Annotated in this window: 51 protein-coding genes and 2 tRNA genes (2 of these 53 running past the window's edge); 32 read left to right on the top strand and 21 right to left on the bottom strand. The window is 64.1% G+C overall.

Annotated features, from left to right (window positions below; translation table 11 throughout):
• The 4 genes in view from BMX85_RS21585 to BMX85_RS21570 are tightly spaced (at most 17 nt apart) and all read right to left on the bottom strand, a layout consistent with a single transcriptional unit that may run on beyond the window.
• Positions 1-450: the beginning of a beta-galactosidase gene (locus BMX85_RS21585; protein WP_090323528.1), read on the bottom strand. Its footprint begins 1,905 nt before the window's first position; 450 of the gene's 2,355 nt are visible here — the first part of the coding sequence; it begins with the start codon at positions 448-450; its stop codon lies off the left edge, out of view.
• 4 nt (positions 451-454) lie between these two features.
• On the bottom strand, positions 455-1,741 hold the full coding sequence (locus BMX85_RS21580; protein WP_090323522.1) for a DUF2264 domain-containing protein: 1,287 nt from the start codon (positions 1,739-1,741) through the stop codon (positions 455-457).
• 13 nt (positions 1,742-1,754) lie between these two features.
• Positions 1,755-2,894: a glycoside hydrolase family 88/105 protein gene (locus tag BMX85_RS21575; RefSeq protein WP_218147389.1), complete on the bottom strand. Its 1,140-nt coding sequence runs from the start codon at positions 2,892-2,894 to the stop codon at positions 1,755-1,757.
• Between the two features lie 17 nt (positions 2,895-2,911).
• Positions 2,912-5,782: a TonB-dependent receptor gene (locus BMX85_RS21570; protein WP_090323520.1), complete on the bottom strand. Its 2,871-nt coding sequence runs from the start codon at positions 5,780-5,782 to the stop codon at positions 2,912-2,914.
• A gap of 462 nt (positions 5,783-6,244) precedes the next feature.
• Between BMX85_RS21570 and BMX85_RS21565 the strand changes: the two genes are divergently transcribed.
• Together BMX85_RS21565 and BMX85_RS21560 are read left to right on the top strand one after the other, a co-directional pair.
• Positions 6,245-7,321, top strand: a complete 1,077-nt coding sequence (locus BMX85_RS21565; protein ID WP_090323517.1) for an extracellular catalytic domain type 2 short-chain-length polyhydroxyalkanoate depolymerase — start codon at positions 6,245-6,247, stop codon at positions 7,319-7,321.
• Positions 7,322-7,334: 13 nt separating this feature from the next.
• Complete coding sequence (locus BMX85_RS21560; RefSeq protein ID WP_090323513.1) at positions 7,335-7,823, top strand: hypothetical protein; 489 nt, start codon at positions 7,335-7,337, stop codon at positions 7,821-7,823.
• A 548-nt stretch (positions 7,824-8,371) separates the two neighbouring features.
• Here BMX85_RS21560 and BMX85_RS21555 read toward each other — a convergent pair.
• Positions 8,372-8,448, bottom strand: a tRNA-Met gene (locus BMX85_RS21555).
• 158 nt (positions 8,449-8,606) lie between these two features.
• Here BMX85_RS21555 and BMX85_RS21550 point away from each other — a divergent pair.
• The gene (locus BMX85_RS21550; protein ID WP_090323511.1) at positions 8,607-9,011 is read left to right on the top strand and encodes a VOC family protein; all 405 of its coding nucleotides are present in this window, start codon (positions 8,607-8,609) and stop codon (positions 9,009-9,011) included.
• Positions 9,012-9,023: 12 nt separating this feature from the next.
• On the opposite strand, the gene miaA is transcribed toward BMX85_RS21550, so the two are convergent.
• From miaA to BMX85_RS21535, 3 genes are read right to left on the bottom strand one after another with little or no spacing between them, the layout of a single operon-like run.
• Entirely contained in the window at positions 9,024-9,980 is a 957-nt protein-coding gene (gene miaA, locus BMX85_RS21545) for a tRNA (adenosine(37)-N6)-dimethylallyltransferase MiaA (RefSeq protein WP_090323508.1), read from the bottom strand.
• A 1-nt stretch (position 9,981) separates the two neighbouring features.
• Positions 9,982-11,949: a DNA mismatch repair endonuclease MutL gene (gene mutL / locus BMX85_RS21540; protein WP_090323505.1), complete on the bottom strand. Its 1,968-nt coding sequence runs from the start codon at positions 11,947-11,949 to the stop codon at positions 9,982-9,984.
• An 8-nt stretch (positions 11,950-11,957) separates the two neighbouring features.
• Positions 11,958-12,899 carry a peptidylprolyl isomerase gene (locus tag BMX85_RS21535; RefSeq protein ID WP_090323503.1) on the bottom strand — a complete coding sequence of 314 codons (942 nt, stop codon included), beginning with the start codon at positions 12,897-12,899 and terminating at the stop codon, positions 11,958-11,960.
• 137 nt (positions 12,900-13,036) lie between these two features.
• Here BMX85_RS21535 and BMX85_RS21530 point away from each other — a divergent pair, with 137 nt between their 5' ends.
• Both BMX85_RS21530 and BMX85_RS21525 read left to right on the top strand, forming a co-directional pair.
• Positions 13,037-13,681 (top strand): VTT domain-containing protein, encoded by a 645-nt coding sequence (locus BMX85_RS21530; protein ID WP_090323500.1) that lies wholly within the window; start codon positions 13,037-13,039, stop codon positions 13,679-13,681.
• Positions 13,682-13,864: 183 nt separating this feature from the next.
• Complete coding sequence (locus BMX85_RS21525) at positions 13,865-14,890, top strand: carbonic anhydrase (RefSeq protein WP_373923990.1); 1,026 nt, start codon at positions 13,865-13,867, stop codon at positions 14,888-14,890.
• A gap of 10 nt (positions 14,891-14,900) precedes the next feature.
• On the opposite strand, the gene BMX85_RS21520 is transcribed toward BMX85_RS21525, so the two are convergent.
• The 3 genes from BMX85_RS21520 to tsaE are packed head-to-tail and all read right to left on the bottom strand — an operon-like array spanning position 14,901 to position 17,727.
• Positions 14,901-15,743, bottom strand: coding sequence for a D-hexose-6-phosphate mutarotase (locus BMX85_RS21520; protein ID WP_090323495.1), 843 nt, complete (start codon positions 15,741-15,743; stop codon positions 14,901-14,903).
• A gap of 41 nt (positions 15,744-15,784) precedes the next feature.
• Positions 15,785-17,278, bottom strand: coding sequence for an N-acetylmuramoyl-L-alanine amidase (locus tag BMX85_RS21515; protein ID WP_090323493.1), 1,494 nt, complete (start codon positions 17,276-17,278; stop codon positions 15,785-15,787).
• Positions 17,242-17,727, bottom strand: coding sequence for a tRNA (adenosine(37)-N6)-threonylcarbamoyltransferase complex ATPase subunit type 1 TsaE (gene tsaE, locus BMX85_RS21510; protein ID WP_090323884.1), 486 nt, complete (start codon positions 17,725-17,727; stop codon positions 17,242-17,244). The genes BMX85_RS21515 and tsaE overlap by 37 nt, the downstream gene beginning before the upstream one ends.
• An 81-nt stretch (positions 17,728-17,808) precedes the next feature.
• On the opposite strand from tsaE, the gene queG reads away from it, so the two are divergent.
• Positions 17,809-18,966 (top strand): tRNA epoxyqueuosine(34) reductase QueG, encoded by a 1,158-nt coding sequence (gene queG, locus BMX85_RS21505; RefSeq protein WP_090323490.1) that lies wholly within the window; start codon positions 17,809-17,811, stop codon positions 18,964-18,966.
• 67 nt (positions 18,967-19,033) lie between these two features.
• Positions 19,034-20,791 (top strand): DUF885 domain-containing protein, encoded by a 1,758-nt coding sequence (locus BMX85_RS21500; RefSeq protein WP_090323487.1) that lies wholly within the window; start codon positions 19,034-19,036, stop codon positions 20,789-20,791.
• A gap of 6 nt (positions 20,792-20,797) precedes the next feature.
• On the opposite strand, the gene BMX85_RS30215 is transcribed toward BMX85_RS21500, so the two are convergent.
• From BMX85_RS30215 to BMX85_RS21485, 4 genes are all read right to left on the bottom strand, one after another.
• Complete coding sequence (locus BMX85_RS30215) at positions 20,798-21,004, bottom strand: hypothetical protein (RefSeq protein WP_143068045.1); 207 nt, start codon at positions 21,002-21,004, stop codon at positions 20,798-20,800.
• Positions 20,955-21,239, bottom strand: a complete 285-nt coding sequence (locus tag BMX85_RS31600) for a BrnT family toxin (RefSeq protein WP_090323485.1) — start codon at positions 21,237-21,239, stop codon at positions 20,955-20,957. Before BMX85_RS31600 ends, BMX85_RS30215 begins: the two co-directional genes overlap by 50 nt.
• A gap of 64 nt (positions 21,240-21,303) precedes the next feature.
• Positions 21,304-21,891, bottom strand: a complete 588-nt coding sequence (locus BMX85_RS21490) for a response regulator transcription factor (protein WP_090323482.1) — start codon at positions 21,889-21,891, stop codon at positions 21,304-21,306.
• Between the two features lie 3 nt (positions 21,892-21,894).
• Positions 21,895-23,922 (bottom strand): PAS domain S-box protein, encoded by a 2,028-nt coding sequence (locus tag BMX85_RS21485; RefSeq protein ID WP_090323479.1) that lies wholly within the window; start codon positions 23,920-23,922, stop codon positions 21,895-21,897.
• Positions 23,923-24,051: 129 nt separating this feature from the next.
• On the opposite strand from BMX85_RS21485, the gene BMX85_RS21480 reads away from it, so the two are divergent.
• The 6 genes from BMX85_RS21480 (at position 24,052) to BMX85_RS21455 (ending at position 29,065) form a co-directional block, all read left to right on the top strand.
• The gene (locus BMX85_RS21480) at positions 24,052-25,038 is read left to right on the top strand and encodes a TRAP transporter substrate-binding protein (RefSeq protein ID WP_090323476.1); all 987 of its coding nucleotides are present in this window, start codon (positions 24,052-24,054) and stop codon (positions 25,036-25,038) included.
• A 61-nt stretch (positions 25,039-25,099) separates the two neighbouring features.
• Positions 25,100-25,669: a TRAP transporter small permease gene (locus BMX85_RS21475; RefSeq protein ID WP_090323475.1), complete on the top strand. Its 570-nt coding sequence runs from the start codon at positions 25,100-25,102 to the stop codon at positions 25,667-25,669.
• Positions 25,666-26,946 carry a TRAP transporter large permease gene (locus tag BMX85_RS21470; RefSeq protein ID WP_090323473.1) on the top strand — a complete coding sequence of 427 codons (1,281 nt, stop codon included), beginning with the start codon at positions 25,666-25,668 and terminating at the stop codon, positions 26,944-26,946. The genes BMX85_RS21475 and BMX85_RS21470 overlap by 4 nt, the downstream gene beginning before the upstream one ends.
• 529 nt (positions 26,947-27,475) lie before the next feature.
• The gene (locus tag BMX85_RS21465) at positions 27,476-27,931 is read left to right on the top strand and encodes a methylated-DNA--[protein]-cysteine S-methyltransferase (RefSeq protein ID WP_229210606.1); all 456 of its coding nucleotides are present in this window, start codon (positions 27,476-27,478) and stop codon (positions 27,929-27,931) included.
• Entirely contained in the window at positions 27,907-28,812 is a 906-nt protein-coding gene (xerD, locus tag BMX85_RS21460) for a site-specific tyrosine recombinase XerD (RefSeq protein WP_090323471.1), read from the top strand. The genes BMX85_RS21465 and xerD overlap by 25 nt, the downstream gene beginning before the upstream one ends.
• Before the next feature lie 70 nt (positions 28,813-28,882).
• Complete coding sequence (locus tag BMX85_RS21455) at positions 28,883-29,065, top strand: hypothetical protein (RefSeq protein ID WP_090323469.1); 183 nt, start codon at positions 28,883-28,885, stop codon at positions 29,063-29,065.
• Between the two features lie 93 nt (positions 29,066-29,158).
• On the opposite strand, the gene BMX85_RS21450 is transcribed toward BMX85_RS21455, so the two are convergent.
• Positions 29,159-32,287, bottom strand: coding sequence for an efflux RND transporter permease subunit (locus BMX85_RS21450; RefSeq protein ID WP_090323466.1), 3,129 nt, complete (start codon positions 32,285-32,287; stop codon positions 29,159-29,161).
• Between the two features lie 2 nt (positions 32,288-32,289).
• The gene (locus BMX85_RS21445; RefSeq protein ID WP_090323463.1) at positions 32,290-33,528 is read right to left on the bottom strand and encodes an efflux RND transporter periplasmic adaptor subunit; all 1,239 of its coding nucleotides are present in this window, start codon (positions 33,526-33,528) and stop codon (positions 32,290-32,292) included.
• Between the two features lie 222 nt (positions 33,529-33,750).
• On the opposite strand from BMX85_RS21445, the gene BMX85_RS21440 reads away from it, so the two are divergent.
• The gene (locus tag BMX85_RS21440; protein WP_229210605.1) at positions 33,751-35,514 is read left to right on the top strand and encodes a putative bifunctional diguanylate cyclase/phosphodiesterase; all 1,764 of its coding nucleotides are present in this window, start codon (positions 33,751-33,753) and stop codon (positions 35,512-35,514) included.
• Here the strand turns inward: BMX85_RS21440 and BMX85_RS21435 are convergent, their stop codons facing one another.
• Positions 35,515-36,522, bottom strand: coding sequence for an endonuclease/exonuclease/phosphatase family protein (locus BMX85_RS21435; RefSeq protein ID WP_090323458.1), 1,008 nt, complete (start codon positions 36,520-36,522; stop codon positions 35,515-35,517). It lies immediately after the preceding gene.
• 48 nt (positions 36,523-36,570) lie between these two features.
• On the opposite strand from BMX85_RS21435, the gene BMX85_RS21430 reads away from it, so the two are divergent.
• The 8 genes from BMX85_RS21430 (at position 36,571) to BMX85_RS21395 (ending at position 42,324) form a co-directional block, all read left to right on the top strand.
• A complete protein-coding gene (locus tag BMX85_RS21430; RefSeq protein ID WP_090323456.1) occupies positions 36,571-37,062 on the top strand; it encodes an aminoacyl-tRNA deacylase in 492 nt (163 codons plus the stop codon).
• 59 nt (positions 37,063-37,121) lie between these two features.
• Entirely contained in the window at positions 37,122-37,748 is a 627-nt protein-coding gene (gene plsY / locus BMX85_RS21425; RefSeq protein WP_090323453.1) for a glycerol-3-phosphate 1-O-acyltransferase PlsY, read from the top strand.
• Positions 37,749-37,829: 81 nt separating this feature from the next.
• Positions 37,830-38,483: a DsbA family oxidoreductase gene (locus BMX85_RS21420; protein WP_090323451.1), complete on the top strand. Its 654-nt coding sequence runs from the start codon at positions 37,830-37,832 to the stop codon at positions 38,481-38,483.
• A gap of 108 nt (positions 38,484-38,591) precedes the next feature.
• A complete protein-coding gene (locus BMX85_RS21415; RefSeq protein ID WP_090323448.1) occupies positions 38,592-39,653 on the top strand; it encodes a sensor domain-containing diguanylate cyclase in 1,062 nt (353 codons plus the stop codon).
• Between the two features lie 13 nt (positions 39,654-39,666).
• Positions 39,667-39,957: a DUF427 domain-containing protein gene (locus tag BMX85_RS21410; RefSeq protein ID WP_090323446.1), complete on the top strand. Its 291-nt coding sequence runs from the start codon at positions 39,667-39,669 to the stop codon at positions 39,955-39,957.
• 3 nt (positions 39,958-39,960) lie between these two features.
• Positions 39,961-40,695, top strand: a complete 735-nt coding sequence (locus BMX85_RS21405; protein ID WP_090323443.1) for an AAA family ATPase — start codon at positions 39,961-39,963, stop codon at positions 40,693-40,695.
• Positions 40,696-40,699: 4 nt separating this feature from the next.
• Positions 40,700-41,935 carry a metal-dependent hydrolase gene (locus BMX85_RS21400; RefSeq protein WP_090323441.1) on the top strand — a complete coding sequence of 412 codons (1,236 nt, stop codon included), beginning with the start codon at positions 40,700-40,702 and terminating at the stop codon, positions 41,933-41,935.
• A 206-nt stretch (positions 41,936-42,141) separates the two neighbouring features.
• Positions 42,142-42,324 carry a hypothetical protein gene (locus tag BMX85_RS21395; protein WP_090323438.1) on the top strand — a complete coding sequence of 61 codons (183 nt, stop codon included), beginning with the start codon at positions 42,142-42,144 and terminating at the stop codon, positions 42,322-42,324.
• Positions 42,325-42,327: 3 nt separating this feature from the next.
• Here BMX85_RS21395 and tsaD read toward each other — a convergent pair whose 3' ends face one another.
• Complete coding sequence (gene tsaD / locus BMX85_RS21390; RefSeq protein WP_090323436.1) at positions 42,328-43,368, bottom strand: tRNA (adenosine(37)-N6)-threonylcarbamoyltransferase complex transferase subunit TsaD; 1,041 nt, start codon at positions 43,366-43,368, stop codon at positions 42,328-42,330.
• Positions 43,369-43,579: 211 nt separating this feature from the next.
• Between tsaD and BMX85_RS21385 the strand changes: the two genes are divergently transcribed.
• Positions 43,580-43,894 (top strand): Rieske (2Fe-2S) protein, encoded by a 315-nt coding sequence (locus BMX85_RS21385; protein WP_090323433.1) that lies wholly within the window; start codon positions 43,580-43,582, stop codon positions 43,892-43,894.
• 15 nt (positions 43,895-43,909) lie between these two features.
• Here BMX85_RS21385 and BMX85_RS21380 read toward each other — a convergent pair whose 3' ends face one another.
• Positions 43,910-44,968, bottom strand: coding sequence for a 3-deoxy-7-phosphoheptulonate synthase (locus tag BMX85_RS21380; protein ID WP_090323431.1), 1,059 nt, complete (start codon positions 44,966-44,968; stop codon positions 43,910-43,912).
• Between the two features lie 112 nt (positions 44,969-45,080).
• On the opposite strand from BMX85_RS21380, the gene ybiB reads away from it, so the two are divergent.
• The 7 genes from ybiB to BMX85_RS21345 all read left to right on the top strand — a co-directional run bounded on the left by ybiB (position 45,081) and on the right by BMX85_RS21345 (position 53,234).
• Positions 45,081-46,070: a DNA-binding protein YbiB gene (gene ybiB, locus BMX85_RS21375; protein ID WP_090323428.1), complete on the top strand. Its 990-nt coding sequence runs from the start codon at positions 45,081-45,083 to the stop codon at positions 46,068-46,070.
• A gap of 80 nt (positions 46,071-46,150) precedes the next feature.
• On the top strand, positions 46,151-47,359 hold the full coding sequence (locus BMX85_RS21370) for a BaiN/RdsA family NAD(P)/FAD-dependent oxidoreductase (RefSeq protein ID WP_090323425.1): 1,209 nt from the start codon (positions 46,151-46,153) through the stop codon (positions 47,357-47,359).
• Positions 47,360-47,564: 205 nt separating this feature from the next.
• Positions 47,565-47,777 (top strand): 30S ribosomal protein S21, encoded by a 213-nt coding sequence (gene rpsU, locus BMX85_RS21365; RefSeq protein WP_008451879.1) that lies wholly within the window; start codon positions 47,565-47,567, stop codon positions 47,775-47,777.
• Positions 47,778-47,916: 139 nt separating this feature from the next.
• Complete coding sequence (locus BMX85_RS21360) at positions 47,917-48,366, top strand: GatB/YqeY domain-containing protein (protein WP_090323423.1); 450 nt, start codon at positions 47,917-47,919, stop codon at positions 48,364-48,366.
• Between the two features lie 133 nt (positions 48,367-48,499).
• Positions 48,500-50,296 carry a DNA primase gene (dnaG, locus tag BMX85_RS21355; RefSeq protein WP_090323421.1) on the top strand — a complete coding sequence of 599 codons (1,797 nt, stop codon included), beginning with the start codon at positions 48,500-48,502 and terminating at the stop codon, positions 50,294-50,296.
• Between the two features lie 509 nt (positions 50,297-50,805).
• The gene (gene rpoD / locus BMX85_RS21350) at positions 50,806-53,052 is read left to right on the top strand and encodes an RNA polymerase sigma factor RpoD (protein ID WP_090323418.1); all 2,247 of its coding nucleotides are present in this window, start codon (positions 50,806-50,808) and stop codon (positions 53,050-53,052) included.
• Between the two features lie 103 nt (positions 53,053-53,155).
• Positions 53,156-53,234: transfer RNA gene (locus BMX85_RS21345), tRNA-Ile, on the top strand.
• A 317-nt stretch (positions 53,235-53,551) separates the two neighbouring features.
• On the opposite strand, the gene BMX85_RS21340 is transcribed toward BMX85_RS21345, so the two are convergent.
• Positions 53,552-54,031 carry a DUF3016 domain-containing protein gene (locus BMX85_RS21340; protein ID WP_177196843.1) on the bottom strand — a complete coding sequence of 160 codons (480 nt, stop codon included), beginning with the start codon at positions 54,029-54,031 and terminating at the stop codon, positions 53,552-53,554.
• A 152-nt stretch (positions 54,032-54,183) separates the two neighbouring features.
• Between BMX85_RS21340 and BMX85_RS21335 the strand changes: the two genes are divergently transcribed.
• Entirely contained in the window at positions 54,184-54,810 is a 627-nt protein-coding gene (locus BMX85_RS21335) for a LysE family translocator (protein WP_090323410.1), read from the top strand.
• Positions 54,811-54,916: 106 nt separating this feature from the next.
• Positions 54,917-56,015, top strand: partial view of a Gfo/Idh/MocA family protein gene (locus BMX85_RS21330; protein WP_090323407.1) — the 5' portion only. Its footprint extends 5 nt past the window's final position; the window shows 1,099 of its 1,104 coding nt (coding positions 1-1,099); it begins with the start codon at positions 54,917-54,919; its stop codon lies off the right edge, out of view.

The raw sequence follows: 56,015 nt of genomic DNA, 5'->3' as shown, positions 1-56,015 counted from the left end.
GCTATCGCCGGGCTTCTTCAGCAGCCACCATGGCAGGCCGCCCATTTCCCACTCGGCGCAGGCGTAGGGGCCGGGACGCAGGATCACCCACAGGCCCTCGGCCTGCGCCAGGCGGCAGAATTCGGCGGCGTCGCGCTGTCCCTGCCAGTCGTATTTACCCTCGCGCCATTCGTGGTAGTTCCAGAACAGGTAGGCGCAGACGGTGTTCAGGCCCATGGCCTTGATGGCTTTCAGGCGGTGCGTCCAGTATTCGCGCGGCACGCGGGCGAAGTGCATTTCGCCGCAGCGGATCTGCAGGCGCTGGCCGTCGAGGAGGAAGTCGCTGTCGCCGATGGCGAAGCGCGCGGAGGCGGCGGCGTGCACCTGGGCGGCCACCGGCAGCAGCAGGCTGCCCATGGCGGCGCTGGCGCCGCGCAGCACTTCGCGGCGTTTTACGGAGTATGTGGTCATGGGATCAGTAGTTGACTGGGTAATCTTTAGGGAAACGGGCGCCGGCGAAGGCTTTTTTCTGGGTCCAGTCCTGCGGCGCCGAGGTCCAGTAGCTGTCGCTCTCCGGCAGGCCCAGTGGCAGCAGGCTGGCCGAGGCGATGTACATGCTGCCGTTGTTGGAGTACCAGTCGCCCAGCTCCGGCTGGTGGCCGACGAAGCCGATGGTCAGGTAGCCGTCCCTGGTGAAGTTGCCGGGCGCCGTCCACACGGCCTTGTGCACCGCCTGCAGCGCGGCGCGGATCTGGCCCTCCGGCAGGCTGGCGGGCAGCTGCTTGCGCAGCGCCAGCAGCGCCAGCGGCTGGAACGCCGCCGTGCGGTAGGTCAGCGAACGGCCGATCGGCGGGAAGCTGCCATCGGTGGAGATGAAGCGCTCCAGGTGCTCGCTGTAGCGCTGCATGCGCTTGACCGCCTGCGCGCGCAGCTCCTCGGGCTTGCCGTTCCAGAACGCGCCTTTTTTCTGATCGAGCACGTCGAGGATCTCCACCAGCATCGGGTGCATGACGAAGGCGTTGTAGTAGTCGAAGTGGAAGGCGTCGCCGTCCTTGATCCAGCCGTCGCCCACATACCATTCGTTGATCTTGCGGATCGCCACGTTCATGCGCAGCGGGTCGAACTCCTCGCCGATCGACATCAGCCAGGCTTCGTTCATGGCGGCGAACAGCATCCAGTTGATGTACGGCGGCTCGATGCGGCGCAGCGATTTGATCTCGGCGATGATGCGCTGCTTGGTCTTGGCGTCGAGCGGCTCCCACAGCGCCTTCGGCGCGCGGATCAGCGCATTGGTGAAGTAGGCCGAATCGACCAGCGTCTGGCCCGGGCCTTTCCACAGCAGGTAGTCCGGATTGGCCGGATCGACCGAGTTGGCATAGCTTTGCAGCGCCAGTTGATGCAGGCGCTTGCGGGTGCGGCCCTCCGGCGTGCCGTCGTCCGCCAACGCCAGCCACGGCGCCACGCCGGCGATCAGCCGGCCGAAGCACTCGAGATAGGCCACGCCCTTGTCGCGGCCATCCCAGGTCGGGCTCACTTCCAGCGCGAAGTTTTTCTTCAAGGTGCCGGCCGCCATGTTGGCCAGCACCGGTTCGGTCATCTTTTGCGCCAGCGCTGCCAGTTGCGCGCGCGCGGTCTTGCCGTCGGCGCCGGCCGGCGAAGCCGATGCCGGGGCTGGAGTCGCGGCGACGGCGCTTTGCGCTCCCAGCGTCGCACCCGCGGCCGAACCGGCCATCACGGCCTGTATGAAATTGCGTCGTTCCATCGTGTCTCCGTTATTATTTTTTCAGCAGCCGCACCATTTCGGAGGACGCCAGCAGATACGCGCCGACACCGAACGGCGTGGTCGAATTCTGGTCGACCACCTGTCCCGGAATCGCACGGTCGCCGATCGGCTGCACATAGCCGATCCGGCCGTCCGGTTGCAGCGCCGTCTTGCTCAGGAAGTTCCAGCCCTTGCGCACCGTCGGCAGGTACTCGTCGCGATCGAGCACGCCGTTGTTGATGCCCCACAGGTAGCCGTAGACGAAGAACGCGGTGCCGCTGGTTTCCGGTCCGGGCGCGTGCGCGGGATCGAGCAGGCTGCGGGTCCAGTAGCCGTCGTTCGACTGCGCCTTCTTCAGCGCCTGCGCCATGCCCTTGAACTTGGCCACGTAGTCGGCGCGGTGGGCGTCGTCCTTCGGCAGGTCGTTGAGTACTTTTGCCAGTCCGGCGAACACCCAGCCGTCGCCACGCGACCAGAAGTCCTTCTTGCCGTTGACGCTTTTGTGCTTCGGATAGACGTAGCGCGCGTCGCGGTAGTAAAGCCGCTCCTCGGCGTCGTACATGATGCTGTTCGAATAGTCGAAATACTCGTGCAGCTTGTCGAGGTACTTGCGCTCGCCCGTGACGTTATGCAGCTTGGTCATCACCGGCATCACCATGTACAAGCCGTCCGACCACCACCAGTAATCCTTCTGCGCGGTGTTCATCTGGTATTCCATCACCTCGCGCGCGCGGGCGATCTTGCGCGGGTCCTTGATCTTGTCCAGCTCATACAGATCGACATAGGTCTGGAAGCAGATTTGCCAGTCGCCGAACAGCACATGTTCGTCGGTCTCGCCGTACTGGTACTTCCACTTGGTCTTGTCGGTGGACTTCGCGCCCTGCCACTGGTTGTGGATGGCCCAGTCCTCGGAATACTGGCGGTAGCGCGGATTACCGGTGATCTTGTAGGCCTCCATATTGCCGGTGTGGTAGGCGGCGATATCCCAGAAGGCCCACTTTTGCGGTGTCTCGCGCTGCTGCCAGTAGTCGTTGACCTTGTTGATAATGGCGACAACCTCCTGTTCGGAGGTGTCGACCGCCGGCGGCGGCAGGGTGCCGCAGCCGGCCAGACCGAGCGCCATCGCGCCGGTTGCGAAGAGTCGTTTCATCATAGCTTGGTGATGGTCCCTTAGAGTTTTCCACGGATGCCGAATTTGATGGTGCGGCCATCATACTTGGCATAGTCCATCCGTGTCTTCTTGCCGCTGCCGTACTGGCCGCTGGCATCCTCGAAATAGTCCTGGGCCAGCGTGTTGCTCAGGTTGAGCGCGTCGATGCGGAACTCCAGCTGCTCGCTGATCTTGTAGCTGATGTTGGCGTCGAGGTAGCCCCGGCCGGCGCGCCAGCGGATCAAATCGTCGCCCAGGTTGCGCGGGTTATCGCCGTGCAGCGACTTGCCTTTGTAGTTGTAGGACATGCGCATCGCGACCGGGCCGTTCTCGAAATACAGCGTAGTGCTGTAGGCGTACTTCGGCACCGAGTTGACTTCGATCTCCTTGCCGGCGTTGGAGATCCACTTGGCGCTGTTGAACGGATCGATGTGCGTGTAGCTGGCCAGCGCGCCCATGCCGTTGAATGGCGCCGGCAGGAAGCTGAACGCCTGCTGGTAGGCCAGCTCGTAGCCTTTGAGCGTTTGCCGGCCGGCGTTGGTGTAGCTGCGCAGCGTCATCGCCAGGTTCGGGTCGACGCGGCCGCTGGCGTCCTGGAACAGGGGACCGAGCGCGGTGTCGGGCAGGCCGAGGGAGCCGAAGGTGACGATCTGGGTGTTGGCGACGGTGGCGTCGGTCAGCTCCTTCTTGAAGTAGGCGGCCGACAGCAGGCTGCCGGGCGAGAAGTACCATTCCATGCTGGTGTCCAGGTTCTTCGACTGCTGCGGGCGCAGGTTGGGATTGCCCGAGGTGGCGGTGTTGTCGAACTGGTTCGGGATCACGGTCTGCGCGGCGATCACCGACAGCGAGGCGCGCGTGATGGTCTTGCCCCACGAGGCGCGCCACATCAGGTTCTCGGTCAGGTCGAAGGCGCCGCTGACGGCCGGCAGCACATTGCTGTACGAGCCTTGCTCGTGGTTGGGCGAGTAGACCAGGCTTGCGCCCTGCTGCTTGAAGTTGTCGATCTTGGTGTCGGTGCCGGAGAAGCGCACGCCGGCGTTGATGCGCAATTCGTGGTCGGCGACCTTGCCCTTGAAGTCCGACTGCACGAACGCGGTCTTGACGTCTTCCTGCGCGGTGAAGCTTTGCGAAGGCGTGAACGCCGATTGCGGATTGTAGGTGTTCGGATCGAACTGCGAGTAGAAGTAGTTGCTGTCCCAGGTGCTCCACGCATGCGGCCAGCCGGCGCCGAAGTCCAGGTTATCGATCGGCAGGTTGCTGGTCATGCCGTTGCGCATGCCGGCGGCGCCGATGCTGTTCAACTTCGCCGTCGCCAGCGAGGTGCCGTTACGTTTGTTGACGCCCTTGGTGGTCGAGACGAAGGTCAGGCCGGCTTTCAGGTGGCCGGTCCATTCGCCGGGCAGGTCGTAGTCCCAGTCGGCGACCACGCGCGCCTGCTTGCCCTTGTCGGTCTCCTTGGTCCAGCCGGTGCTGACGGCGAAGCCGCTCCAGTTGTTCGGATCGGTGTAGCTGGTCGGCGACGAGATCGACGGATAGACATGGTCGCTGCCGTAATCGATGGTCGATTGCGCGCCGTAGATGAAGCTCGACAGCTGGCCGGTGGCGCTGGTGGCGCTGCTCTGGTTCAAACTGGCCTGGCCGGTCAGGGTGAATTTGTCGCTGACCTTCCAGCTGCCGTTCAAGGCGCCGTAACCGAATTCGGTTTCGTCCTTGGTGTAGCCGGCGCCGGCGTTGTAGGTGGTGTTGGCGAAGGTGCCGGTCAGCAGGTTGGTGGCCGGGTCGATGTGCACATTGACCGGAATCAGGCCGTTGTTGCCGTTGGCGCCGGCCGGCAACGTGCGGTTGCTGGTCCTGGTGCTGCGCACCAGGATGCCGAACAGCGTCTCCTCGCGGGTGTTCTCCAGCTTCGAGTACATCGTGTCGAGGCTCAGGTTGAGCGTCGGCGTCTTCCACTGCAGCGACGAGACCAGGCCGTCGCGGGTGCGCTCGTTCTGCGAGCCGTAGAAGCGGTAGATGCGCGGCAGCAGGGCCTTGTCGATCTGGTCGCGGGTATAGCCGGACAGGTTGGCGCGCGGATCGTCATAGTCCAGGGTCAGCGCGAAATTGCCTTTCACTGGATTCTGGCTGCCGTTGAAGGAGCTGTTGTAGCCGCCGGTCGCCTCGAAGCCGGAGCGGGTGTTGACGCTGCCCGAGTGCGAGGCGCCGATCAGGAAGCCCAGCTTGTCCCAAGTGTTCGAATACAGCACGAAGCCGTTCGGATCGTGGTGTTTGGAGGCGGTGTTGTAGGTGTCGGTCAGGCCGTAGCGGATGGTGCGCTTCGGATTGTCGAACGGGCGCGGGGTCTGCAGGTCGACCACGCCACCGAGGCCGCCCTCGGTCAGCTCGGCCAGCGGCGATTTGTAGAAGTCGACGCGGCCGAACAGTTCGGACGCGAACACGTCGTAGTTGAAGCCGCGCGCCGCGCTGCCGATGGTCGACGTCGACGTGGTGTTGACCGGCGCGCCGTTCAGGGTCGTGACCGAATAGTCGGTCGGCAGGCCGCGGATCGAAATGCGCTGGCCTTCGCCGGACGATTCGTCGCGGTTCAGGATCACGCCGGGCACGCGCTGCAGCGATTCGGCGACGTTCGCCTCGGGGAATTTGCCGATGTCCTCGGCGACGATGGAGTCGCGCACGCCGATGGCCTGGGCCTTGAGATTGAGCGCCTTCTGCAGGCTGGAGCGGAAACCGGTGACGACCACGGTTTCGACCCGGTCCTGGGCGGCGGGCGGGGCGGCCGGGGTGGCCGATTCACCGCTGGCGGTGGCCGCGGCCTCCTGCGCCAGTGCGCCCGGCGCGTACATGGCGGCCAGTGCCAGCGCCACCATCGTCTCCAATGTCTTCTTTTTCATTTTTATCCTCAGTGTTTGATTTCTGGGTCGCCTAAGCCGTCTCCTGCCTGGCACGGTCAAGACTAGTCATTTAGCAAACAGTGAGCAACTCGCGGTAGAGCGGCTGGCGACCGGAAGTTAAACGGTTTCCGTGGAGGAAGAATTTGATGGGGAGAGGGCTGTTTCCCTCTCAGCGAGCCGCCGCCAATGTTGCCGGTGGCTTGCAAATCGGAATGTGTAATTGGCAAAAAAATCATAAGCAATCAACAAGATGATTATTTGTGCGGGCAGGTATTCCCACTTCGTATAGACGGATGCAAATTTTCTATACGAATTTGTGGAAAAAAACCTACGCGCCGGTCGTCGAGAGTTTTGACAAATCGCAAGAACCAATCACGGGGAGATCACAGAATAGCGTTTCTACGCGGCTAGAAAGCACCCGCCGCACCCCGGACCGTTAATCGCCAAACAAGGAGACGCACGATGCTGGCCAGCGCAGGAGCGAAAATTGTTCAACTCGGATCGTACGGGGCGTCGAAGCAGAAAAATTCGATTTCCGGCCTGTCGTCAGGCGCCTTCATGACCGTGCAGCTGCACCTGGCCCGCTCGGCCAGCTTCGCGGGGGCGGGCATCATCGCCGGCGGGCCGTTCCGCTGCGCCCAGACCTACCGTTCGCGGCAGCTGGTGTCGGAGGAGGACGCGTATATCGAAAACTCGCTGTACATTTGCATGAGTCCGCTAATTCCGCAAACGGCGCCCGATGCGCGGCAATTGGCCGCGATGACGCGCGAATCGGCCAGCGAGGGCTTGATCGACGACGTCGCCAATCTCGCCGATGACCGGCTCTACATCTTCACCGGCAGCCGGGACGACGTCGTCTATTCCGACGTGGTGGCGCAAACCCGCCAGTTCTACGAGATGCTGGGCGTGAAGCCGGAGAACATCGCCTACCACGACAACGTGCCCTCGGGCCATTGCATCATCACCGACAACCCGGAGGATTCGGCGCTGGCGACCAACCAGCCGCCGTACATCAACAACGGCGGATTCATGCAGTCGCACGACATCCTGCGCCATATCTATGCCGGCCTGAAGCCGCCCGCCGACTATGCCGCCGGCCAGTTGCTGCGCTTCGAGCAGACCGAGTTCCTCGGCGCGGACGCGCGCTGGACCAGCATGAGCCAATTCGGCTACGCCTATATTCCCTCGCGGGTGCTGGCCGGATCGGTGAAGGCGCCGCGCGTGCACATCGCCCTGCACGGCTGCAAACAGGGCTACAACTACACCGACTATGTCGCCGGCCGCGCCGACGTCGCCAACCAGCCGCCCTACGGCAACCGTTACATCACCAGCACCGGCTACAACGAAATCGCCGAGAGCAACGACATCATCGTGCTCTATCCGCAGGCCGAGGGCACCGACAACGGCGAGGTGCAAAACCCGGATGGCTGCTGGGATTGGTGGGGCTACAGCTGCAAGGATGCGAAGTCGCTTTACTATTCCCGTGATGCCGTGCAGATCAAGGCCATACACGCCATGCTTGACCGCCTTTGCGCTTGATTAGGAGGACGCCATGAGTAAATACCCCGTCGCCGTCGGATTGACACCGAATCATCAGCCAGATCTCGCCGCCGAAGCCAGCGCGCTCGCCACCAGCGCGGCGACGCACGTCGAGCATGCTAGGACCGCGCAACGGCTGACGCAGAAATACGCCGCGAGCATGGTCAACAACGGCGCCTTGTCGCTGGCGCTGACGGCGCGGCTGTGGGATCCGGCCGTCTGGAGCGAATCGATGCAGCTGACGGCGGCCGTCGGCCAGCGCCTGCACCAGCAGGGGCTGAACTGGCGCCAGGGCTGCACGCTACTGCTCGAAGACTACGGGCAGCTGCGGCAGGCCAACACCATGTCCAAGCTGGTCGAGAAGCAGTGCAATCTATCGATGCAGCTGGGCCAGCTGCTGTCCGGCCAGGCCACCGATTTCCTCGGGCTGCTGGAAAACATTGACGTCGATTACGGGTATTGGGCCAGCCAGAAGACGTCCGCGCCGCTGGCCGCAGCGTAAGCGCGACCTTTGGAATGGTGCCGGCGCCAAATCGACAGACGGTGCGTCCTTCAGCTTTCCTTCCGCCTGCCCAGAGCGGCCCGCCCTGCTTCAGTAGGGCGAGACGCGCCGCGCGGCGCTCCTCCAGGGTGCCCTTGACCGGGGGGGGCGTCGACAACGCGGCGCCCAGATTGTCTGTTTTAGTGGCCCACGCCATCAGAGCGTTCAATGCTGCGATTTCCCTTAATATTTGGTCCGCAGACGATTGCTGCAGCACGCCAGTCGCCTGCTCAACCATCTCAAGAAGGTTGGCCGCTTGTTTCAGCTGCGTGTTGATAATCTCGAGCGTGTCGACGTCTTTCGCACGCGCCATCGCTTCGAACGCGGCGAAGTGACTGTCTTCGATATCCAAGGTGATTTTCCGCATGACATACCTCGTGTCGCCAATTCACGTAGACCAGTGTAGCGAATTAGCTGGAAGACCGTCAGTGACCTCGCGGATGCGGCAAGGCCTGCAGCAGCAAAGAAAAAGCCGCTGACCCTTTCGGGGCAGCGGCTTATCGAATTCTTGGTGGTGATAGGTGGACTTGAACCACCGACCCCAGCATTATGAATGCTGTGCTCTAACCAACTGAGCTATATCACCTGCAACGCCCAGCATTATCGGGGTTGGGCTTTGGACTGTCAAGGGTGGTCCAAAGATTTTTCTAAAAAAGTGTGTGCAAGCGCGTGGCAGTCGCTAAAACGTTAGCATATTGGTATTCTGAAGTCCGGACGATCAGCATATAACGAAATGGAGATGGTATGGCCACCAATATTTTTGTGAATTTGCCTGTGCGCGACTTGCCGAAATCGGTGCAATTCTTTACCCATCTGGGCTATTCGTTCAACCAGCATTACACGGACGAGGGCGCCACTTGCATGATCGTCGCCGAGAACATCTTCGTCATGCTGCTGACCGAGGAGCGCTTCAAGACCTTCACGCCCAAACCGGTCAGCGACGCCCGCACCTCGACCGAGGTGCTGGTGTGCCTGCAGGTGGAGTCGCGCGACCAGGTGGCGGCGCTGGTGAACAAGGCGATCGAGGCCGGCGGCAGCGCCTACAAGGAGCCGCAGGACCACGGTTTCATGTATGGCCACGGCTTCCAGGACCTCGACGGTCATCTGTGGGAAATCATTTACATGGATTCGGCGCCGCCGACCACCTGACCGGGGTGGCGTTTACCCCAGCTTTTCGGCGATCCGCGCCAGCATGGCGCCGGCCGGATCGGGCGCCAGGCAATCGAGCGCCACGCGCTCCGGCATCGAGCGCAGCCACGTCAACTGGCGCTTGGCGAGCTGGCGCGTGGCGATGATGCCCGTCTCGCGCATGGTCGCGTAGTCGATTGTCCCGTCCAGATACTCCCACGCCTGCCGATAGCCGACGCAGCGCATCGACGGCAGTCCCGGATGCAGGTCGCCGCGCCGGCGCAGCACCTCCACCTCGGTGATCAGATTGCCGTCCTCGGACTCTTCCAACATGATGTCGAAGCGGCGCGCGATGCGCTGATGCAGCACCGCGCGGTCCGACGGCTCCAGCGCGAACGACAGCAGCTCGAACGGCAGTTCGGTCTTCTCACGCAGCGCCAGCAGCTCGGACATCGGCTTTCCGCTCAAGGCGCAGATCTCCAGCGCGCGCTGGATGCGCTGGGCGTCGTTGGGCGCCAGCCGCGCCGCCGTCTCCGGGTCGAGCGCGGCCAGCTTCGCGTGCATCGCCGGCCAGCCGATGCGCGCCGCGTCTTCTTCCAGTTCCACGCGCAGGGCCGGATCGGCGCCCGGCAGGTCGTCGAGGCCATCGGCCAGCCCTTTGAAGTACAGCATGGTGCCGCCGACCAGCAACGGCAGGTTGCCGCGCGCGACAATCTGGTCGACCAGCCGCAGGGTATCGGTGCGGAACTGCGCCACCGAATACGAATCGAGCGGGTCGAGGATGTCGATCAGGTGGTGCGGCGCGGCGGCGCGCTCCTCGCGCGTGGGCTTGGCGGTGCCGATGTCCATGCCGCGGTACACCAGCGCCGAATCGACGGAGATGATCTCGGACGGGATGCGCTCGGCGATCGCCAGCGCCGACGCGGTCTTGCCGGACGCCGTCGGTCCCATGATGGCCACCGCCAGCGGCTTTGAAACGGGTGCGTTCATCTTATTGGCCGCGCAGGAAAAGCTTGTCGAGCGCGCCGATTTCCACCTGCACCCAGGTCGGGCGGCCGTGGTTGCACTGGTCGGCGCGTTCGGTGCTTTCCATCTGGCGCAGCAGGGCGTTCATTTCCTGCGTCGACAGGATGCGGTTGGCGCGCACCGCCGTGTGGCAGGCGAGGGTGCCGAGCAGTTCGTTCTGACGCTCGATCAGCACGCGCGAGCCGCCGAATTCGCGCACGTCGCGCAGCACGTCGCGCGCCAGCGTTTGGGCATCGGCGTTCTTCAGCAGCACCGGCACCGAGCGCACCGCCAAGGTGGTCGGCGACAGCGCGGCGATGTCGAAGCCGAGCGCCTGCAACGTCTCCTGGTGTTCCTGCGCGGTGCCCACTTCCACCGCGTCGGCGTAGAAGGTGACGGGGATCAGCAGCGGCTGCACCTGCATCTCCTCGCCGGCGACGCGGCTCTCCAGCGCGGTCTTCAACTGTTCGTACAGGATGCGTTCGTGCGCGGCGTGCATGTCGACCAGCACCAGGCCCTTGGTGTTCTGCGCCAGGATGTAGATGCCGTGCAGCTGCGCCAGCGCGAAGCCGAGCGGGAATTCCTCCTGCGCCATGGCGGCGGAGGACACCGCGAACGGGCTGGCCTGCGGCAGCGCCATATCCGCTTCGGCGCGGTAGCCGTCGATGCGGCCGGCGCCGCCGAACAGCGCGCCGTATTTTTCGGTGCTCTGGGCGACGCCGCCCTCGTTGCCGCCAAAGCGCGGCGCGCCGAAGCCGGCGCCGCCGGCGTCGCCATTGCGCGATCCGAACGGCGACGGCGAGTACGTCGGCGTGTAATTAGCGTCCAGCAGCGCCGGCCCCAGGCCGAACGAGGTCTGTTCGCCGCGCCAGGTCGCGCTGTTCAGGCTTTCGGCCGCCGGCAAGGGCGACGGCACGCTGCCGTGCGCGGTGGCCGACGTCGAGGCCAGCGCGCGCTGCACCGCGTGGAAGACGAATTGGTGCACCGCGCGGCTGTCGCGGAAGCGCACCTCGATCTTCGACGGGTGGACGTTGACGTCGACCAGCGCCGGATCGAGTTCGAGCGCCAGCACATAGGAAGGGAAGCGGTCGCCGTGCAGCACGTCCTGGTAGGCCGCCTTGACCGCGTGCACCAGCACCTTGTCGCGCACGAAGCGCCCGTTCACGTAGAAGAACTGGCCGTCGGCGCGCGCCTTGGAGGCCGTCGGCAGGCCGGCGTAGCCGTGCAGGCGCAGCGCGCCGCCCCGTTCGTCGATCGGCAGGCGCGCCTCGGCGAAGCCGTCGCCGAGGATGTGGGCGCTGCGCTTGGCCATCTCGCTGACGTTCCAGTGGTCGATGGTGCGGCCGTTGTGACTGAGCGAGAACGAAACGTCCGGGCGCGCCAGCGCGATGCGGCGCACGACCTCGGCGCAGTGGCCGAATTCGGTCTGCTCGGATTTGAGGAACTTGCGGCGCGCCGGCGTGTTGAAGTACAGGTCCTGCACGTCGATGGTGGTGCCCAGCGCGCCGGACGACGGCGCCACCGTGCCGTTGTGCGAGCCGACGATTTCCCACGCGTGCGCGGCGTCGGCGGTGCGCGAGGTCAGCGTGACGGCGGCCACCGAGGCGATCGACGCCAGCGCCTCGCCCCGGAAGCCGAGCGTGCCGACGTTTTCCAGGTCGTTCAGCGAGGCGATCTTCGAGGTCGCGTGCCGGGCCAGCGCCAGCGGCATCTGCTCGGGCGGGATGCCGCGCCCGTTGTCGGTGATGGCGATGCGTTTGACGCCGCCTTCCTCCAGCCGCACGGTGATCTGCGTGGCGCCGGCGTCGAGGGCGTTCTCCAGCAGCTCCTTGACGACGGCGGACGGCCGCTCGACCACCTCGCCGGCGGCGATCTGCGAAATCAGCTGGTCGGGCAGGGCCTGGATCGGGCGGGGAGCGGCGGGGGCGAGGGTTTGGGTGTCTGGCGCGTTCATCGCAGCGATTATAACGCCGGGCGCTCGCGCACCGGTATCGGCGCGTTGCACAGCTCCACGTAATTGGGCGAGAACTTGTTCCATGGCCCGCCGCGATTGCGCTGCGCCTCGATCACCCGCTTGTAAATCGGCGCCTCGCTGCGCATCACCTCCAGGTTGCTGCGCTCGGCCTCGGGCACGTCGGCCGCCAGACGCACCGATTTGATCGCCGTCCTGGCCTCGTTCGCACCATAGAAGCCCATCGCCTCGCCGCCGCGCGGCTGCGTCGCCAGCAGCGCCATGCCCGACACCACCCGTCCGATGACCGTCACGTTGCGGTCCAGGTGGCGCGGCGCGTGGCCGTTGACCGCGTACAGCTCCGCGCCGCTGCCGCTGTCGGTGTCGTTGTCGCGGCCGATGCCGACCATGCCGTAGCAGTGCGCCAGCCAGGTGGTTTTGGTCTTCGGATCGCGTCCGACCGGGAAGCCGTTGGAGTGGCCGATCTGCGGCGCGTAGCCGTCGAAGTCCATCTGGCGCACAAAATGCTTATCGTTGGCCATGGGGACGGTGAATTCCGCCGCCACCTTGGCTTTGGCGGCGCCGAGCGGCCTGGGTTTGGTTTCGGCGTCGGGATCGCCCCACTGCGCCACGTAGTTGTCCTGCGAGCGCAGCACGGCCAGGCCGTCGAAGTACTTTTCGCCGACCAGGGTCTTGAGGTTGGCGATGCTGCGGGGCGCGAAGTCGGGCGCCAGCTCGATCACCACCCGCCCGGCCGGCAACTCCATGTACAGGGTGTTGTTCGGGTCCAGCGGACGCCAGTCGGCGGCTTGGGATTGTTTGACCAGGTCGCCGGCGCTCGGCCTGGCCGGCAGGTCGGCGGCCGAGGCCATGGAGGTCAGCGCGGCCAGCGCGGCGGCGGTGGTCAGCGGCGCGGCATAGGTACAAGCACGTAGAACGGCGGTCAGGGACATCCAGAATCTCCTTGGTTAGGCGTATCCGCTTGCTGCGGGCACGCGGACGATTGTAAACTGGTTGGGAGGGGCTGGAAACTTCGACCTTTCGCGGCATTGGTGGTGTATGATTCCGGCGCACACTTTATGGGAAGAATATGGATTTTATGCAATTCTTTGACATGATCCTTCATGTCGACAAAACATTGGAAGTGATCATTCAACAATACGGCACCCTGGTTTACGCCGTGTTGTTTGCCATTATTTTCTGCGAAACTGGCCTGGTGGTGCTGTTTTTCTTCCCAGGTGACACACTGTTGTTCATCGCCGGCGCGCTGTGCGCGGTGGGCGAGATGAACCTTGCGCTGCTGATGTTCCTGCTGATTACGGCGGCGGTCACCGGCAACACGCTCAATTACTGGATCGGCGAGGCCATCGGCCAGAAGGTGTTCACCCACGATTACCGCTGGCTCAACAAGGACGCGCTGCGCAAGACGCACGAGTTCTTCGAAAAGCACGGCGGCAAGACCATCGTGCTGGCGCGTTTCGTGCCCGTGGTGCGCACCTTCGCGCCGTTCGTGGCCGGCGTGTCCGACATGACCCATACGCGCTTCCAGCTGTATAACATCACCGGCGCGGTGCTGTGGGTGGTGCTGCTGACCACCGCCGGCTACTTCTTCGGCAACATCCCGCTGGTGCGCGACCACCTGACCGAGATCGTCATGGTCGGTGTCGGCGTGGCCGTGGTGCCGATGTTGCTCGGCGGCGCCTGGAAGCTGGGCCGCCGCGTGATGGGCCGCTAAGCCACATCCCGCCTCCCGCCTCGCTTCCTGCTGGCAAGCACGCCGCGCGACCCGCGCGGCGTGCCGCTTTACCGACTCCCCCCAAAATAATTCTCCCCGCCAACGTCGGCGCGTCTCAAGTTTTGCCCAAATGCATCCGTAAACCAGTATGTAATTCTTTTACTCTGGAAACTCATGCGTACCGTGCCCTCCCTGCTCACCCTGATTGCCTGCTGCTGCGTCGTCACGACCGCCGGCGCCGCAACCGATCCGTCCGTTTCGCCGTCGGCGAAATCCCCGATCGCCGGTGGGGCAGGCGCGCGCGCCGGCGCGGTGGGCGCTTCGGCCGCGGGCGCCGCCAGCGCCGCCGGCGCGTCGTCGCCGGTGCGCAAGCCGGCCGAGGGCGACGCCGAGGCCGAGCTGTCGGCCAAGATCGCCGCCCGCCTGGCCATCATGCGCGCCAACCAGCAGGCGCGGGCCGCCGCCGCCGCCAAGGCCAGGAAGGCGGCCGTGGTGGCCGCCGCCGCGCCACCGCCGGCGGCGCCCAAATTCTTCAGCAACACCTGGTCCTACGAGGGCGAGACCGGCCCCGCCAACTGGGGCAAGATCAATCCCGCGTGGTCCAAGTGCGGCAGCGGCAACCGCCAGTCGCCGATCGATATCCGCGACGGCATGAAGGTCGAACTGGAGCAGATCAGCTTCGACTACCACCCGTCGACGTTCAACGTGACCGACAACGGCCACACGGTGCAGGTGATGGTCGGCGGCGGCAATTTCCTCACGGTGCAGAACCGGATGTATGAACTGGTCCAGTTCCATTTCCACCGGCCGTCGGAGGAGCGCATCAACGGCAAGGGCTACGAGATGGTGGTGCACCTGGTGCACAAGGACGTCGAGGGGCGCATCGCCATGCTGGCGCTGCTGCTCGAGCGCGGCAAGCCGCAGCCGGTGATCCAGACGGTGTGGAACAACCTGCCGCTGGAAAAACTGGAGACGCTGGCGCCGTCGGTGGTGCTCGATCCGATGGACCTGCTGCCGGCGCGGCGCGATTACTTCACCTTCATGGGATCGATGACGACGCCGCCCTGCCAGGAGGGCGTGCTGTGGCTGGTGATGAAGGAGCCGGTCCAGGCCTCGCCGGCCCAGCTGGCGCTGTTCAGCCGCCTCTATCCGCTGAACGCGCGGCCGGTCCAGCCGGGTTCCGGCCGCATCGTCAAGGAATCGAACTAAGCGAGCCGGGTCAGTCGGCGCAGATGCGGTGCTTGCCGGTCCAGGCGGCGCCGGCTTCCAGCGCCCGCTGGTCCACGCGCGCCGGCTCGATGCAGACGAAGCGCAGGTACTCGTCGTCGGCCAGGTCGACCAGCGCGGCCGCATCGGCCTGGCCCGGATTCCACACCACCCATTCGCTGAAACCCTGCTGCTCCAGCCTCATGGTGGCGTTGGCCGTGTTCAAGGTCAGCGACGGCGTCGATTGGTACAGCCGGTCGTGCTTCTCGGTGAAGTGCAGCGCCGGATGCTCCTGCGTGGCCGTGTTCAGATGGTGGTCGGTGTACTGCTGGTGCTGCAGGCCGCTGATGCTGGTCGCGCTCAGGTGGCCGACGTCGTAATAGGTGTGCAGCGCCACGCCGAACGGGAAGGCTTGCGCGCCGCTGTTGCGGACCGTGAACTCGGCGTCGAGCGCGTCGCCGTGCAAGGTGAAGCGCAAGGTCAGCGCGAAGGCGTGCGGCCACGCCTGCGCGTGCTCCGCTGCCAGGTCGTCCTGATCGAGGCTGAACTCCAGGAACGAATGGCCGCCGTCGCCGCCGCTGTCGGTCAGGCGCCAGGTGCTGACGCGGGCGAAGCCGTGGCGCAGGCCGGGGCCGCGCACATTAAACTGCGGGAAGATGACCGGCACGCCGCCGCGTATCGCCTTGCTGCCGTCGAGCGGCGTTTGCGAACTGACGAACAGGCGCTCCTTGCCGTCGCCGGTTTTCCAGGACAGCAGATGGGCGCCAAACAGCGACACCGTCGCCCGCGCGCCATCGGCGGCGGTGATTTGCACCGCCGGCAGGGCGCCGTATTCTGTCATCGTAACTACAGCCATGGTTCTTCCGTGAAGTGAATGCGTTGGTTGATTGGCCGGGTTCAGGTCAGCCGGTTCTTGGCCAGCGGCGGATTCTTGGCGAAATAGCGCCGTATGCCTTTGACGATGGCGTTGGCCATCTGGTTCTGGTAGCCGTCGTCGAGCAGCTTGGCCTCTTCCTCCGGATTGGAGATGAAGGCCGTCTCGATCAGAATGGACGGAATGTCGGGCGCCTTGAGCACGGCGAAGCCGGCCTGCTCGACCGAGCCTTTGTGCAGGCGGTTGATGCCGCCGATCTCGCCCAGCACCGATTTGCCCAGCTTCAGGCTGTCGTTGATCTGCGCCGTGGTGGACAGGTCGAACAGCACGCTGGCCAGCTGGCGGTCGTGGTTCTTGACGTTGACGCCACCGATGGTGTCGGCCTGGTTTTCCTTGTCCGCCAGCCAGCGCGCCGCGGTCGAGCTGGCGCCTTTTTCCGACAGCACGAACACCGACGAGCCGCGCGCGGACGGCTGCACGAAGGCGTCCGCGTGGATCGACACGAACAGGTCGGCCTGCACCTTGCGCGCCTTTTCCACCCGTTTGCCCAGCGGGACGAAGTAGTCGCCGTCGCGCGTGAGCATCACGCGCATGTTGGGCGCTTCCTCCAGCTTGGCCTTGAGGCGCTTGGCGATGGCGAGCACGATGTCTTTTTCCTTGCTGCCGTTCTTGCCGGAGGCGCCGGGGTCTTCGCCGCCGTGGCCGGGATCGAGCGCGATGGTGATCATCCGCACCACGTTGTTCTTGTCGGCCTTGTCGGATCTATCGGCCTTGTCGGCGGCCTTGGCCTGCGCCTCGGCGGTTTTGACCTGGTCGCGCAGTTCGGCGCGCGGCTCGGCCTTCATGTCCGGCTTGAGCGCTTCGAGCTGCTCCCTTGGCGTCGGCGCGTTGGCGGCCATCTCCGCTTCGCCCGGTTTGAGCGGCGGCATGTCGCCTTTCGGCGTGCTGCCGGTGGCGGCCGACGACGATCCGGACGGCGGTTTGCCGTCGTTGGACCAGTTGCCCTTTTCGATCATCGCGGCGATCGGGTCGGCCTCCTTGACGGGATACAGGTCGAAGATCAGCCGGTCCTTGTAGTTGCCGGCCGGCGGCAGGGTGAACACCTGCGGCCGCACCTCTTCCTTCAGGTCGAACACCAGGCGCACCACGTTGGGCCGGTTCTGGCCCACGCGCACCTGCTTGATGTACGGGTCGTTGGACTGGATCTTGGCGACCAGGCTTTTGAGCGTCGGATTGAGCTCCAGCCCTTCGATGTCGACCACCATGCGCTCCGGGTCCTTGACGATGAAGTGGGTGGCCTTCAAAACCGCGTCGTTCTCCAGCGTGACGCGGGTGTAGTCGTCGGCCGGCCACACGCGCACGGCGAGGATTTGCGCGGCGTCGGCGCGCAGCGGCGCGGCGAGCGAGGTCACCGACAGCATCAGGGTGGCGCCGGCCTTCAGGACGGTGCGCCGCGAGACGGCCGGAGTGGACTCCGCGCTCACATGTTGGGAGCGAATTTGAGGCTTTGAAGGCATGAGTTACCCAGGGCGGTGGACGCCTGCAATTCTACATCACGGCCGTTGCCGGCCACGGTCAGGTACAGGTCGATATCGGGCGGTGGCAGCACGCGGTCGGCCTTTTCAGGCCATTCGACGATGCAGATGTTGTCCCCGTTGAAGTCTTCACGGAAGCCGGCGTCGAGGAATTCCTCGGGGCTGCCCATGCGGTACAGGTCGAAATGGATCACGCCCACGGCGCGGCCGCCGAGGTCGATTCGATATGGTTCCGACAACGTGTAGGTCGGGCTTTTGACGGTGCCGGCGTGGCCCGCCGCGTGCAGCAGGGCGCGGGTGAGGGCGGTCTTGCCGGCCCCCAGGTCGCCGTGCAGGTAGATCGTCAGGCCCGGCGCCAGCGCGCGCGCCAGGGCCGAGCCCAGTGCGGCGGTCGCGGCTTCGTCGTGGAGATGGGCTGTGAAGTGCTGCATCGAATAGAATGTCATGTTGGTTGAATCGCCAGCCATTGTAACCGCCCGCGTCCTTGCAGGGTGTACCCCGATAAGCCACCGATGTCCTTGCCTGAATCCAATCTAGCCGAACTCGCCCTCAGCATCAAGCGCTGGGGCGTGGAACTGGGCTTCGCCGAAATCCGCATCACCGACATCGACCTCAGTCACGCCGAGGCGGGCCTGCGGGCGTGGCTGGACGCCGGCATGCATGGTGAAATGGACTACATGGCCGCCCACGGCATGATGCGCGCGCGCCCGGCCGAACTGGTGCCCGGCACGGTGCGCGTGATCAGCGCGCGCATGAACTACCTGCCGAGGGAGGCTGAAACCGGCGCCGAGGCCGTCCCGGGCGCGGGCCCGCAGGCCGACCAAGGCGGCGACTGGCGCGAGCGCGAACGGCGCCGGCTGGCCGATCCCGGCGCCGCCGTCATCTCGGTCTACGCGCGCGGCAGGGATTACCACAAGGTGCTGCGCGCGCGGCTGCAGCAACTGGCCGACAAGGTCAAGGCGGAAATCGGCGACTTCGGCTACCGCGTGTTCACCGATTCGGCGCCGCTGATGGAGCTGCCGCTGGCCGAGAAGGCGGGGCTGGGCTGGCGCGGCAAGCATACTTTGCTGCTGAGCCGCACCGCCGGCTCGATGTTCTTCATGGGCGAATTCCTGGTCGATTTGCCGCTGCCGGTCGATCCGCCCACCGGCGCCCATTGCGGCCAGTGCTCGGCGTGCATCGACATCTGCCCGACGCAGGCGATCCTGGGGCCGGGCCGGCTCGACGCCCGGCGCTGCGTGTCCTACCTGACGATCGAACTGAAAAGCGCGATTCCGACCGAGCTGCGGCCGTTGATCGGCAACCGCGTGTACGGCTGCGACGACTGCCAGACCGCCTGCCCGTGGAACAAGTTCGCGCAGCGCGCGGTGCTGCCCGATTTCGACGAGCGGCATGGACTGGGGAGCGCCTCGATGGTCGAGCTGTTCGGCTGGAGCGAGGAGGAATTCAACCGCAAGATGGAGGGCAGCCCGATACGCCGCATCGGCCATGAACGCTGGCTGCGCAACCTGGCCGTCGGCCTGGGCAACGCGGCGGCGGCCGGCGCGGCGGGCGACGCGGCCATCGTCGCCGCGCTGACGGCGCGTCTGGAGCACCCGTCGGCGCTGGTGCGCGAGCATGTCGAGTGGGCGCTGGCGTGCCATGCCGAAGGCGCCGCGACCCAAGCCTGAGCGCTGGTTTGCGTGGCCCGATTGGGCTACACTCATGCGGTTATTTTCCTTTAAAAGACCGATGCCCATGCAAACTTCAACCAGGTTCATAGCGCTGCTCGCCGGCGCCTCCTTCTCCCTCGCCGCGCAGGCGGCCAGCTTCGACGCATGGGCCGACAAGGTCGCCGACGCCAAGGTGCGCAGCGACCCGGAACAGGCCACGCAGAAGCAGTACTTCAGCGGCAAGGAGCAAGACCAGTTGGACCGCGCGCTGACGCCGAACACGCCGGAGTACCGCAAGGCCGAAGTGGCCAAGGCCAAGGCCGCGCTGAAGCAGTTGGAGGCGATCGATCAGAAGGCGTTGACGCCGCAGCAGCGCGCCAGCGCCGCCGCCATCGCGTGGAACCTGCAGGGCGCGGTCGACGCGGTGGCGTTCGAGGACCACCAGTTCGTGTTCAATCAGTTCACCGGCCTGCATGTGCAGATCGTGAACTTCCTGTCGCAGCAGCATCCGATCCGCGACCAGCGCGACGTCGAAAACTATCTGGCGCGCCTGAAGTCCGTCGCCGGCAAGATCGACACCGGCATCGCGCGGGCGCAGGGCGCCGCCAGCCGTGGCTTCCTGATGCCGACCTTTATCACGCAATCGTCGATCGGGCAGTTGGACCGCTTCCTCGACGGCGGCGCCGACAAGAACGTGCTGGTCGCCTCGCTGGCGCAGCGGATGGCGGCGTTGAAGGACGTCTCGCCGGAGCAGCAGGCCAAGTTCACGGCGGAGGCCACGGCGACCGTCAAGCAGGCCATCCTGCCGGCGTTCGAACGCACGCGCACGCTGCTGAAGGAACAACTGCCGCGCACCACCGCCGACGCCGGCCTGTGGCGCCTGCCGAACGGCGACAAGGCCTACGCGCTGGCGCTGCGCCGCATGACCACCACCGACTACACGCCGCAGCAGATCCACGACATCGGCCTGAAGGAAGTGGCGCGCATCGAGAAGGAGATGGATGGCTTGCTGGTGTCGCTGGGTTACAAGGATGGCGGCATCAAGGAGCGCATGGTCAAGCTGGAAGCCGATTCGCAGCCCAAGGAGGCCGATCCGCGTCCGGCGATGCTGGCGCGCTATGACGCGTTGATGCGCGACGCCGAGGCGCGCGCCAAGGATTTGTTCGACGTCACCCCGAAAGCGCCGGTGGTGGTCAAGCGCGAACCGGCGTTCACGGAGAAGACGGCCGCCGCGCATTATTCCGCGCCGGCCAAGGACGGCACGCTGCCGGGCGTGTTCTGGGCGCCGATGCCGGGGCCGGACTTCCGCATCGTCGGCATGCGCACCCTGGTGTACCACGAGGCGGTGCCGGGCCATCACTTCCAGATCGCGCTGCAACAGGAAAATAACGGGCTGCCGCGCTATCGCCGCGACCGCGTGTTCGGTTCCGGTTCGGCGTATGTCGAGGGCTGGGCGCTGTATGCGGAGCAGCTGGCGGCTGAGAACAAGTGGTATGACGGCGATACGGTGGGACGCCTGGGGCAGCTCGACGCGGAGCTGTTCCGCGCCAAGCGGCTGGTGGTCGACACCGGCCTGCACGCGATGAAATGGACGCGCCAGCAGGGCATCGACTACGGCATTCCGGCGTCGGAGGTGGAGCGTTACGTGGTGATGCCGGGGCAGGCGTGCGCGTACAAGATCGGCATGCTCCGCATCCTCGACCTGCGCGCGAAGGCGGAAAAGGCGCTGGGTGACAAGTTCTCGATCAAGGCGTTCCACAACACGGTGCTGCAGACGGGCGATGTGCCGCTGTCGGTGCTGGAGAAGGTTGTGGACGAGTGGATCGCCACGCAGAAGGGGTGATACGCTTCAGGTGCCCGTTTTCTTGGGCGTTTTTTGAAACGGGTGTTCGCCGGGCAGCGTGATCTTGGCCTTAGACCAGTAGGCCTTTACCGCTGCTTCATCATTTGGATCGTAAGGCGAATCCGGATCGTCAACCCGATCGGGCGCCCTGGCGATTGCCGCGTCAATTTGTTCCTGGGTGAAATAGGTTTCCAAAATACTCTTGCGTTTCATGTTTGTCACCGTATCTGCAAGAAATAATGCGTGCGTTGTCGGGACGTGGTGTCCAGATAATAACGACAACGTCACCGCGAAACAGGCACAGACTTTTTATTCGCATTTCATCTTGACCGGCGTCGCTGTCCTCATCGGACAGTATTGGGTAGTCAAAAACGGCTTCCAGATCGGCAAAATCGATGCCGTGTTTCCGTAAGTTTTTTTTCCGTTTGTTTTCGTCCCATGTGATCATCGGACGATCATGTCACTCCATGGTAGGAGGCGATATGATGGAAATCAAGCGCAGCGATGCTGTTTTATTTCAGCAACCCGGCCAGCTCGACCGCCGTCTTGACCTGCATCTTGTCGAAGATATGCGCGCGGTGCACCTCGACCGTGCGCATGCTGATGCCCAGCTGGTCGGCCACCACCTTGTTCATTTTTCCGGCCAGGATCAAATCGAGCACCTCGCGCTCGCGCATCGACAAGGTGGCCAGGCGCGCGTGCACCACCGCCATCTCGCCGGCTTTGCGCGAGCCGGCCAGGCCTTCCTGCACACGGTCCATCAGCTGGTTGTCGTTGAACGGCTTCTCGAAGAAATCGAAGGCGCCGCGCTTCAACGTATCGACCGCCATCGGCACGTCGCCGTGGCCCGTCAGGAAAATCACCGGCATGCGCTGCGTCAGCCCGCGCGCGGCCAGCTGGTCGAACACCGCCACGCCGTTCATGTCCGGCATGCGCACGTCGAGCAGCAGGCAGTCGCCGTCGGCGTCGAATTCGCCCAGCTCCACCTGCTGCAGGAACTGCAGCGCGCCCTCGTAGGCGCGCGACGCTATCCCGCGCGAAGTGGCCAGCCAGGTCAGCGAGTCGCGTACGACCGCTTCGTCATCGACGATGTGCAGCATTTGTCAGTTCTCCTGTTCCGTCGCCACCGTCACCGCCGGCAGCACGAACGTAAATATGGTTCCGCCTTGCGGATTGGGGCTGTAGGCGAGCGAGCCGCCGTGGAATTCTATCGCAGTCCGGCAGATGTTCAATCCCATGCCCATGCCCTCGGCCTTGGTCGAGAAGAAAGGCGAGAACAGGCGCTGCGCCACCTCGTCGGGAATACCGTGGCCCTGGTCGATCACCGCCACGCTCACCTGCGCGCTGGCCGCATCATACTCCGCCACCACGTTGAGCACGCGCCGCTGTGGCGGAATGTGCTGCATCGCCTCGATGGCGTTGCGGGTCAGGTTCAGCAGCACCTGCTCGATCATCACGCGGTCGGCCAGCACCGCCGGCAGGTCCGGGGGGATGTTGGTCTGGTACGAAACGTAGCTTTGGCGCGCCTGCAGTTCGATCAGCGCCTGGATGCCGTCGAGCAGCGACTGGATGCCGACCGACTGGCGCAGCGGCTCGCGCTTCTTGACGAATTCGTGCACGCTGCGGATGATCTGGCCGGCCCGCTGCGCCTGCGCGCTGGCCTGTTCCAGCGCGGGTTTGAGCAGCCCGGCGTCGACCGCGTCGCCCTTGTCCTGCGCGCGTCCCAAGACATTGAGCGCGCCGGTGGTGTAGCTGGAGATGGCGGCCAGCGGCTGGTTCAGTTCATGCGCCAGCATCGAGGCGATTTCGCCCATCGTCGCCAGGCGCGCGCTGGCCTGCAGCTTTTCCTCCTGCTGGCGGTTCAGTTCCTCCACGCGCTTGCGGTCCGAGATGTCGAGGATGGAGCCCATCCAGCCGGTCTGTTTGCCGTGGTTGTCCACCAGCGGCGCCTCGAACACCAGCACCGGCACGCGCTGGCCGTCCGGACGCTGGAAGAAGGTCTCGAACTGCGGCGTGACCTTGCCCGCCAGGACCGAGGCGAAGCGGGTCTGGTATTCCTCCATGGCCTCCGGCGCCCAGTACGGCATCGGCGGCAGCCGGCCGACGATGTCCTCGGCCGGGTAGCCGACGATCTGGCAGAAGGCCGGATTGACGTAGGTGATGCGGCCTTCGAGGTCGCGCGCGCGCAGGCCGGTCACCAGCGAGTTCTCCATCGCGGTGCGGAACGACATCTGCTGGCGCAGCGCGCCCTCGGCGGCCAGGCGGCGCGAGATGTGGCCCCACAGCGCCACCAGGCTCCATAACAATCCGAGCGAGAGCACGATGACCGAGCCGACCAGCAAATTGGGCAGCAGCTTGGGCGCGCTCTTGACGCTGTCCGTCACCAGCCGCACCGAGGCGCCCGGCAGGTCGAGCGCGCGCTTGTGGGTGTAGACGCCGTGGCCCGGACCGGCCGCCGCGCGCCGCGCCAGCACCTTGTCGTCGCGGTCGACCAGGGTGACCTGGTTGTCCTGCGCGAACCACCACGGCACCATTTCGTCGAGCAGGGCGCTGGTTTTATAGGTGGCGACCAGGTCGCCCAGGTAGTTGGCGCCGCTGAACAGCGGCACGTGGTAATCCATCAGCACTTCGGACGGGGCGGCCGCGGGATTGGCGGCTTGCACCTCGGGCTGCGTGTACATCGGGTTGCGGGTCTTGCGGGTCAGCTCCATCGTCGCGCGCGAGGCGGCCGTCAGCACCACCGGCGCGGCCTGCGGATCGCTGGTGGCGACCAGCGAGCCGTCCGGCCGCAGCCAGACCACCCGCAGCAGCTCCTTGCCGTTCTTGAGCACGCGGCCGAGCCGGTCGTGGCCCTGTTCCGGCGTCAGACGGCCGAGGCCGATCTCCTGCGCCAGGCCGGCCAGGCTTTCCTCGTCCCTGCCCAATTGAAAGCGTATCGTTTGCTCAACCCACAGCGTGTCGGCGATCAGTTGTTCCTGGCGTTCGTTGCTCTCCATTTGGCGCGCCTGCCACGGCAGCCAAATTAAAATTGCTAGAAAAAACAACACCAGCACGATCGGCAAAACCCAGCGCAGCGTCGAGTTCGCGCTGGGTCGGCGGGCTGCAAGCGGCTGGGAATGCGGGGTTGTCATGGGCGCTCAGGGTATAGCGTTGGCAAAAAACGGTCATTGTGGTTTTCCACAATTGAACAATGCGACGTTGTCCTGAAGAATCTATCAAACTACAATAATAGTGTACTTTCACACCCCTCTGGAGACTTCATGAAATTGAAACACGCATTGCTCGTGCTGAGCGCAGCATTGAGCTTTAACGCCTACGCGCAAGCTCCTATCGTCATTAAATTCAGCCACGTGGTGGCCACCGATACCCCCAAGGGCCAGGCTGCCGAACGGTTCAAGCAACTTGCCGAAAAGGCCACCAACGGCCGCGTCAAGGTCGAGGTCTATCCGAACAGCCAGCTGTACAAGGACAAGGAAGAACTCGAAGCGCTGCAGCTGGGCGCCGTGCAGATGCTGGCGCCGTCGCTGGCCAAGTTCGGCCCGCTGGGCGTGAAGGAATTCGAAGCGTTCGACCTGCCGTTCATCTTCCCGTCCAAGACCGCGCTGTACAACGTCACCGAAGGCGAAATCGGCAAGGGCCTGATGAAGAAGCTGGAACCGAAGGGCATCACCGGCCTGGCGTTCTGGGACAACGGCTTCAAGGTCATGTCGGCCAACAAGCCGCTGCGCGTGCCGGCCGACTTCAAAGGCCTGAAGCTGCGCATCCAGTCGTCCAAGGTGCTGGACGCGCAGATGCGCGCGCTGGGCGCCAACCCGCAGGTGCTGGCGTTCTCGGAAGTGTATCAAGCGCTGCAGACCGGCGTGGTCGACGGCACCGAGAATCCGCCGTCGAACATGTACACCCAGAAGATGCATGAAGTGCAGAAGTACGTGACCGTGTCCAACCACGGCTACCTGGGCTACGCCGTCATCGTCAACAAGAAGTTCTGGGACGGCCTGCCGCCGGACATCCGCACCGCGCTCGACAAGGCGATGAAGGAAGCGACCACGTTCGAGAAAGCCATCGCCCAGCGCGACAACGATCTGGCGCTCGAAGCGATCAAGAAGACCGGCAAGACCGAGATCTACACCTTGAGCGTGAAAGAACAGGCGGAGTGGCGCAAGGCCCTGCTGCCGGTACAGCAATCGATGGAAAGCCGGATCGGTAAAGACCTGATCTCGGCCATCAACAAAGAAGCGGCAAAATAAGCCTGCCTGACGGGGCGGCGCTCGCCGCCCCGTCCTCCATTCCTCACTGAAGGATCCCTCCATGAAATTCCTCGATAAACTCGAAGAATGGATCATCGCGACCCTGATGGGCGCGGCGACCGTTCTGATCTTCGTATCGGTGGTCCACCGATACCTGTCCGGGCTGCCGATTCCCGGCCTGCAGGACTACCTGATACAACTCAATACCAGCTGGGCGCAGGAAGCCTGTATCTATATGTTCGTCTGGATGGCCAAGTTCGGCGCGGCCTACGGCGTGCGCACCGGCATCCACGTCGGCGTCGACGTCATCATCAACCGCATGAGCACACCCTGGCGCAATAAATTCGTCGTCTTCGGCCTGCTGGCCGGCGCGCTGTTCACCGGCATCATCGGCACCCTGGGCGCCAACTTCGTCCACCACATGGCGCAGACCGACCAGACTTCGGCCGACCTTGAACTGCCGATGTGGATCGTCTACCTGGCCGTGCCGCTCGGCTCCTACCTGATGTGCTTCCGCTTCCTGCAGGTGCTGGTGGCCTTCGTCAAGACCGGCGAACTGCCCAAGCACGACCACTCGCATGTCGAGGGCCTGGACGACGAATTGAAGGCTGAAAAAGGAGCCAACGCATGAACGCCCTGATTATCTTCGTGCTGCTGCTGGCGCTGATGTTGACCGGCATGCCGATCTCCATCTCGCTCGGCCTGACGGTGCTGACCTTCCTGTTCACCATGACCGAGGTGCCGATCGATACGGTGGCCCTCAAGCTGTTCACCGGCATCGAGAAATTCGAGATCATGGCCATCCCGTTCTTCATTTTGGCGGGCAACTTCCTGACCCATGGCGGCGTCGCGCGGCGCATGATCAACTTCGCCAGCTCGATGGTCGGCCACTGGCACGGCGGCCTGGCCCTGGCCGGCGTGCTCGCCTGCGCGCTGTTCGCGGCGGTGTCCGGCTCGTCGCCGGCCACCGTGGTGGCGATCGGTTCGATCATCCTGCCGGCCATGGTGCGCCAGGGCTATCCGAAGGCGTTCGGCGCCGGCGTCATCACGACCTCGGGCGCGCTGGGCATCCTGATCCCGCCGTCGATCGTGATGGTGATGTATTCGGTCACCACCAACACCTCGGTCGGCAAGCTGTTCATGGCCGGCGTGGTGCCGGGCATCATGCTGGCGTTCTTCCTCGGCCTGACCACCTGGTATCTGGCGCGCAAGCACGGCTATCCGCGCATGGCCAAGGCCGGCTGGGGCGAGCGCTGGTCGACCTTCCGCAAGAGCGCATGGGGCCTGCTGCTGATCGTCATCGTCATGGGCGGCATCTACACCGGCACGTTCACGCCGACCGAAGCGGCGGCGATGGCGGCGGTGTACGCGTTCATCATCGCCGTGTTCGTCTATAAGGATTTGAAGCTCTCGCAGGTGGGCAAGGTCCTGCTGGATTCGGCGGCGATGTCGGCGATGCTGCTCTACATCATCACCAACGCGATTTTGTTCTCGTTCCTGATGACCAGCGAGAACATCCCGCAGGCGATGGCCGAGTGGATCACCGGACAAGGCCTGGGCGTGATCACCTTCCTGCTGGTGACCAATATCCTGCTGCTGTTGGCGGGCAACGTGATGGAACCGTCCTCGATCGTGCTGATCATGGCGCCCATCCTGTTCCCGGTGGCGATGAAGCTGGGCATCGATCCCGTGCACTTCGGAATCTTGATCGTGGTCAACATGGAAGTGGGCATGTGCCATCCGCCGGTGGGCCTGAACCTGTACGTGGCGTCGGGCATCACCAAGATGGGCATCACCGAACTGACTGTTGCCGTCTGGCCATGGCTGTTAACAATGCTGGGCTTCTTGATCTTGGTCACATATGTACCACAAATTTCTTTGTGGCTCCCGAATTTAATTTACTCTTAAAGTAACGCTGCGCTGCAACCTGAAAAAAACGGGAAAAACCGAAAAAGATGCGTTATGATGGCGTCGCTCTCAGGGGTTCCCGAATAAGCAAATTTGTTTCGGTAGCAAGGGCAAGGAATTGTAGGTGGGGAGTGTGATAGAAACGGTACTTAATACCGGCAATCGATCGAGGAGACACACGTTTTACAGAATGTCGTTGTGATAGTCGCTGCAGGCCGCCACAAGCGCGCTACGGGGACACGCAAACGACCGGGAACGTGAAGCAGGTTTAAAAACGCACCTTCAGGTGCGTTTTTTTTCGTCCGCCGTTTTACAATGCGGGCGTGGCGCGTAACCCTACACCCCGCCGCCGTGCCACTTCCGCGACTTCCGGCACAAAAGGTTGTCGCGGGCGCGCAACATGATGGTGCGTTGCGAAAAACGGCTGGCATTAACGGAGACCTTTTTTGGTGCATCAACTGTGACGAATATACAACAGCAGCGTGAAATTTTTTCGGCCATCGTGGAATTGCCATTCGGGAAAATCGGAGTGCGGACCGCAAGTGGTCTGATCACCGAGCTGTGTTACCTGCCGCCCCATTTTGATGCAAAGGACGCCGGCGACCCGGCGGCCGCGACGGCAGTTGCCCAACTACAAGCATACTGCGAGGATGCGGATTACCGCTTCGACCTGCCGCTCAAGCAGGCCGGCACCGACTTCCAGAAGACGGTGTGGGGCGCGATCAGCTCGATCCCGCGCGGCAGCGTGCGCACCTACGGCGAGCTGGCCAGGCACATCGGTTCGGCGCCGCGCGCGGTGGGGCAGGCCTGCGGCGCCAACTGGTTCCCGATCGTGGTGCCGTGCCACCGCGTCACCTCCGCCGCCGGCCTGGGCGGCTTTGCCAACAGCGACGATCCCAACGGCTACCTGCTGGGCATCAAGCGCTGGCTGCTGGCCCACGAAGGTTCGAGCGAGTACGCATGGCAACAGACAACACTGCTCTGATCGACGAATTCTGCGACAGCCTGTGGCTGGAGGACGGCCTGTCGAAAAACACGCTGGAAGCCTACCGGCGCGACATGCGCCTGTTCGCCCGCTGGCTGGAGTCGCAGCGGCCCAACGTGGCCGGGCTGGCGGCCGTGGCCACGCACGACATCCAGGGCTACATCGCCGCGCGCCACGAGGATAGCGGCAAGGCCACCTCGTCCAACCGGCGGCTGTCGGTGATCAGGCGCTTCTACCAGTTGCTGCTGCGCCAGCGCCGCATCACCGACGATCCCAGCCTGAAACTGGTATCGGCCAAGCAGCCGCACCGCTTCGTCCACACCTTGAGCGAAATTCAAGTTGAGGCCCTGCTGGCGGCGCCCGACGTCAACACGCCGCTGGGCCTGCGCGAGCGCACCATGCTGGAGCTGATGTACGCCAGCGGCCTGCGGGTGTCGGAGCTGGTCGACCTGAAGATGCTGGAGCTGAGCCTGAACGACGGCGTGCTGCGCGTCACCGGCAAGGGCGCCAAAACGCGGCTGGTGCCGTTCGGCCAGCAGGCCAGGGTGTGGATCGAGCGCTATGTCAAGGACGCGCGGGGTGTGATCCTCAACGGCCAGGTCGACGACGCGCTGTTCGTCACCGGACGCGGCGGCCCGATGACGCGGCAGATGTTCTGGGTCGTGATCAAAAAACATGCGTTGAAGGCGGGCATCACGGCGCCATTGTCGCCACACACGTTGCGGCATGCGTTCGCCACGCATCTGCTCAACCATGGTGCCGATCTGCGCGTGGTGCAGTTATTGCTTGGTCATTCGGACATCTCGACCACGCAAATCTACACCCATGTGGCAAGGGAACGCCTGAAACATCTGCATGCGCAACATCATCCCCGAGGCTGAAAAACTTGCATCGGCCGTATCTGCGTCATAATGTGAGCAGGTAATCAACCGGATAGAGAAGAGGTAGCAAATGGCGAAGACAAACTTCCAGTACGAAAAACGTCAGCGCGAGCTGGAAAAGAAGAAAAAAGCGGATGAAAAAGCCCGGCGCAAGGCCGAGCTCAAGGCCAATCCGGGCCTGGCCCAGGAGGGCGAATTGCTTGAGGACGACGAAGAGGGCGGTGAGCCCAGCGCCGAGCCCGCTAAGGAATAAAGCTCGGCCACGGTTCCACGTAGGGCGGATTAGCGTAGCGTAATCGGCCATGCATGAGCCGTCGGCGGCGCGTGGCCGATTACGCGCTGCGCGCTAATCCGCCCTACGAACAGCGTGCAGGTGCTCGACGGTTTCCTTGTGCTCCTCATGCTGCCTGCGCTTGAAATACCGCACGCAGCGTTTGCCCAGGTTGTCCAGGTACGTGTACGCCACAGGCACCACCACCAGCGTCAAAATGGTCGATGTGATCACCCCGCCGATCACCGCGCGGCCCATCGGCGCCTGCGTCTCGCCGCCTTCGCCCAGGCCTATCGCCATCGGCAACATGCCGAACACCATCGCCAAGGTCGTCATCAAGATCGGCCGCAGCCGCACCTGGCCGGCGCTCATGATGGCCTCGAACTGCCCCATGCCCTCGCGCTGCGCCTGGTTGGTGAAGTCCACCAGCAAGATCGCGTTCTTGGTCACCAGCCCCATCAGCATGATGAAACCGATCACCGAGAAGATGTTCAAGGTGCTGCCGGTCGCCAGCAGCGCCACCAGCACGCCGATCAGCGACAGCGGCAAGGACATCATGATCGCCACCGGCTGCAGGAAGCTGCCGAACTGCGACGCCAGCACCAGATAGATGAAGATCACCGCGATGGCCAGCGCGATGATGGCCGCCGTCATGGTCTCTTCCATCCTTTCGGCGTCGCCGCCGACGTCGAAGCGCACGCCGTCCGGCAAATCGATCTCCTTCATCGCCTTGCGCACGTCGCCGTCGACGTCGCCGCCGGGACGACCCGAGGTATTGGCGTAGATCGCCACCCGGCGCTGCAGTGCCTGGCGCTTGAGCACCTGCGGGCTGAACGACGGCACGAAGTCGACCACCTGGCGCAGCGGCACCATCACCGGCCGGCCGTCCGGCCCCAGCTTGCTCGACGCCAGCGACAGGTCGGCCAGGTCGGCCACCTTTTGCCGGCCCGACTTGGGCAGCTGCACGTTGACGTCGTAGTTCTGGCCGTCGGAGGCGAGGAAGTGGCTGGTGGTGTCGCCGGCCACGAACGGGCGCAGCGCGGTGCCGATCTGCTGCACCGTCAGGCCCAGGTCGCTGGCCAGCTCGTTGTTGATCTTGACCGTGGTCGACGGGTTGGCGCCTTCCTGGCTGTACTCCAGGTCGACCAGCCCCTTGATCGGACGCATCTTGTCCATCAGGCGGTGCGCCACGGTGTCGAGCTTGCCCTCGTCGGTGCCGAGGATGGCGATGAAGATCGGCTTCCAGCCGACCGACATCGTGATGCCGGCGATCTTGCCCAGGCGTTCGCGGATCTTGCCTTCCATGACTTTTTGCGATGGCCGCTTGTGGGTCATGCGGTCGACCAGCTTCATGTCGATGCGCGAGACGTTGCGGCCCTCGTCGGTGCCGACCACGGCGATGACGCTGGCGATCTCGGGGAACTCCTTGAGCGCCGCCTCGACCTGTTGCACCTTGTTGTCGCTGTATTCCAGGCTGGAACCGACCGGCGTTTTCATTTGCAGGTTGACCCAGCCGTTGTCCTGCTCCGGCATCATCTCGCCGCCGATCATCGGCACCAGCATCAGGCTGCCCGCGAACAGCGCGAAGGCGAACGCCAGGGTCAGCTTGCGCCAGCGCAGCGCCAGGCCCAGGATTTTGCCGTACACCACGTGCAGCCGGTCGACGCCGCCTTCAAGCCAATGCATCAGGCGGCCCAGCCACGGCACGTACTTGAAGCGGTCCTTGACCGGATCGGGCCACACCGACGACAGCATCGGGTCGAGCGTGAAGCTGACGAACAGCGACACCATCACCGCCACCGCCACGGTGATGCCGAATTGCAGGAAGAAGCGGCCGATGATGCCCTGCATGAAGGCCACCGGAATGAACACGGCGACGATGGCGAAGGTGGTGGCCATGACGGCCAGGCCGATCTCGTTGGTGCCGTCCTCGGCCGCCTTGCGGTGGTTCTTGCCCATGCCCAGGTGGCGCACGATGTTCTCGCGCACCACGATGGCGTCGTCGATCAGCAGGCCGATGCACAGCGACAGCGCCATCAGCGTCAGGAAGTTCAAGGTGAAGCCGAACACCTTCATCGCGATGAAGCTGGCCATGACCGAAATCGGCAACGTCAGCCCGGTGATGATGGTCGAGCGCCACGAGTGCAGGAAGAAGAACACGATGACCATCGTCAGCACGGCGCCCTCGATGATGGTGCGCTTGACGTTGTCGAGCTGGCTTTTCACCTTGACCGATTCGTCGTTGAGCAGGGTCAAGGTGATGTCGGACGGCAGCGATTTTTGCAGCTCGGCGACCACCTTCTGGACACGCGTGCCGACCTCGACCACGTTGGCGTCCTGCACCTTGGTGATGTCGATGGTGACGGCGCGCTGGCCGTTCAGGCGCGAGACCGACATCTCCTCCTGGGCGCCGTCGATCACCGTGGCCACCTGTTCCAGGTAGACCGGGCCGTTGGCGCGGCGGGCGACGATGATCTTGTTGAAGTCGCGCGCCTCCTTCATCTTGTTTTCGACGCGCACCAGTTGCTCGTTGCCGGCGAAGCTGATCGAGCCGGCCGGCAGGTTGGTGTTGGTGGCCTGGATCGCGGCGATGACTTCGTCGACGCCGATCGCTTGCGCGGTCAGGTCGTTGGGACGCAGGCTGATCAGGATCTGGCGCGCGGCCATGCCGTTCAGGCGCACCTGGCCGACGCCGGCTACGCCCTGGAAGCGCTTGCCGATGACCTGGTCGGCCATGGTCGACAGTTCGCGCAGGGTGTGGGCGGTGGCGGTCAGGCCGATCTGTGCGATCGGCTGGCTGTTTTCGCCTTCGAAGCGGACGATGAACGGGTCCTTCGCTTCCTTGGGGAAGCGCGGACGCACCAGCGCCACCTTGTCGCGGATGTCCTGCATCGCCTTGTCCATATTGGTCGACAGCTCGAAGTCGACGTAGACGCCGGCGCGGCCCTCCCACGAGTTGGCGCGCAAGGTCTTGATGCCGCTGACGGTGTTGACCACTTCCTCGATCGGCCGCGTGATGTCGTTTTCGACCGCTTCGGGCGACGCGCCCGGATAATTGACTTCGATCATCGCGCCGGGAATGTCGACATTGGGCATGGCCTCCATGCCCAGTTCGCGGTACGAGAACATGCCCAGCACCACGAGCGCCACCATCACCATGGTGGCGAACACCGGGTTCTGGATACTGGTTTTAGTGATCCACATGATCAGCCTTTCGCCAGCATGGCCGCTTTGGCCGGCGTGGAAGGCGTGGCGACGGCGCCGGCGGGCAGCTTGACCTGGGCGCCGGGCTTGACTGCGTTCAGTTTGGAGACGATGACGTTGGCGCCCTTGTCGAGGCCGTCGGTGACCTCGGCGTAGCCTTCGTCGTCGTTGCGCAGGCCCAGCGTGACCGGCTGCGCCACCACCTTGCCGTTTTCAATCTTGTAGACCACCTGCCGGCCCTGGTCGTCGCGCAGCGCCGTCATCGGCACGATCGGCGCGACGCCGGAGCGGTCGGTGACGATGCTGCCCTTGGCGAACATGCCGGCGCGCAGCGCGCTGTCGTCGTTGCGCACGGCGATGTAGACCAGCATCGAGCGCGAACCGGCCTCGGTGGCCGGATTGATGCGCGCCACCTTGCCCGCGAACTCGCGCTTCTGGAAACCATCGACCTTGAAGCGCACGTCCTGGCCGACTTTCACGCGCGGGATCTCGGACGCCGGCACCTGCGCCTCCAGGGTCAGTTCCGACAGGTTGACGATGCTGTAGACCGGCATGTCCGGCGCCAGCTTCTCGCCGGCCTGCACGTGGCGCTTGCTGACGATGCCGCTGATCGGCGCCTTGATGATGCCGTCGTTGAGCGCGATGCGGGCGATCTCGACCATCGCGGCGGCCGACTTGACGTTGGCGCGCGCCAGCGCGACCGTGTTCTGGGTCGAATCGAAGGCGTTTTGCGAAATGTATTTTTGCGACAGCAGCGCCTGGCTGTTGGCTTCGTTCTTGGCCGCCATCGACAGCTTGGCCTGGGCTTCGTCGAGCATGGCCTGCTGCTGTTGCAGGCGCGCGCGCAGGTCGGCCTGGTCGATGCGCGCCAGCACCTGGCCGGCGCTGACGGCCATGCCTTCCTGCACCGTGGTGGCCTCCACCACGCCCGAGATCTTGGACTTGATGGTGGCCGAACTCAGGGGCGCCAGCGAGCCGGACAAGGGCAAGCTGACCGCCAATGATCTGGCATCGATGGCCGCGATGTCGCCGCTGGCCAGTTCGAAGACTTCCTGTTTCTTGTCGTTCTTGCCCGCCTGCGCCACCGGCGCGGCCGCCGGTGCCGGCGCGCTGTGGTTGCCGCGCATGACGGTCCAGCCGCCGGCGGCCAGGCCCAGCGCGACCAGGACGGCCACCGGCTTGCGCCAGCTTTTGGCGCGCGCGGCGGGGAGGGAGGCGGGGGGCAAGGTTTCAATTTTCATATCGTTCTTCTGCGAATGGGGTGGCGCCGGAGGGACCGCGCATGTTGGCACTTTATGAATTTGCAAGGGCGATCGCCATCGAAATGCGACGAGTGGCGCAAAAGCGCGGCTGAAATGCATAAAACCGGGATCGAGCGTGTTTGAGGCACGTCAAGGGGATTTCCGCCGCAGGCGCAAGAATGGCGAAGGCCTGCGAGGGCGCCATCGCCAAAAGAGGCCCATGTGTCTGTCGACCTTCACCTGATGTACGAAAACACCAGCGACGCCGTCGTGCTGGTGCGCGACGGGCGCGTCGTCGGCGTCAACCCGGCCGGGCTGGCGCTGTTCGAATGCGACGATCCGGCCGACATGCTGGGCCAGCAACTGGCCGATTTCTCGCCGCTGCAACAGGCCGAGGGCGTGTTGTCGGCGCCGCTGCTGCGCGAGCTGGCGGCGCGCGCCCACGACGACGGCAACCACCGCTTCGAGTGGTGCTGCGTCGGCCGCCGGGGCCGCCAGTTCTGGGCCGAGGTGCTGATGACGGCCGTGGCGCACCAGGAGGGCGCGCTGCTGTACACGGCGTTCCGCGACATTTCCGCGCGCCGCAACGCGCAGTTGACGATGTACCTGGCGCTGATGACCGACCTGGCCGACCGCCGCCGCACCGAGGCGCGCACCCGCCACCTGGCCGAGCACGATTTCCTGACCGACCTGCCGAACCGCGTGCTGCTGCTCGACCGCATGAGCCTGGCGCTGGCAGCGGCCCGGCGCAACCAGCGCATGGCCGCGATCCTGTTCCTCGACCTGGACCGCTTCAAGTACATCAACGACACGCTCGGCCACCATGTCGGCGACCTGCTGCTCAAGGAGGTGGCGGCGCGGCTGGTCAAGTGCGTGCGCGGCGTCGACACGGTCAGCCGCCAGGGCGGCGACGAGTTCGTCGTCATCCTGGCCGACATCGGCAGCATCGCCCAGGCCGCGCACGTGGCGGCCACGATCCAGCAAGCCATCGCCCAGGAGTTCGTGCTCGAGCCGCACCGGCTGCACGTGAGCACGTCGATCGGCGTCAGCATTTTTCCCGACGACGGCGCCGACATCGAAACGCTGATGAAAAACGCCGACCTGGCGATGTACCACGTCAAGGAAAGCGGCCGCAACGGCTACCAGTTCTTCAGCCCGGAGATGAACGCGCAGATCGTCGAGCGCGTGGCGTTCGAGAACGAGCTGCGGCGCGCGCTGACCGACCGGCAGTTTATCCTGGCGTACGAGGCCGAGGTCGACATCGCCAGCGGCCGGCCGCTAGGGGCGGAGGCGCTGATACGCTGGCGCCATCCAACCTTGGGCCTGCTGCGGCCCGAGCGTTTCATCGGCGTCGCCGAGGACAGCGGCCTGATGGTGCGGATCGGCGAGTGGGTGCTGCAGCAGGCCTGCCTGGCGGCGCGGCGCTGGCACGACGCCGGCCATCCGCTGGTGGTGGGCGTCAACTTGTCGCAGACGCAGTTTCTGCAAAAGAACCTGGTCGACAACGTGCGCGCGGCGCTGCAGGCGTCCGGCCTGCCGCCGCCGCTGCTGCAGCTGGAGTTGACCGAGGCAATGCTGATGAAGCACAGCGCCGGCGCGGCCGCCACGCTGGGCGCGCTGCGGGCGCTGGGCGTGCGGCTGGCGCTGGACGACTTCGGCACCGGCTACACGCGGGTCGGGCATCTGAAGGAGTATCCACTGGATAAGCTGAAGATCGACCTGTCGTTCGTCAGCGGCATCGGCGAGGGGGAGGGTGAAGCGGAAGGGGAGGGGGCGGCGAATTCGGTGGTGCACGCGCCGGTGGTCAACGCCATCATCGCGATGGCGCGCAGCCTGGGGTTGACGGTGCTGGCCGAGGGCGTGCAGACCGAGGCGCAGCTGCGCTTCCTGCGCGAACATGGATGCGACCAGTATCAGGGCCGCTACGCGCGCGCCAGCGGCAGCCTTGACGGGCTGAGCGGTTTGTTGGACGGCGACGCCGCCTGATCACATCTCGGTCGCGCGCTCGCGGCCGCGGCGCTCGTCGTACAGGCGCACGCGCACCAGCACCTGTCCGTGGTCCGACGCCTCGGGCCTGGCCTGCAACAGGTGGTCGTTCAGATACGTCACGTCGATCACCTCGCCGACCGCGAAGCGCGAGGCCGGGTTGAATTCCTCCGACACCAGCACGTGGTCGATGGTCATGTAGTGGCCCTCGTGGATGTTGGTGTAGCCGACATGGCGCAGGCGGTCGCGGCCGCGCTGGATCTGGTTGCTGTCGAACAGCCGTCCGCTCAATTCCTCGTCGGCCAGGCCGACGCAGCCCGAGCCCATGACGATGGTGGTGGTGACGGCGTCGGCGGTGTCGTTGAAGTCGCCCAGCACGATGCGCGGGCGGCGGCCGTCGCGGTCCATCTGGCTCAGCAGCGCGCGCAGCGCCACCGCCTCGGTGCCGCGCCGGATCAGCGAGCGCAGGTTGGCTTGCGCGTACAGCATGGCCTCGTCGCCGGGGTCGCCGTGGCGGTAGTCGGGGCGCTTGGATTTGAGGTGGATCACCAGCACGTCGATGACGCGCCCGTCCGGCAGCAGCACCTGCGCGTGCAGCGGCGCGCGGGCGAAGCGGTCGGCGTCGCGGTTCCCCTCGGGCATGGCGACGCCGTCCGGAAACAGTTGGTAGGCGTGGGCCGGCGCGGCCAGCGGCAGGCGCGAGACCAGCGCCACTTGCGGCGTCGGGCGCGGCTCGCCGGTCAGCGGATCGGGCGCCGGGTCGAAGCCGGACAGCGAGGCCTCGCGGTAGCGGCGGCTGGCGGCCAGCACGTCGCGCAGCGCCGCCATCGAAAACACTTCCTGCAAGCCGATGACGTCGGCGTCGAGCTGGTCGAGCTGCTGGGCCGTCCACAGCACCTTGGCCTGGTAGTCGGCCGGCGTGAGCGGCGCCAAGTTGTCGTACAATTTCGCCCCAGGCTGGGAAAGATTGCAAACATTGAAAGTGGCAAAGCGAATTTCCTGCTGCATAATGAGAAACTCCTGTAGACGACAACCTTCACGAACAGCGTATCACGCATGGCCAAAAAAGAGCATATCTCCGAAACCCCGGCGACGCAGTTTCTGCGCAAGCACAAGGTTCCTTTCACCGAGCATCCCTACGACTACGAGGAGCACGGCGGCACCAGCGTATCCTCGCGCGAGCTGGGCGTGGACGAACACCATGTCGTCAAGACCCTGGTCATGCAGGACGAGGCCGCCAAACCGTTGATCGTGCTGATGCACGGCGACTGCAAGGTGTCGACCAAGAACCTGGCGCGCGGCATCGGCTGCAAGTCGGTCGAGCCCTGCAAACCGGACGTGGCCACGCGCCACAGCGGCTACCAGATCGGCGGCACCTCGCCGTTCGGCACCCGCAAGGCGCTGCCGGTGTACGTCGAGGATAGCATCCTTGCGCTGGAAACCATTTATATCAATGGTGGCAGGAAGGGATATCTGGTCGGCATCGCGCCGCACGTGCTGGTCGACCTGCTGGGGGCCAAGCCGGTCCACTGCGCTCTGGCCGACTGAGCCTTGTCAGTGTATATTCTTGCGTCCCCGGTGGGGACGTCACATTTTTTGAGGAAACAATGAATACAGTTTGGATGACCGTGGCCGCCTATTTGCTCGGCTCGATCTCGTTTGCCGTGATCACGAGCAAGTTGTTCGGCATCGCCGATCCCCGCACCTACGGTTCCAAAAACCCCGGCGCCACCAATGTCTTGCGCAGCGGTAACAAGGCGGCGGCCATCGTCACCCTGATCGGCGACGGCGCCAAGGGTTGGCTGGCGGTGTGGCTGGCGATGCGCTACCAGCAGCAGCTGCAGATCGGCGACGCCACCATCGCGCTGGTGGCGATCGCGGTGTTCCTCGGCCACTTGTGGCCGGTGTTCTTCCGCTTCGTCGGCGGCAAGGGCGTGGCGACCGCGCTGGGCGTGCTGCTGGGCCTGAACCCGTGGCTGGGCCTGGCGACCTTCGCCACGTGGCTGGCGGTGGCCTTCGCGTTCCGCTACTCGTCGCTGGCGGCGCTGATCGCGGCGCTGTTCGCGCCGTTCTATTACGGTCTGCTGTTCGGCTTCGATCCGCAACTGGCCGCCGTCTTCGTCATGTGCGTGTTGTTGATTTTCCGTCATCGCACCAACATCTCGAACTTGATCGCTGGCAAGGAAAGCCGCATCGGCAGCAAGAGCAAAGACGCCGTCAAAGCCAAAAAATAAACACGATGACGGGGGCTGGCGCTTGAATTCGGGACGGACGCCGCTATATGCTGACTTATCACTTTCAGCAAAGGCCCCCGCATGAGCACTCCTGTCAAAATCGATTTCGTCTCCGACGTTTCCTGCCCATGGTGCGCGATCGGCCTCAAATCGCTGGAGCAAGCGCTCGACAACATCGGTAGCGAGGCCGACGTCAGCCTGCATTTCCAGCCGTTCGAACTCAACCCGAAGATGGGCCCCGAAGGCCAGAACATCGACGAACACCTGACCGAAAAGTACGGTTCCACGCCCGAACAACAGGACCAGGCGCGCAACATGATACGCGCGCGCGGCGCCGAGGTGGGCTTCGATTTCGCCATGCACAAGCGCAGCCGCATCTACAACACCTTCGACGCCCACCGCCTGCTGCATTGGGCCGAGGTCGAGGACGCGGGCAAGCAGCGCGCCCTGAAGGAGGCGCTGTTCGCCGCCTATTTCACGCTGGGCGACGATCCCAGCTCGCACGAAGTGCTGCTGCGCGTGGCCGGCGAAGTGGGCCTGGACACGGCCGCCGCCGCCGATGTGCTGAAATCGGACCGCTATGCCGCCGAGGTGCGCGAGCGCGAGCAGTTCTTCCAGCGCCACGGCATCAACTCGGTGCCGGCCGTGATCATCAACGAACGCCATTTGATCTCCGGCGGCCAGCCCGCCGCGGTGTTTGAAAAGGCGCTGCGCGAGATCATGGCGCAATCGTAAAAATATGCGGGTCAGCGGTCCGGCGGCCCTCCCCGACTCCTGGTTTTGTTATAAAATTAACTGGCAACATCCATTTATAATAAAACCGCGTCGTTACCCGGGGGACCTATGTTGGCCGCAGACAACGTACATACGCTGACCACCTCCCGCCCGCCAGCCGACCAGTTCCGGCTGGCCGCGCTGCACCGCTACGACATCCTCGATTCCCCCGCCTGCGAAGACTTCAGCTTCCTGACCGAGCTGGCGGCGCGCATCTGCAACGTTCCGTATGCCTTCGTCTCGCTGGTCGACGCCGACCGCGTGTGGATCAAATCCTGCACCGGCATGCACATGGGCGAGCTGCCGCGCGGCGAGAGCTACTGTTCGCTGGCGGTGCTGGGCGAGGCCGCCACCGAGATTCCCGACCTGACCGCCGATTACCGCACCGCGCGCATGGCGCTGACCGTCAACGCGCCGCACATGCGCATGTACAGCAGCGTGGCGCTGACCTCGTCCGACGGCTTCGCCATCGGCACCTTGTGCGTGATGGACACCAAGCCGGGCGGCCTGGACGACGAGCAGCGCTCGATCCTGTCGCGGCTGGGACGCCAGGTGATGGCGCTGATCGAATTGCGGGCCAGCGAGCGCACCCTGGGCGACGCCGTGCGCGAGCTCGAGCTGCTGGCCACTACCGACGAGCTGACCGGCCTGCACAACCGCCGCTCGCTGCTGCAGCGGCTGCGCTTCGAGGCGGCGCGCGCCAAGCGCTTCCGCTCGCCGCTGTCGGCGGTGATGATCGATCTGGACCACTTCAAGCGCATCAACGATGAACACGGCCATTCGGCCGGCGACCAGGTGCTGGCCGGCGTCGGCCGCCTGTTGCGCGAGAGCGTGCGCGTGATCGACATCGCCGGCCGCTACGGTGGCGAGGAACTGTGCGTGATCCTGCCCAACACGCCGCTGGAAGGGGCGCTGAAGTTCGCCGAGACCTTGCGCGCCAAGATCGAGGCGCAGCTGCATTACGCCGGCGCGCGGCCGCTGCCGGTCACGGCCAGCTTCGGCGTGGCCGCGTTCGACCACATGGAGATCGCCGACGCCGAGAGCCTGCTGCGCCAGGCCGACGCGGCGCTCTACCGCGCCAAGCACGCCGGCCGCAACCGCGTCGAAGGCGCGGTCCTTGAACCACACTGAAAGGAATCACCTGATGCCCACCGCCACCTGGAACGGCGCCGTCATCGCGCAAGCGAGCGACGATGAAGTCGAAATCGTCGAAAACAACGTCTATTTTCCGCCATCGGCGCTCAAGTCCGAATACCTGAAGCCGAGCGACCACACCAGCCGCTGCCCGTGGAAAGGGCTGGCCAGCTATTACACCGTCAGCGTCGACGGCAAGGACAACGAGAACGCCGCCTGGTACTACCCGCAGCCGTTGGAAAAAGCGGCACAGATCAAGGACCACGTCGCGTTCTGGCGCGGCGTGGACGTGCAGCGCTAGCCGATGGCGTTGGCGGCCAAGCCGTATCTGCAACGGATCACGGCGCAGTTTGGCAAAGAGGTCGATTGGGACCGGCATCCGTACAACGTGCCGTCGGTGCGCGGGCTCGAATCGATCAGCTTCCATCCGGACGTGACGTTTTTTATCGGCGAGAACGGCGCCGGCAAATCGACGATGCTCGAATCGATCGCGCTGGCGCTGGGCTTCGGCATCGATGGCGGCAGCCGTAACATCAGCCTCAACACGGCGCTGGAGGCGGCGCCGCTGCATCAATCGTTGCGCCTGTCGAAGAGCTTCAAAACGCCGCGCGACCGGTATTTCTTCCGCGCCGAAAGCTTCCACAACGTCGCCACCCGCATGGACGAGATCTTCGAGCGGACCTCGGCCAGCGCGCAATCGCTGCATGCGCGCTCGCACGGCGAAGCGTTCATGGCTGTGCTGCTGGAGAAATTCCGCGGCAAAGGCCTGTATCTGCTGGACGAGCCGGAGGCGGCGTTGTCGCCGAACCGCCAGTTGGCGGCGCTGAGCGCGATCCATCAACTGGTGCGCGACGATTCGCAATTCATCATCGCCACCCACTCGCCGATCCTGCTGTCCTATCCGAACGCGAAGATTTTGCTGTTCGACGGCACCGGCATCACCGAAGTGGCGTACCAGGACACCGAGCATTTCGCCATCACGCGCGACTTCCTCAATCACTACCCGCGCCGCTTGCAGCAATTGCTCGATCTCGACTAGGAACATGGACAATATTACCCACAGCATCATCGGTTTCGGCGTTGGCGAACTGGTACACCGCAGCCTGCCGCGCGAAGCGGACGACACCTCGCAGCGCGTGCGGCACCGGCTGTTGCTGGTTTCCTGCGCGCTGGCCAGCAATTTTCCCGACCTCGACCTGTTCCTGACCCGGCTGCTGCCCGACCCGCTGGGTTATCTGCTGCAGCATCGCGGCCATACGCACACCGCCTTGCTGGCGTTGCCGCAGGCTTTGCTGCTGGCGGCGCTGCTGTGGCTGTGCTGGCCGTCGGCGCGGGCGCTGCTCACGTCCAGCCGCACGGCGCGCTGGGGACTCGCGGCCAGCATCGCGACAGGCTTCGCGCTGCACCTGTTGATGGACTACACCAACTCGTACGGGCTGCATCCGTGGTATCCGTTCAGCGGCCGCTGGTTCTTCGGTGACATGGTGTTCATCGTCGAACCGTTGTTCTGGGTGGCGATCGGCACGCCGATGGCGCTGATCATGCGCTGGCGTCTGGCGCGCTGGCTGGGGCTGGCCGGCTTGCTCGCGGTGCTGGTGTTCTTCGCGGCAAAAGATTATCTGGGCGGACCGTCGGTGGCCGCGCTGCTGCTGGTCGCGCTGGCGTGCGGCGCGGCGCAGTGGCGCGCCGGCGCCAGCGGCCGGGCGGGGTTGCTGCTGGCGCTGGGCGTCAGCGTCGCCTTTATCGCGGTGCAGGGCGCCGCGTCGCAGCTGGGGCGGCGCCTGATCGTCGCGGCGCTGTATCAGGCCGATCCGTCATCGCGGGTGCTCGACGTGGTGATGACGGCGTATCCGTCGCAACCTTTATGCTGGAGTTACGTCAGCGTCGAGAGCCACGAGGCGGCGGGCAGCTATCGCTTGCGGCGCGGCGTGGCGAGCGTCGCGCCGACGTGGCTGGCGCCGCTATCGTGTCCGGCGGCGCTGGTGGAGTCGCAATCGGCGCCGGCGCTGTCGTCCTCGGTGATGCAGTTCGAGACGAAGGAGGGCAGTCTGGCGCGCTTGCGCGAGTTGAAGAACGGCAACTGCCAAGTCGACGCCTGGCTGCGTTTCGGCCGCGCGCCGTGGCTGGACGCGATCAAGGGCGAATTGTCGGACTACCGTTTCGCCTTGACGCCGCGTGGCAATTTCACCACCTTGCGCATCGTGCCGGCGGCGGCCTGTCCCGAAGGCGTGCCGGGCTGGGGCTATCCACGCCAGGACCTGCTGTCGCCGCAGCATTGAGCGCGCCGGCTCCACGATATCGCTGTCCGGTTCACATGATTGGTGCTTGCGCACGGTTTTAGTGCTTGCCCAGCCGTATCGTGTGGTGTGTTTGAGACAAAAATCCCTAGAATAGATCGATTAGGACAAACTTTGTCCAATCTTCTTGGCACGACAATTGCATTGCTATTGAGAAAGGAAGAAGATCGAATCTTAAGGAGGACGTTATGAACGCAACTGAAGACAAAGCAAAATCGAATCTGTTCCACGAATCGGCAGCCGACGAACACCGTTCGCGCAGCGAGCGCATCGCCGCCCGTGGCGTGTCGCTGGGTAAAGCCAAGGCGAAATACCTGATTCCGCTGGTCGGATTGGCCGTGTTGGCCTCGATGGCCTTCGCCCAAGGCTAAGGCTTACACCACCTTGATTTCGTCCAGCGGCCAGCGCGGCCGTACGTTGAACGAATAATCGCGTTTGGCGGCGTCCGGGTTGATCATCAACCGCATCGCGCCCGCGAAGGCGATCATCGCGCCGTTATCGGTGCAAAACTCCAGTTCGGGGTAGTACACCTTGAACTTCTTCTTGGCGGCGGCTTCGTTCAGCGAGGCCCGCAGCTGGGAGTTGGCCCCAACCCCGCCAGCAATCACCAACCGCTTCAACCCCGTGTGCTTGAGCGCCGACACGCATTTGGCCGTCAGCACCTCGACGATCGCGTCGACGAAACCGCGCGCGATGTTGGCCTTGTCCTGCTCGCAGATATTGGCGATGATTTTCTCGTCGTGGTTCTTCACGACCGTCAGCACCGCCGTCTTCAGGCCGGAGAAGCTGAAATTGAAATCCTTGGTGTGCAGCATCGGGCGCGGCAGCTTGTAGGCCGCCGGATCGCCGAACTCGGCCAGGCGCGAGATCGCCGGTCCGCCCGGATAGCCCAACCCCAGCAGCTTGGCCGATTTGTCGAACGCCTCGCCGGCGGCGTCGTCCAGGGTTTCGCCCAGCAGAGTGTACTGGCCGACGCCGTCCACACGCATCAGCTGCGTATGGCCGCCCGACACCAGCAGCGCGATGAATGGAAACTCCGGCGGCTGCGACGCCAGCAGCGGCGACAGCAAATGCCCCTCCAGGTGGTGCACGCCCAGCACCGGCTTGTCCAGCGCCAGTCCGAGGCTGCACGCGACCGACGAACCGACCAGCAGCGCGCCGGCCAGGCCGGGGCCCTGCGTGTAGGCGATGGCGTCGATGTCGGCCAGCGACTTGCCGGCGCCTTCCAGGGTCTGCGTCAGCAGCGGAATGGCGCGGCGGATGTGGTCGCGCGACGCCAGTTCGGGCACCACGCCGCCGTATTCCTCGTGCATCGCCACCTGCGAATACAGGGCGTGGGACAGCAGGCCGTGCTGCGTGTCGTACAGCGCAAGGCCGGTTTCGTCACAGGAGGATTCGACGCCGAGAACGATCATGAAAGGGCTGCAAGGTGAAAGGGTAATCCGCCATTGTAATGGAAAGCGCGCCCGTTGACCTTGCATCGCTGCACCAGCCGATGCCGGCCGCGCACCGGCCGGGTGCGCAATTTTGCCAAAGGGACAGGGTTTGACCCGGATTTAACGTATTTGCCCTGTGGCACCAGTTTTGCTTAGAGAAGGATCTGTAAGTTGACAGCCGGAGGGCGCTATGTCGGAACAATGGAAGCTGATTTGCAAAGTGAAGGATGTGCCGCTGAGCGGCGCGCGCCTTGTGCCGCGTGGACTGGCTTGGCAAGAGTTGCCGGGCGTGGCGCTGTTCCGCACCGACGAGGAAAGCGTATTCGCCGTGCTCGAGACGGTGGACGTCGAGCCGCGCGAGAGCGTCGCGCGGCGCTATTCCGTCAAGGTCGAGGATTGCAAGGTCTACCTGGACCTGCGCGAGTTGAGCGCCCCGGCCAGCAAGGCCGAGGCGGCGCTGGCCGGCGCGTTCGGCGTGGCCACCAGGGTGATGGCCTTCGGCTGACGGCCGTTCACTACCTTACGGGCGCTTGAGCAACTGCTGATGGGCGTCGCGCAGCATGGTTTCGGTGGTTTCCCAATCGATGCAGCCGTCGGTCACCGAGCAGCCGTACTTCAGCTGGCTCAGATCGGCCGGGATCTTCTGGTTGCCGCCGACGATGTTCGATTCGATCATCACGCCCACCAGCGACTGGTTGCCCTGCACCACTTGATGGATGACATCGCCCATCACCAGCGGTTGCAGTTCCGGCTTTTTGTAGCTGTTGGCGTGCGAGCAATCGACCACCAGATTGGCCGGCAGCTTGGCCTTGGCTAGCGCCTGCTCGGCGATCGCGATCGACACCGAATCGTAGTTCGGGCGGCCGTCGCCGCCGCGCAACACCACGTGGCCGTAGGCGTTGCCGCGGGTGCGCACGATCGACACATTGCCTTGCGCGTTGATACCCAGGAACGCGTGCGGATGCGCCGACGACAGGATGGCGTTGATGGCGATGCTGATGTCGCCGTCGGTGCCGTTCTTGAAGCCGACCGGCGTCGACAGGCCCGACGACATTTCGCGGTGGGTCTGCGATTCGGTGGTGCGCGCGCCTATCGCGGTCCAGGCGATCAGGTCGCCCAGGTATTGCGGCGAGATCGGGTCGAGCGCCTCGGTCGCCGTCGGCAGGCCCAGCTCGCACACGTCCAGCAGGAACTGGCGCGCCTTTTCCATGCCGACGTTGACGCGGAACGAATCGTCCATGTCCGGATCGTTGATATAGCCCTTCCAGCCGGTGGTGGTACGCGGCTTTTCGAAATACACGCGCATCACCAGCAGCATGGTGTCGGCCACTTCGGCCTGCAGCGCCTTCAGGCGGCGGGCGTAGTCCAGCCCGGCGACCGGGTCGTGGATCGAGCACGGGCCGACGACGACGAACAGGCGCTTGTCCTTGCGGTCGATGATGTTGCGCAGGGCTTCGCGGCCCTTCATGACGGTCTCGGACGCGCTGTCGGTCAGCGGCAGCTTGCCGTGCAGGGCTTCCGGCGACGGCATCGGCGCGAACGAGGTGACGTTGATATTTTCGATGTCTGGGGAAATCATGATTGGACTATATTTCTTTTCGAGGGAACACATAGTGTAGCCGAATTAGCTAATACCGGTTCCGCCAGTAAGGTTTTTTCACATTTCGGCAAAATCGTATAAGCTTGGTGTCATGACGATATCGAACACCGAACCCTTCCTCGCCGCCCGACTCATCAAGGAGATCGGCCGTGGCAAAAACGGCGCCCGCAGCATGACGCGCGACGACGCCCACGACCTCTATCAAGCCATGCTCGACGGACGCGTGTCCGACCTCGAGCTGGGCGGCATTTTGCTGTCGATGCGCATCAAGGGCGAATCGGTGGAGGAGATCGCCGGCTTCCTCGACGCGGCCGAGGGCGCGTTCGAACCGCTGACGGCGCCGCCGGGGCAGTTCGCGCCGGTGTGTATTCCAAGCTACAACGGCGCCCGCAAGATGGCCAACCTGACGCCGCTGCTGGCCATGTTGTTGGCGCGCGAAGGCGTGCCGGTGCTGGTGCACGGCGTGGCGCACGACCTGGGCCGCGTCGCCAGCGCCGAGGTGTTCGAGGCGCTGGGCGTGACGGCCGTGCGGCACCGCGCCGAGGCCGAGGAGGAGATGGCCAAGGGCCACGTCGCCTTCATCACCATCGACGCGCTGGCGCCGAAGCTGGCGTACATGCTGTCGTTGCGGCGCCGGCTGGGCGTGCGCAATTCGACCCACACCCTGGTCAAGATCATGCAGCCGTTCGCCGGACCGGCGCTGCGGCTGGTGTCGTACACCCATCCGGAATACCTGGAAATGCTTGGCGAGTATTTCACCACGTCGGCGCTGCACGAGCGCGGCGACGCCTTCCTGATGCGCGGCACCGAGGGCGAAACGGTGGCCAACGCCAACAAGGCGCAGCAGATCGACTGGTTCCACGGCGGCCTGCGCACGACCCTGGTGCCCAAGCAAACCCAGGTCGGCGAGCTGCCGGTGCTGCCCGAAGACAAAAGCGCGGCGGCCACCGCCGAGTGGATCGCGTCGGTGCTGCGCGGCGACGTGCCGGTGCCACCGTCGATCGCCGAGCAGGTGGCCCAGTGCCTGCTGGTGTCGCGCACCTTGCAGTCGCGCCAGCGGGTCAGCGAGCCGATCGAGTAAGCCGGCGCAACAAGGGCCCGGGTAGGGGCGGCCGGCGCGACTCGCGTACAATACCGCCCCTTATCTGATGGGAATCCAAAATGGCAAAGTTTGATGTGGCAGTAATCGGCGCCGGCGCGGCCGGCATGATGTGCGCGGCGACGGCGGCCCAGCGCGGCAAGCGCGTGGTGCTGGTCGACCATGCCACCAAGCTGGCCGAGAAAATCCGCATCTCCGGCGGCGGGCGCTGCAACTTCACCAACATCAACGCCGGCCCGGCCAACTTCCTGTCCGACAATCCGCATTTCTGCAAGAGCGCGTTGTCACGCTACACCGCCGCCGACTTCGTCGCGCTGGTCAAGAAGCACCGCATCGGCTACCACGAGAAGCATCGCGGCCAGCTGTTCTGCGACGACTCGGCCGAACAGATCATCGAGATGCTCAAGGACGAGTGCGCCGCCGGCGACGTCCACTGGTGGATGCCGTGCAAGGTCGACAGCGTCGAGCGCGCCGGCGAGGGCGGCTTTGTGCTGCAGACCGATAGCGGCACGATCGAAGCCGATAGCGTGGTGATCGCCACCGGCGGCCTGTCGATCCCGAAAATCGGCGCGACCGACTTCGGCTACCGCATCGCCGGGCAGTTCGAGCTGCGCATGGTCGAGCCGCGCCCGGCGCTGGTGCCGCTGACGTTCGACCCGCAGGCGTGGGCGCCGTTCGTGGAAATGGCCGGCATCGCGCTGGAAGTCGACGTCGAGACCGGTTCCTTCAAGGGCCGCAACCCGACCGGCGGACGCTTCCGCGAAGACTTGCTGTTCACGCACCGTGGCCTGTCCGGCCCGGCGATCCTGCAAATTTCCAGTTACTGGACGCCGGGCACGCCCATCGTCATCAACCTGATTCCGGAGCTGGACCTGGCCGCCACGCTGATCGAAGGAAAGGGCACGATCAAGAAGCAGCTGGGCAATGTGCTGTCGCAATGGCTGCCGGCGCGCCTGGCCGAAGGCTTGCTGCTGGCGCACGGTTTCGCGCTGGACGCCCGCTTGGCCGACATGCCGGACGCGCAATTGCGCAAGCTCGGCGCCGCCATCAACCAGTGGACTTTGACGCCGAACGGTTCGGAAGGCTACAAAAAGGCCGAAGTCACGCGCGGCGGCGTCGATACCCGGGAGTTGTCGCAGCAGACGATGATGGCCACCAAGGTGCCGGGCCTGTACTTCATCGGCGAGGCGGTGGACGTCACCGGCTGGCTGGGCGGCTACAATTTCCAGTGGGCGTGGGCATCGGGTGTGGCGGCGGGGCAGTCCGTCTGATATACTCGTTGTTCCTGCTGTAGCGGCGCTTGTGCAATCGTTGATGTTATAGAAAGATTGCCTCAGGTTGTGTCACTGATGCCGCATTGTTTTTGCAGGGAAAACCACACGACGGGCCGTCCACGCGGCCTGTGGGGTTCCATTTTGCTGCAAAAGCTGCTATAGTCTCTTTCTCCCTATAACCTCAAACGGTTTGAATTTTTACATGACCACTATTCGCCTTAAAGAAAACGAGCCGTTCGAAGTCGCAATGCGTCGCTTCAAACGCACCATCGAAAAAACCGGTCTGCTGACCGAACTGCGCGCACGCGAGTTCTACGAAAAGCCAACGGCTGAGCGTAAGCGCAAGCTGGCAGCCGCAGTGAAGCGTCACTACAAGCGCATCCGCAGCCAGCAACTGCCGAAAAAACTCTTCTAAGACTGCTTACGCAGACCCAGCCCGGTAGTATGGCGCTTGCGCTGAGGGTTGAGTTCAGCTGCATCTAGAGAATACCCGCTCCGGTTCGCCGCGGCGGGTTTTCGCATTTATACACCATCATTTACCAAGGGAAATCCACATGGGCCTGAGAGAACAAATCACCGAAGACATGAAAAACGCGATGCGCGCCAAGGAAGCGTCGCGCCTGGCCACCATCCGCCTGATCCTGGCCGAGATCAAGCGCAAGGAAGTCGACGAGCGTATCGAGGTCAACGACGACCAGACCGTCGCCATCGTGGAAAAAATGATCAAGCAGCGCAAGGATTCGATCACCCAGTTCGAAGCCGGCAACCGCCAGGACCTGGCCGACATCGAAAAAGCCGAGCTGGCCATTCTGAGCACCTACATGCCGGCCGGCCTGTCGGACGAGGAAATCGCCGCCGAAGTGACGGCCGCCGTGGCCGCCTCGGGCGCCGCCGGTCCGCAGGACATGGGCAAGGTCATGGCCATCGTCAAGCCGAAGCTGGCCGGCCGCGCCGACATGACCGTCGTGTCGGCTCTGGTCAAGAAGGCATTGTCCCCGGCATAATCAGCATGCCGCCGGTTGGCGGCATGTTGGCGCGCTGCCAGCGCTGTTTTTACCTCCGCCGTGCCTTGATTCGCATCAAAACCGGATCGGCGCGGCGGTATAGTCTGAAAAATTACCAAGACCGTTCAGCCCTGTGATCCCACAATCATTCATCTCCGATTTGCTCAACCGCGTCGATATCGTCGACGTCGTCGGACGCTACGTGCAGCTGAAAAAAGGCGGCGCGAACTTCATGGGCCTGTGCCCGTTCCACAGTGAAAAGTCGCCCAGCTTCACGGTCAGCCCGACCAAACAGTTTTACCATTGCTTCGGCTGCGGCGCCCACGGCACCTCGATCGGCTTCCTGATCGAATACTCGGGCATGGGCTTCGTCGACGCCGTCAAGGACCTGGCGCAGAACGTCGGCATGGTGGTCCCCGAGCAGGATGACAAGATTCCGCCGGCGCAACGCGCGCAGATGCAGGCGCAAAGCCTGGCGCTGTCGGACGCGATGACGCAGGCCTGCGACTTTTACCGCGCCCAGCTGCGCGGCGCCACCGACGCCATCGCCTACCTGAAAAATCGCGGGCTGACCGGCGAAATCGCCGCCCGCTTCGGCCTGGGCTACGCGCCGGCCGGCTGGGACGGCCTGAAAAGCATCTTCCCCGACTACGAGGCGGTGGCGCTGGCCGAGGCCGGCCTGGTGATCGACAAGGTCGACGAGGATGGCGGCAACCGCAAACGCTACGACCGCTTCCGCGAGCGGATCATGTTTCCGATTAAGAACACCAAGGGTCAGGTCATCGCCTTCGGCGGCCGGGTCCTGGACCACGGCGAACCAAAGTACTTGAATTCTCCCGAAACGCCTTTATTTTCAAAGGGATTCGAGCTGTACGGCTTGTTCGAAGCGCGCCAGGCGATCCGCGACGCCGGTTACGTGCTGGTGACGGAAGGCTATATGGATGTGGTGGCGCTGGCGCAGATGGGATTCCCGCAAGCGGTGGCGACGCTGGGCACGGCCTGCACCACCCATCATGTACAGAAATTGTTGCGTCAGACCGACATGGTGATTTTCAGTTTCGACGGCGACAAGGCCGGCCGCCGCGCCGCACGGCGCGCGCTGGAAGCCTGTCTGCCGCACGTGACGGACAACAAGACCATCAAGTTCCTGTTCCTGCCGACCGAGCACGATCCGGACAGCTACGTCCGCGCGCATGGCAAGGAAGCATTCGAACAGGAGATACACGAGGCGATGCCGCTGTCGCAGTTCCTGATCAAGGAAGTGGTCGGCGAGCATGATTTGCAAAGCCCGGAGGGCAGGGCGCGCGCCCAGTTCGACGCCAAGCCGCTGCTGCAATCGATGACGCCGACGGCGTTGCGGCTGCAGATCGTGCGCGGCCTGGCGCAGCTGACGCAGACCACGCCGTCGGAGATCGAGGTGCTGTTCGAGCTGGCCAAGCCGGTCGCGGTGGCCCGCAAGGCGCCGGCCCGCAGCGGCCGTCCGGTGCCGGTCGGGCTGGAATTGCAGATCGTGCGGCTGCTGGTGGCGCATCCGCCATTGTCGCTCGATATCGACGCGGCGGCGCTGAAGGCGTTCGAATTCTTCGGCGCCGAGCCGGCCGAGCGCCTGGCGCAGCTGGTGGGCGCGGCGCAGGCGATGGGGCCGAACGGCAGTTTTGCGGCGTTCGCGCAACATTTGAAGTCGCAGGGCGACGAGTACGACGGCATCATCGCCGAGGTGGTCAAGGAGTCCGAGTCCGATTTTGATGCAGTGCGGGCGTTCCTGCGCGGCGCGATCCGCCAGGTCAAGAACGACGCGTTGAAGCAGGAATTGAGTCAGTTGTTCGCCGCCGGCCTGTCGTCGGACGAGATTGGCGTGCGCTATCGTGAGTTGACTTCGCAGCAAGACCAGCTATTGCGCGAGGCGCAGGCGGAGTTGGCGAACCGATAATGTTGCGGTGCGGCGTGATGTAGTTGCCGCGCGTTTTTGGGTGTCATCTTTTTGTCATGTTTTCAGAGGGGGAAACGGGGCTCTTCCCTCTGGATATTGAAAAGTGGCGTGCTATAATAAAACGCTAAGTGTTGTATCTTTTGGCATCGTTTTTTGTTCAGAGTGTGTTTGTTTTCAGTAAGTTAGGCTCTTGATCGACATGGAAAGACGCGGTGTCGGCGGCCAGGGCCAGCTTTGGTTTAGTCGGCGCACCTCCAGCGGGGACGCTATCAGCGGACCTTCTGTTTGCTGTCTAACCTAGTCATGGTTTCTTGCCCCCACGCACGTGTCTGGATGCAGTAGAATTTTGCCGACAGCGGTGGAGTTCGCGTCGATCTGTCTGACCGGGTGTAAGTAAGTCGTAGTATTGTCGAACTGCTCGGCAAGTTCGAAGACGTAGGTTCCAAACAAATTGAACCGCAAGAAACTTTATCCTAAATAAGCAAGTCGTTGTGTAATCGAAAGCGCCTGTGCCAATCAAGAAACCTGAATCCAAAGCGGCTGCAAAGCCGAGCAAAGTGACCGCCCAATCCGCCAAGACAGCGGACAAGTCGGAAACGCGCGTCGCCAGCGGCAACCCGCCCGTGGTCAGCCAGACCACGGACGCCGCCACGCTTGCGGCCATCGACACCTCGGGCTATGTGCTGCCATCGGTCAAAGTGCCGGGCCGGCGCGGGCGCAAGCCGAAAGAATTCCAGCCAGAAAACGACGAAGTCGCCGCGCTGAACGCGGTCGAGCGCGCCGAGCTCAAAGCCGTCGACAAGGCCAAGGCCAAGGACCGCAAGGCCAAGGAAAAGGCGTTGCTCAAGGATGCGTTCTCGTCGGACACCGAAGCGACCGAGGAAGAACTCGAGCGCCGGCGCCAGAAACTCAAGACCCTGATCAAGTTCGGCAAGGAACGCGGCTTCCTCACGTACGCCGAGATCAACGACCACCTGCCAGAAAATATCGTCGATCCGGAAGCGATCGAGGGCATCATCGGCACCTTCAACGACATGGGCATCGCCGTCTACGAGCACGCGCCGGACGCCGAGACCCTGCTGCTGTCGGACAACGTGGCCACCGTCACCAGCGATGACGAAGCCGAGGCCGCCGCCGAGGCGGCGCTGTCGACGGTCGACTCCGACTTCGGCCGCACCACCGACCCGGTCCGCATGTACATGCGCGAGATGGGCTCGGTCGAGCTGCTGACGCGCGAGGGCGAGATCGAAATCGCCAAGCGCATCGAGGACGGCCTCAAGGACATGATCCAGGCCATTTCCGCCTGCCCGGTGACGATCGCCGAGATCATCGCCGCCTCCGACCGCATCCGCGCCGACGAGATCAAGATCGACGAGATCGTCGACGGCCTGGTCGATGACAGCGACGAGGTCGCCGCCGCGCCGGTCGTCGCCGCGCCGGCCGAAGAGGACGACGAGGAAGAGGAAGAGGAAGAAGAGGAAGAAGAGGAAGAGGAAGAAGCGAGCGCCTCCGGTGCCGCCGGTTTCTCCGCCGAACAGCTCGAAGCGCTGAAGAACGCCGCGCTCGACAAGTTCGATGTCATCTCCACGCAATTCGACAAGATGCGCCGCGCCTTCGAGAAGGAAGGCTACAACTCCAAGGCCTACGTCAAGGCCCAGGAAGCGATCTCGTACGAACTGCTGGGCATCCGCTTCACCGCCAAGGTCGTCGAAAAGCTGTGCGACACCTTGCGCGGCCAGGTCGACGAAGTGCGCCACATCGAGAAGCAGATCCTCGACGTCGCCGTCAACAAATGCGGCATGCCGCGCGCCCACTTCATCAAGGTCTTCCCGGGCAACGAAACCAATCTGGACTGGGTCGACGGCGAAGTCAACGCCGGCCACGCCTACAGCGCCATCCTCGGCCGCAACATTCCGACGATCAAGGAACTGCAGCAACGCCTGATCGACCTGCAGGCGCGCGTCGTGCTGCCGCTGCCGGACTTGCGCAACATCAACCGCCAGATGGCGGCCGGTGAAATGAAGGCGCGCAAGGCCAAGCGCGAAATGACCGAGGCCAACTTGCGTCTGGTGATCTCGATCGCCAAGAAGTACACCAATCGCGGCCTGCAATTCCTCGACCTGATCCAGGAAGGCAATATCGGCCTGATGAAGGCGGTCGACAAGTTCGAATACCGTCGCGGCTACAAGTTCTCGACCTATGCGACGTGGTGGATCCGCCAGGCCATCACGCGCTCGATCGCCGACCAGGCGCGCACCATCCGCATTCCCGTGCACATGATCGAGACCATCAACAAGATGAACCGTATTTCCCGCCAGATTCTGCAGGAAACCGGCGCCGAGCCCGATCCGGCGACGTTGGCCATCAAGATGGAAATGCCGGAAGACAAGATCCGCAAGATCATGAAGATCGCCAAAGAACCGATTTCGATGGAGACGCCGATCGGCGACGACGACGACTCGCACCTGGGCGACTTCATCGAGGACAACAACACCCTGGCGCCGTCGGACGCGGCGCTGCACGCGTCGATGCGCGGCGTCGTCAAGGACGTGCTCGACTCACTGACGCCGCGCGAGGCCAAGGTGTTGCGCATGCGCTTCGGCATCGAGATGTCGACCGACCACACGCTGGAGGAGGTCGGCAAGCAGTTCGACGTCACCCGCGAGCGCATCCGTCAGATCGAAGCCAAGGCCCTGCGCAAGCTGCGTCACCCTAGCCGTTCCGACAAGCTGAAAAGCTTCTTAGAAGGCAACTAAGGCTTGACTAGCGGCTGGGCTAGCCCTTATGCTCGCGAGTTCGTTTTAAAAGCGAGCGCGTGTCAGAGGGGCTAGCCGGTTCCCAGCGCATCTGCAACACCCTGGGCCTCTAGCTCATGCTTGGTTAGAGCAGCGGACTCATAATCCGTTGGTGCCGTGTTCGACTCACGGGAGGCCCACCAAATTCGGTAGTGACACAAAGGGTTAGCGTTGAGCTAGCCCTTTTTCATTTCTGGATGGGACATGTTGTTCAGTTCGGCGGGGGGCTGATTACGGCAACGATTGATACATCGTTCGGCGCCACCAGTCAGGCTTCTCCGCCGCGTCCGTTATCGACAGACCAATGATTGGCTGAGGGTCAATGTTAGAAGTGATTTCATGGTGAGCGCAGATATTGCTTGGCCTGTTGAAGAAGTTTGGACTGATATAAGAACCAGCCCGCTTCAGCGGGCATTCTTTATGCATCGCCATTTGGCCATCGGCAGCCGAGTGCGGCGCCTTAGCGCGCCGGCATGATTTCCTTCCTGAACCAGTCATCGAGCATCTGTTTATCGTGCCCGTACAGGTCCTGGTTATAACTGCGCGCACCCATCAGATAGTTCGGATCGGACAATTCGCTTTCGCCGCTGCGCAGCACTTTGCCGTCCTGCTCGATGCTGTAGCGCAGGTGCATGCGGGGCCAGTCCGCCTGGCCCTTCATCACGCGGATATCCCGGACGGGCACTCTCGGAAACACATCGCCGGCCAGATCGATATCGATGAATTCAACCTTGAGTTGCTGACCTTCCGGCAGCTTGGTAGCCAGCAGATTCAGGTGCTCTTGGAGAATCATTTCCATCGATTCGCGGTCCGATGAAAAGCGCGGGACATCGGTCATTTTCTCGGAATTGATGTAGGTGACAGTCGCCGCCGCGGAGGCATTGGCGCAGGCAAGCAGCACTGCCGCAGCCGTTCCGACCTTAAGGATGAACTTACTCATGAATGACCTACCCTTTTGCGATGACACGATTCGGTGAGCTGTAAATATACGCTCATTCCAGCGGCACTTCATCCCGCGCATATTTCGCTGGGCATCTAGTTGCATACATGGCAAAATTACCGCCGCAAGCGCTTCCACAAAAAGTATAACCGATGAATTTCCCTTCTCTGTCGCAACTGGCGCCGCATGGCACCACCTTGATGGCGCTGACCATTGCCGCCGTGTTGTTGACGCCGGGCCCCACCAACACGCTGCTGTTTCTGGCGGGAAGCCGCGACGGATTCCGCCGCTCGCTGCGCTTGATCGCTGCGGAGTGGGGCGGTTACATGATCGCCATCGGCATCTGGTGCGCCTTCCTGGCGCTGGCCGCCGCCATCGCGCCCTGGGCGCCGACGGTGGCGCGCGCGTGCGCGGCGACCTATATCGCTTACTCGGCGATCAAATTGTGGCGCACCGCGCCCCAGGCCGGCGCCGCCGGCAGCGCGGCCATCGGTCCGCGCGACCTGTTCTTCGTGACGTTGCTCAATCCAAAGGCGTTCTTCTTCGCCACCGTGGTGTTTCCTCCGCTGGCCGACGGCGGCGCCGCGCTGTCGCACGCTTACTTGCTGTTCAGTAGCCTGCTGCTGCCGATCGCCGCGCTGTGGATCGCGATGGGCTCGGCCGTGCTGGCCTACCCGAGCGCGACGCCGCGCCAGCCGCTGGTGCATCGCATCGCGGCGGGCGTGCTGCTGGCGTTTTCGGGGTCGATGTTCGTGTCGCTGCTCGCTTCCGCGCGCTAAGAACCACGCCGGAATTTTTCCGGTCCGGTCCAATCGCGCGCGTTGCTTCTATACTAAAATTGGCGTTCAAAATCAACGCGAATTAACGTAAATGAGGAGAAACGGGATGATAGATCTGGATCGGCGTAGTCTTGTTCTTGCCGCCGGCGGCGCGCTGGCGGCGACGGCGGTCGGGGCTCCGGTGTGGGCCGCGACACCCCCACGCAAACTCGGTTATGCGATCGTCGGCCTGGGTGGCTACGGCCTCGGCATCATCATTCCGCAGTTCAAAAACTGCCAGCACAGCAAGCTGGTCGCGCTGGTCAGCGGCGATGCCGCCAAGGCCAAGCGCGTGGCGTCCGAGCACGGCGTGCCGGAGTCCGGCATCTACGATTACAAGAGCTACGACAAGCTCAAAGACAATCCCGAGGTCGACGTCATCTACATCTGCCTGCCCGTGTTCATGCACAAGGAATACACCGTCCGTGGCGCCGCCGCCGGCAAACACATCCTGTGCGAGAAACCGATGGCCTTGTCCGCCGCCGAGTGCGAGGAAATGATCGCGGCCTGCAAAAAAGCCGGCAAGAAATTGATGATCGGCTATCGCAGCCACTTCGAGCCGTACAACCTGGAGGCGATACGCCGCGCGCGCGCCGGTGAAATCGGCAAGCTGCGCTATTTCCGTTCGGAGCACGGGTTCACGGCGGGCGGGACGTCGTCGTGGCGCTTGAAGAAGGCGCTGTCGGGCGGCGGTTCGCTGATGGATATCGGGATCTATGCGTTGCAGGCGGCGCGCTACATGACGGGCGAGGAGCCCATCGCCGTGTACGCCAAGGAGACCACGGATCGTTCCGATCCGCGCTTCCGCGAGGTCGAGGACATGATCGAGTTTCAGCTGGAATTTCCTTCCGGCGTGATCGGTTCATGCATGTCGATGTACAGCGCGAACCAAAACCACATCTTGCTGATGGGCGACAAGGGCCGTATCGAGCTGGAGCCGGGAACCGCTTACAGCGGCCATCGCATGTGGGTGGGCAGCGGCCGCAACAACGAGATCACGCCGCCGCCGGGGCCGGGCAAGACCCAGTGGGCGGGCCAGCTCGACCACATGTCGACCTGCGTGATCGACAACCGCGAGCCCATCGTCCCCGGCGAGGAAGGGTTGCGCGACATGCGCATCATCGAGGCGATTTACAAGTCCGCGCGCGAGCAGAAGCGCATCGTCT

Origin of the sequence: Duganella sp. CF517 (genome assembly GCF_900110275.1) — a bacterium.
Lineage (GTDB): Bacteria > Pseudomonadota > Gammaproteobacteria > Burkholderiales > Burkholderiaceae_D > Rugamonas.
This window is presented reverse-complemented; position numbering and strand designations above follow the sequence as displayed.

What these genes read in the sequence shown, in the direction of transcription:
- BMX85_RS21370 (WP_090323425.1), top strand. Translation starts at nt 46,151, where the DNA reads ATGGCAAAGTTTGATGTGGCAGTAATCGGCGCCGGCGCGGCCGGCATG.
- BMX85_RS21385 (WP_090323433.1), top strand. Translation starts at nt 43,580, where the DNA reads ATGTCGGAACAATGGAAGCTGATTTGCAAAGTGAAGGATGTGCCGCTG.
- BMX85_RS21410 (WP_090323446.1), top strand. Translation starts at nt 39,667, where the DNA reads ATGCCCACCGCCACCTGGAACGGCGCCGTCATCGCGCAAGCGAGCGAC.
- BMX85_RS21470 (WP_090323473.1), top strand. Translation starts at nt 25,666, where the DNA reads ATGAACGCCCTGATTATCTTCGTGCTGCTGCTGGCGCTGATGTTGACC.
- BMX85_RS31600 (WP_090323485.1), bottom strand. Translation starts at nt 21,239, where the DNA reads ATGATCACATGGGACGAAAACAAACGGAAAAAAAACTTACGGAAACAC.
- BMX85_RS21550 (WP_090323511.1), top strand. Translation starts at nt 8,607, where the DNA reads ATGGCCACCAATATTTTTGTGAATTTGCCTGTGCGCGACTTGCCGAAA.
- BMX85_RS21530 (WP_090323500.1), top strand. Translation starts at nt 13,037, where the DNA reads ATGGATTTTATGCAATTCTTTGACATGATCCTTCATGTCGACAAAACA.
- BMX85_RS21580 (WP_090323522.1), bottom strand. Translation starts at nt 1,741, where the DNA reads ATGGAACGACGCAATTTCATACAGGCCGTGATGGCCGGTTCGGCCGCG.
- BMX85_RS21560 (WP_090323513.1), top strand. Translation starts at nt 7,335, where the DNA reads ATGAGTAAATACCCCGTCGCCGTCGGATTGACACCGAATCATCAGCCA.
- mutL (WP_090323505.1), bottom strand. Translation starts at nt 11,949, where the DNA reads ATGAACGCGCCAGACACCCAAACCCTCGCCCCCGCCGCTCCCCGCCCG.
- BMX85_RS21490 (WP_090323482.1), bottom strand. Translation starts at nt 21,891, where the DNA reads ATGCTGCACATCGTCGATGACGAAGCGGTCGTACGCGACTCGCTGACC.
- BMX85_RS21455 (WP_090323469.1), top strand. Translation starts at nt 28,883, where the DNA reads ATGGCGAAGACAAACTTCCAGTACGAAAAACGTCAGCGCGAGCTGGAA.
- miaA (WP_090323508.1), bottom strand. Translation starts at nt 9,980, where the DNA reads ATGAACGCACCCGTTTCAAAGCCGCTGGCGGTGGCCATCATGGGACCG.
- BMX85_RS21565 (WP_090323517.1), top strand. Translation starts at nt 6,245, where the DNA reads ATGCTGGCCAGCGCAGGAGCGAAAATTGTTCAACTCGGATCGTACGGG.
- BMX85_RS21570 (WP_090323520.1), bottom strand. Translation starts at nt 5,782, where the DNA reads ATGAAAAAGAAGACATTGGAGACGATGGTGGCGCTGGCACTGGCCGCC.
- BMX85_RS21450 (WP_090323466.1), bottom strand. Translation starts at nt 32,287, where the DNA reads ATGTGGATCACTAAAACCAGTATCCAGAACCCGGTGTTCGCCACCATG.
- queG (WP_090323490.1), top strand. Translation starts at nt 17,809, where the DNA reads ATGTCCTTGCCTGAATCCAATCTAGCCGAACTCGCCCTCAGCATCAAG.
- BMX85_RS21405 (WP_090323443.1), top strand. Translation starts at nt 39,961, where the DNA reads ATGGCGTTGGCGGCCAAGCCGTATCTGCAACGGATCACGGCGCAGTTT.
- BMX85_RS21475 (WP_090323475.1), top strand. Translation starts at nt 25,100, where the DNA reads ATGAAATTCCTCGATAAACTCGAAGAATGGATCATCGCGACCCTGATG.
- BMX85_RS21430 (WP_090323456.1), top strand. Translation starts at nt 36,571, where the DNA reads ATGGCCAAAAAAGAGCATATCTCCGAAACCCCGGCGACGCAGTTTCTG.
- BMX85_RS21500 (WP_090323487.1), top strand. Translation starts at nt 19,034, where the DNA reads ATGCAAACTTCAACCAGGTTCATAGCGCTGCTCGCCGGCGCCTCCTTC.
- BMX85_RS21445 (WP_090323463.1), bottom strand. Translation starts at nt 33,528, where the DNA reads ATGAAAATTGAAACCTTGCCCCCCGCCTCCCTCCCCGCCGCGCGCGCC.
- ybiB (WP_090323428.1), top strand. Translation starts at nt 45,081, where the DNA reads ATGACGATATCGAACACCGAACCCTTCCTCGCCGCCCGACTCATCAAG.
- BMX85_RS21400 (WP_090323441.1), top strand. Translation starts at nt 40,700, where the DNA reads ATGGACAATATTACCCACAGCATCATCGGTTTCGGCGTTGGCGAACTG.
- BMX85_RS21380 (WP_090323431.1), bottom strand. Translation starts at nt 44,968, where the DNA reads ATGATTTCCCCAGACATCGAAAATATCAACGTCACCTCGTTCGCGCCG.
- BMX85_RS21335 (WP_090323410.1), top strand. Translation starts at nt 54,184, where the DNA reads ATGAATTTCCCTTCTCTGTCGCAACTGGCGCCGCATGGCACCACCTTG.
- BMX85_RS21480 (WP_090323476.1), top strand. Translation starts at nt 24,052, where the DNA reads ATGAAATTGAAACACGCATTGCTCGTGCTGAGCGCAGCATTGAGCTTT.
- BMX85_RS21420 (WP_090323451.1), top strand. Translation starts at nt 37,830, where the DNA reads ATGAGCACTCCTGTCAAAATCGATTTCGTCTCCGACGTTTCCTGCCCA.
- BMX85_RS21520 (WP_090323495.1), bottom strand. Translation starts at nt 15,743, where the DNA reads ATGGCTGTAGTTACGATGACAGAATACGGCGCCCTGCCGGCGGTGCAA.
- BMX85_RS21395 (WP_090323438.1), top strand. Translation starts at nt 42,142, where the DNA reads ATGAACGCAACTGAAGACAAAGCAAAATCGAATCTGTTCCACGAATCG.
- BMX85_RS21575 (WP_218147389.1), bottom strand. Translation starts at nt 2,894, where the DNA reads ATGATGAAACGACTCTTCGCAACCGGCGCGATGGCGCTCGGTCTGGCC.
- plsY (WP_090323453.1), top strand. Translation starts at nt 37,122, where the DNA reads ATGAATACAGTTTGGATGACCGTGGCCGCCTATTTGCTCGGCTCGATC.
- BMX85_RS21485 (WP_090323479.1), bottom strand. Translation starts at nt 23,922, where the DNA reads ATGACAACCCCGCATTCCCAGCCGCTTGCAGCCCGCCGACCCAGCGCG.
- BMX85_RS21535 (WP_090323503.1), bottom strand. Translation starts at nt 12,899, where the DNA reads ATGTCCCTGACCGCCGTTCTACGTGCTTGTACCTATGCCGCGCCGCTG.
- BMX85_RS21415 (WP_090323448.1), top strand. Translation starts at nt 38,592, where the DNA reads ATGTTGGCCGCAGACAACGTACATACGCTGACCACCTCCCGCCCGCCA.
- BMX85_RS30215 (WP_143068045.1), bottom strand. Translation starts at nt 21,004, where the DNA reads ATGAAACGCAAGAGTATTTTGGAAACCTATTTCACCCAGGAACAAATT.
- tsaD (WP_090323436.1), bottom strand. Translation starts at nt 43,368, where the DNA reads ATGATCGTTCTCGGCGTCGAATCCTCCTGTGACGAAACCGGCCTTGCG.
- BMX85_RS21515 (WP_090323493.1), bottom strand. Translation starts at nt 17,278, where the DNA reads ATGCCTTCAAAGCCTCAAATTCGCTCCCAACATGTGAGCGCGGAGTCC.
- BMX85_RS21360 (WP_090323423.1), top strand. Translation starts at nt 47,917, where the DNA reads ATGGGCCTGAGAGAACAAATCACCGAAGACATGAAAAACGCGATGCGC.
- tsaE (WP_090323884.1), bottom strand. Translation starts at nt 17,727, where the DNA reads ATGCAGCACTTCACAGCCCATCTCCACGACGAAGCCGCGACCGCCGCA.
- rpsU (WP_008451879.1), top strand. Translation starts at nt 47,565, where the DNA reads ATGACCACTATTCGCCTTAAAGAAAACGAGCCGTTCGAAGTCGCAATG.
- BMX85_RS21435 (WP_090323458.1), bottom strand. Translation starts at nt 36,522, where the DNA reads ATGCAGCAGGAAATTCGCTTTGCCACTTTCAATGTTTGCAATCTTTCC.
- BMX85_RS21340 (WP_177196843.1), bottom strand. Translation starts at nt 54,031, where the DNA reads ATGAGTAAGTTCATCCTTAAGGTCGGAACGGCTGCGGCAGTGCTGCTT.
- xerD (WP_090323471.1), top strand. Translation starts at nt 27,907, where the DNA reads ATGGCAACAGACAACACTGCTCTGATCGACGAATTCTGCGACAGCCTG.